At 60.5% G+C, this 57,671-nt stretch carries 48 protein-coding genes and 1 pseudogene (1 of these 49 running past the window's edge); 30 read left to right on the top strand and 19 right to left on the bottom strand.

Annotated elements, in window-relative coordinates:
* Positions 1-113: the final stretch of a cold shock domain-containing protein CspD gene (cspD, locus tag AC07YV_RS07770; RefSeq protein ID WP_102699196.1), read on the top strand. Its footprint begins 142 nt before the window's first position; only the last 113 of its 255 coding nucleotides appear in the window; its start codon lies beyond the left edge, outside the window; its stop codon occupies positions 111-113.
* An 80-nt stretch (positions 114-193) separates the two neighbouring features.
* Here the strand turns inward: cspD and icd are convergent, their stop codons facing one another.
* Entirely contained in the window at positions 194-1,450 is a 1,257-nt protein-coding gene (gene icd / locus AC07YV_RS07765) for an NADP-dependent isocitrate dehydrogenase (protein WP_007972065.1), read from the bottom strand.
* On the opposite strand from icd, the gene AC07YV_RS07760 reads away from it, so the two are divergent.
* The 24 genes from AC07YV_RS07760 (at position 1,449) to AC07YV_RS07645 (ending at position 29,817) form a co-directional block, all read left to right on the top strand.
* On the top strand, positions 1,449-1,616 hold the full coding sequence (locus tag AC07YV_RS07760) for a hypothetical protein (RefSeq protein ID WP_173900797.1): 168 nt from the start codon (positions 1,449-1,451) through the stop codon (positions 1,614-1,616). The two genes, icd and AC07YV_RS07760, sit on opposite strands and share 2 nt — an antisense overlap.
* A 327-nt stretch (positions 1,617-1,943) precedes the next feature.
* Positions 1,944-4,169 (top strand): NADP-dependent isocitrate dehydrogenase, encoded by a 2,226-nt coding sequence (locus AC07YV_RS07755; RefSeq protein ID WP_102699197.1) that lies wholly within the window; start codon positions 1,944-1,946, stop codon positions 4,167-4,169.
* Between the two features lie 213 nt (positions 4,170-4,382).
* Positions 4,383-4,829 carry an NUDIX hydrolase gene (locus AC07YV_RS07750; RefSeq protein WP_102699198.1) on the top strand — a complete coding sequence of 149 codons (447 nt, stop codon included), beginning with the start codon at positions 4,383-4,385 and terminating at the stop codon, positions 4,827-4,829.
* A gap of 59 nt (positions 4,830-4,888) precedes the next feature.
* Positions 4,889-6,022, top strand: coding sequence for a tRNA 2-thiouridine(34) synthase MnmA (gene mnmA / locus AC07YV_RS07745; protein ID WP_007972086.1), 1,134 nt, complete (start codon positions 4,889-4,891; stop codon positions 6,020-6,022).
* On the top strand, positions 6,019-6,642 hold the full coding sequence (gene hflD, locus AC07YV_RS07740) for a high frequency lysogenization protein HflD (RefSeq protein ID WP_007972088.1): 624 nt from the start codon (positions 6,019-6,021) through the stop codon (positions 6,640-6,642). The genes mnmA and hflD overlap by 4 nt, the downstream gene beginning before the upstream one ends.
* 124 nt (positions 6,643-6,766) lie before the next feature.
* A complete protein-coding gene (gene purB, locus AC07YV_RS07735) occupies positions 6,767-8,137 on the top strand; it encodes an adenylosuccinate lyase (protein WP_102699199.1) in 1,371 nt (456 codons plus the stop codon).
* Between the two features lie 86 nt (positions 8,138-8,223).
* Positions 8,224-9,393 (top strand): ribosomal protein uL16 3-hydroxylase, encoded by a 1,170-nt coding sequence (locus tag AC07YV_RS07730; RefSeq protein ID WP_102699200.1) that lies wholly within the window; start codon positions 8,224-8,226, stop codon positions 9,391-9,393.
* Positions 9,386-9,811: a GNAT family N-acetyltransferase gene (locus AC07YV_RS07725; RefSeq protein WP_095966499.1), complete on the top strand. Its 426-nt coding sequence runs from the start codon at positions 9,386-9,388 to the stop codon at positions 9,809-9,811. Before AC07YV_RS07730 ends, AC07YV_RS07725 begins: the two co-directional genes overlap by 8 nt.
* Before the next feature lie 361 nt (positions 9,812-10,172).
* A complete protein-coding gene (locus tag AC07YV_RS07720) occupies positions 10,173-10,925 on the top strand; it encodes a secretin N-terminal domain-containing protein (protein ID WP_102699201.1) in 753 nt (250 codons plus the stop codon).
* Between the two features lie 472 nt (positions 10,926-11,397).
* Entirely contained in the window at positions 11,398-12,723 is a 1,326-nt protein-coding gene (aceA, locus tag AC07YV_RS07715) for an isocitrate lyase (protein WP_007970439.1), read from the top strand.
* A 568-nt stretch (positions 12,724-13,291) separates the two neighbouring features.
* The gene (locus AC07YV_RS07710) at positions 13,292-13,705 is read left to right on the top strand and encodes an NADH-quinone oxidoreductase subunit A (protein ID WP_003223812.1); all 414 of its coding nucleotides are present in this window, start codon (positions 13,292-13,294) and stop codon (positions 13,703-13,705) included.
* A 10-nt stretch (positions 13,706-13,715) separates the two neighbouring features.
* Positions 13,716-14,390: a NuoB/complex I 20 kDa subunit family protein gene (locus AC07YV_RS07705; protein ID WP_007970441.1), complete on the top strand. Its 675-nt coding sequence runs from the start codon at positions 13,716-13,718 to the stop codon at positions 14,388-14,390.
* A gap of 72 nt (positions 14,391-14,462) precedes the next feature.
* On the top strand, positions 14,463-16,247 hold the full coding sequence (gene nuoC, locus AC07YV_RS07700; RefSeq protein WP_007981273.1) for an NADH-quinone oxidoreductase subunit C/D: 1,785 nt from the start codon (positions 14,463-14,465) through the stop codon (positions 16,245-16,247).
* Positions 16,248-16,249: 2 nt separating this feature from the next.
* Positions 16,250-16,747: an NADH-quinone oxidoreductase subunit NuoE gene (gene nuoE / locus AC07YV_RS07695; protein ID WP_008020715.1), complete on the top strand. Its 498-nt coding sequence runs from the start codon at positions 16,250-16,252 to the stop codon at positions 16,745-16,747.
* On the top strand, positions 16,744-18,099 hold the full coding sequence (gene nuoF / locus AC07YV_RS07690; RefSeq protein WP_095966502.1) for an NADH-quinone oxidoreductase subunit NuoF: 1,356 nt from the start codon (positions 16,744-16,746) through the stop codon (positions 18,097-18,099). Before nuoE ends, nuoF begins: the two co-directional genes overlap by 4 nt.
* Before the next feature lie 136 nt (positions 18,100-18,235).
* A complete protein-coding gene (gene nuoG, locus AC07YV_RS07685) occupies positions 18,236-20,950 on the top strand; it encodes an NADH-quinone oxidoreductase subunit NuoG (RefSeq protein WP_102699202.1) in 2,715 nt (904 codons plus the stop codon).
* Complete coding sequence (gene nuoH / locus AC07YV_RS07680; RefSeq protein ID WP_015094375.1) at positions 20,947-21,954, top strand: NADH-quinone oxidoreductase subunit NuoH; 1,008 nt, start codon at positions 20,947-20,949, stop codon at positions 21,952-21,954. Before nuoG ends, nuoH begins: the two co-directional genes overlap by 4 nt.
* Before the next feature lie 12 nt (positions 21,955-21,966).
* Complete coding sequence (gene nuoI / locus AC07YV_RS07675) at positions 21,967-22,512, top strand: NADH-quinone oxidoreductase subunit NuoI (RefSeq protein ID WP_015094374.1); 546 nt, start codon at positions 21,967-21,969, stop codon at positions 22,510-22,512.
* Positions 22,513-22,521: 9 nt separating this feature from the next.
* Positions 22,522-23,025 (top strand): NADH-quinone oxidoreductase subunit J, encoded by a 504-nt coding sequence (gene nuoJ / locus AC07YV_RS07670; protein ID WP_015094373.1) that lies wholly within the window; start codon positions 22,522-22,524, stop codon positions 23,023-23,025.
* A 2-nt stretch (positions 23,026-23,027) separates the two neighbouring features.
* Positions 23,028-23,336, top strand: coding sequence for an NADH-quinone oxidoreductase subunit NuoK (gene nuoK, locus AC07YV_RS07665; protein WP_007946416.1), 309 nt, complete (start codon positions 23,028-23,030; stop codon positions 23,334-23,336).
* Positions 23,333-25,186, top strand: a complete 1,854-nt coding sequence (gene nuoL / locus AC07YV_RS07660) for an NADH-quinone oxidoreductase subunit L (protein WP_095966505.1) — start codon at positions 23,333-23,335, stop codon at positions 25,184-25,186. The genes nuoK and nuoL overlap by 4 nt, the downstream gene beginning before the upstream one ends.
* A 39-nt stretch (positions 25,187-25,225) precedes the next feature.
* Positions 25,226-26,758, top strand: a complete 1,533-nt coding sequence (nuoM, locus tag AC07YV_RS07655) for an NADH-quinone oxidoreductase subunit M (protein WP_102699203.1) — start codon at positions 25,226-25,228, stop codon at positions 26,756-26,758.
* 7 nt (positions 26,759-26,765) lie between these two features.
* A complete protein-coding gene (gene nuoN / locus AC07YV_RS07650) occupies positions 26,766-28,229 on the top strand; it encodes an NADH-quinone oxidoreductase subunit NuoN (protein WP_015094370.1) in 1,464 nt (487 codons plus the stop codon).
* 262 nt (positions 28,230-28,491) lie between these two features.
* Positions 28,492-29,817, top strand: a complete 1,326-nt coding sequence (locus tag AC07YV_RS07645) for an OprD family porin (protein ID WP_102699204.1) — start codon at positions 28,492-28,494, stop codon at positions 29,815-29,817.
* A 197-nt stretch (positions 29,818-30,014) separates the two neighbouring features.
* Here AC07YV_RS07645 and AC07YV_RS07640 read toward each other — a convergent pair.
* The 6 genes and pseudogenes from AC07YV_RS07640 to AC07YV_RS07615 form a co-directional block, all read right to left on the bottom strand.
* A pseudogene (locus AC07YV_RS07640) lies at positions 30,015-30,104 on the bottom strand (DUF6124 family protein); the annotation flags it as partial.
* A gap of 159 nt (positions 30,105-30,263) precedes the next feature.
* Positions 30,264-30,596, bottom strand: coding sequence for a DUF2790 domain-containing protein (locus AC07YV_RS07635; RefSeq protein ID WP_102699205.1), 333 nt, complete (start codon positions 30,594-30,596; stop codon positions 30,264-30,266).
* A 67-nt stretch (positions 30,597-30,663) separates the two neighbouring features.
* On the bottom strand, positions 30,664-30,864 hold the full coding sequence (locus tag AC07YV_RS07630) for a co-regulatory protein PtrA N-terminal domain-containing protein (protein WP_102699206.1): 201 nt from the start codon (positions 30,862-30,864) through the stop codon (positions 30,664-30,666).
* 200 nt (positions 30,865-31,064) lie between these two features.
* Positions 31,065-34,217: a CusA/CzcA family heavy metal efflux RND transporter gene (locus tag AC07YV_RS07625; RefSeq protein WP_102699207.1), complete on the bottom strand. Its 3,153-nt coding sequence runs from the start codon at positions 34,215-34,217 to the stop codon at positions 31,065-31,067.
* A 26-nt stretch (positions 34,218-34,243) separates the two neighbouring features.
* Complete coding sequence (locus tag AC07YV_RS07620; RefSeq protein WP_102699208.1) at positions 34,244-35,443, bottom strand: efflux RND transporter periplasmic adaptor subunit; 1,200 nt, start codon at positions 35,441-35,443, stop codon at positions 34,244-34,246.
* A 58-nt stretch (positions 35,444-35,501) separates the two neighbouring features.
* Positions 35,502-36,782: a TolC family protein gene (locus tag AC07YV_RS07615; RefSeq protein WP_102699209.1), complete on the bottom strand. Its 1,281-nt coding sequence runs from the start codon at positions 36,780-36,782 to the stop codon at positions 35,502-35,504.
* A gap of 477 nt (positions 36,783-37,259) precedes the next feature.
* Between AC07YV_RS07615 and AC07YV_RS07610 the strand changes: the two genes are divergently transcribed.
* Positions 37,260-37,934, top strand: a complete 675-nt coding sequence (locus tag AC07YV_RS07610; protein ID WP_102699210.1) for a heavy metal response regulator transcription factor — start codon at positions 37,260-37,262, stop codon at positions 37,932-37,934.
* Positions 37,931-39,340: a heavy metal sensor histidine kinase gene (locus tag AC07YV_RS07605; RefSeq protein WP_102699211.1), complete on the top strand. Its 1,410-nt coding sequence runs from the start codon at positions 37,931-37,933 to the stop codon at positions 39,338-39,340. The genes AC07YV_RS07610 and AC07YV_RS07605 overlap by 4 nt, the downstream gene beginning before the upstream one ends.
* Positions 39,341-39,537: 197 nt before the next feature.
* Here AC07YV_RS07605 and AC07YV_RS07600 read toward each other — a convergent pair whose 3' ends face one another.
* The 6 genes from AC07YV_RS07600 to AC07YV_RS07575 all read right to left on the bottom strand — a co-directional run bounded on the left by AC07YV_RS07600 (position 39,538) and on the right by AC07YV_RS07575 (position 45,612).
* Complete coding sequence (locus AC07YV_RS07600) at positions 39,538-41,280, bottom strand: ABC transporter substrate-binding protein (protein WP_102699212.1); 1,743 nt, start codon at positions 41,278-41,280, stop codon at positions 39,538-39,540.
* A 167-nt stretch (positions 41,281-41,447) separates the two neighbouring features.
* On the bottom strand, positions 41,448-41,720 hold the full coding sequence (locus tag AC07YV_RS07595) for a DUF2160 domain-containing protein (RefSeq protein ID WP_015094367.1): 273 nt from the start codon (positions 41,718-41,720) through the stop codon (positions 41,448-41,450).
* Between the two features lie 10 nt (positions 41,721-41,730).
* Positions 41,731-42,531 (bottom strand): carbohydrate ABC transporter permease, encoded by an 801-nt coding sequence (locus AC07YV_RS07590; RefSeq protein ID WP_007970460.1) that lies wholly within the window; start codon positions 42,529-42,531, stop codon positions 41,731-41,733.
* An 8-nt stretch (positions 42,532-42,539) separates the two neighbouring features.
* Positions 42,540-43,406, bottom strand: coding sequence for a carbohydrate ABC transporter permease (locus AC07YV_RS07585; protein WP_102699213.1), 867 nt, complete (start codon positions 43,404-43,406; stop codon positions 42,540-42,542).
* Positions 43,403-44,518, bottom strand: a complete 1,116-nt coding sequence (locus AC07YV_RS07580; RefSeq protein WP_102699214.1) for an ABC transporter ATP-binding protein — start codon at positions 44,516-44,518, stop codon at positions 43,403-43,405. The genes AC07YV_RS07585 and AC07YV_RS07580 overlap by 4 nt, the downstream gene beginning before the upstream one ends.
* On the bottom strand, positions 44,518-45,612 hold the full coding sequence (locus AC07YV_RS07575; RefSeq protein ID WP_015094365.1) for an ABC transporter ATP-binding protein: 1,095 nt from the start codon (positions 45,610-45,612) through the stop codon (positions 44,518-44,520). The genes AC07YV_RS07580 and AC07YV_RS07575 overlap by 1 nt, the downstream gene beginning before the upstream one ends.
* 359 nt (positions 45,613-45,971) lie before the next feature.
* Between AC07YV_RS07575 and AC07YV_RS07570 the strand changes: the two genes are divergently transcribed.
* The gene (locus AC07YV_RS07570; protein WP_102699225.1) at positions 45,972-47,807 is read left to right on the top strand and encodes a sigma-54-dependent Fis family transcriptional regulator; all 1,836 of its coding nucleotides are present in this window, start codon (positions 45,972-45,974) and stop codon (positions 47,805-47,807) included.
* 135 nt (positions 47,808-47,942) lie between these two features.
* Here the strand turns inward: AC07YV_RS07570 and cysS are convergent, their stop codons facing one another.
* Positions 47,943-49,325, bottom strand: a complete 1,383-nt coding sequence (gene cysS, locus AC07YV_RS07565) for a cysteine--tRNA ligase (protein ID WP_007970481.1) — start codon at positions 49,323-49,325, stop codon at positions 47,943-47,945.
* A gap of 21 nt (positions 49,326-49,346) precedes the next feature.
* Positions 49,347-51,044 (bottom strand): glutamine--tRNA ligase/YqeY domain fusion protein, encoded by a 1,698-nt coding sequence (locus tag AC07YV_RS07560; RefSeq protein ID WP_102699215.1) that lies wholly within the window; start codon positions 51,042-51,044, stop codon positions 49,347-49,349.
* Between the two features lie 266 nt (positions 51,045-51,310).
* Between AC07YV_RS07560 and AC07YV_RS07555 the strand changes: the two genes are divergently transcribed.
* Together AC07YV_RS07555 and lpxH are read left to right on the top strand one after the other, a co-directional pair.
* Positions 51,311-51,814, top strand: coding sequence for a peptidylprolyl isomerase (locus tag AC07YV_RS07555; RefSeq protein WP_095966512.1), 504 nt, complete (start codon positions 51,311-51,313; stop codon positions 51,812-51,814).
* Positions 51,811-52,563 (top strand): UDP-2,3-diacylglucosamine diphosphatase, encoded by a 753-nt coding sequence (gene lpxH / locus AC07YV_RS07550; protein ID WP_007970487.1) that lies wholly within the window; start codon positions 51,811-51,813, stop codon positions 52,561-52,563. The genes AC07YV_RS07555 and lpxH overlap by 4 nt, the downstream gene beginning before the upstream one ends.
* Positions 52,564-52,626: 63 nt before the next feature.
* Here the strand turns inward: lpxH and AC07YV_RS07545 are convergent, their stop codons facing one another.
* From AC07YV_RS07545 to AC07YV_RS07530, 4 genes are all read right to left on the bottom strand, one after another.
* Complete coding sequence (locus tag AC07YV_RS07545) at positions 52,627-54,159, bottom strand: DHA2 family efflux MFS transporter permease subunit (RefSeq protein WP_102699216.1); 1,533 nt, start codon at positions 54,157-54,159, stop codon at positions 52,627-52,629.
* A gap of 164 nt (positions 54,160-54,323) precedes the next feature.
* Entirely contained in the window at positions 54,324-55,526 is a 1,203-nt protein-coding gene (locus AC07YV_RS07540) for an HlyD family secretion protein (RefSeq protein ID WP_102699217.1), read from the bottom strand.
* 15 nt (positions 55,527-55,541) lie between these two features.
* A complete protein-coding gene (locus AC07YV_RS07535) occupies positions 55,542-57,011 on the bottom strand; it encodes an efflux transporter outer membrane subunit (RefSeq protein WP_102699218.1) in 1,470 nt (489 codons plus the stop codon).
* Positions 57,008-57,481: a MarR family winged helix-turn-helix transcriptional regulator gene (locus AC07YV_RS07530; RefSeq protein ID WP_102699219.1), complete on the bottom strand. Its 474-nt coding sequence runs from the start codon at positions 57,479-57,481 to the stop codon at positions 57,008-57,010. Before AC07YV_RS07530 ends, AC07YV_RS07535 begins: the two co-directional genes overlap by 4 nt.
* Positions 57,482-57,671 lie beyond the last annotated feature (190 nt).

The following is a 57,671-nucleotide window of genomic DNA, read 5'->3' as shown; positions in this document are numbered from 1 at the left end:
TCGTATTCGACATCATCCAGGGCCCCAAAGGCCTGCACGCGGTCAACATCGCCAACCCGGTGGATGCCTCGAAAGCCGCGACACAGTCACCTGAGCAGACCGTTTCGGTTTAACACTGCCGGGTCAACCAGCCATAAAAAAACCGCCTGACTCAACTTCTTGAATCAGGCGGTTTTTGTGTACCTGCGTTTTCTTACATGTGCGAGATCAGCGCATCACCGAAACCGGAAGACGACACCAGTTTCGCCCCTTCCATCAGACGCTCGAAATCATAGGTCACGGTCTTGGCGGAAATCGCGCCATTGGTGCCCTTGATGATCAGGTCGGCCGCTTCGGTCCAGCCCATGTGGCGCAGCATCATTTCAGCGGAGAGGATCAGCGAACCCGGGTTGACCTGGTCCTTGCCGGCGTACTTCGGCGCCGTACCGTGGGTGGCTTCGAACATGGCCACGGTGTCGGACAGGTTGGCACCCGGAGCGATACCGATACCGCCCACTTCCGCCGCCAGGGCGTCGGAGAGGTAGTCACCGTTCAGGTTCAGGGTCGCGATCACATCGTACTCGGCCGGGCGCAGCAGGATCTGCTGGAGCATGGCGTCGGCGATGGCATCCTTGACGATGACGTTCTTGCCGGTTTTCGGGTTCTTGAACTGCATCCACGGGCCGCCGTCGAGCAGGGTCGCGCCGAATTCTTCAGCCGCCACTTCGTAGGCCCATTCCTTGAAGGCACCTTCGGTGAACTTCATGATGTTGCCTTTGTGCACGATGGTCAGCGAATCGCGATCGTTGTCGACCACATATTGCAGGGCCTTGCGCGCCAGACGCTTGGTACCTTGCAGCGAAACCGGCTTGACACCGATACCGCAGTTCTCGTCGAAACGGATCTTGGTGACGCCCATTTCTTCCTTGAGGAACTTGATGACCTTGGTGGCCTCCGGCGTACCGGCCTTCCACTCGATACCGGCGTAGATGTCTTCGGAGTTCTCGCGAAAGATGGTCATGTCGACATCGCCTGGCTTCTTGACCGGGCTAGGCACGCCTTCGAACCAGCGCACCGGACGCAGGCAGACGTACAGGTCGAGTTGCTGGCGCAGGGCCACGTTCAGCGAACGGATGCCGCCACCGACCGGGGTGGTCAGCGGGCCCTTGATGGAAACCACGTAATCCTTGACCGCGTCCAGGGTTTCCTGAGGCAGCCAGGTGTCCTGATCGTAGACCTGAGTCGCTTTTTCCCCGGCGTACACCTCCATCCAGGAAATCTTGCGCTCGCCACCATAAGCCTTCTTAACAGCAGCATCGACAACCTTGATCATGACCGGGCTGATGTCGACACCAATGCCGTCGCCTTCGATGAAGGGGATGATCGGGTTATTAGGAACATTGAGAGAATGGTCTGCATTGACGGTGATTTTGTCGCCGACGGCTGGAACCTGAATCTTCTTGTAACCCATGCTGAACTCCATTGATTGGATTGAACATCTGGCTTGGATCGAGCGTAACCCAGTTGAATCGGCGCGCAAACCCTATGTTCTATCCATATGCCGCAAAGCCGCACAACCAGCGGCCTACAAGCCTGAAAGCAAAGGGAAAAACGCCAAACTCAAGCACGACGAATGACCTTACGCCCTCCTCGCCCCTGCGACCTTTAGACCAATGGACGACATTCGTTGCGTATGAACCATCGGCAGATTGCCAGCTACCTATGTATAATGCCGCCGCTGACTAAAGGGTCACGACGGACTGAACAGCTCTACGACGAGTGTTTACGCCCGATTAGTCGGTCTGTTACCGCAGCCCGACTGCTTGACACCCCACTGATGCACCCAACATCACAGCAACGAAACCTCGATATTCGGCTCATGGATGACTTTGAACGAACGCGCTTACCCGGCGCCCTCGAGTTTCTGCGCACGCTTTAGCAAAGAAGAGAGAGTTAATCCGAATATGCCCACCCGCTCGAAGATCATCTATACCTTCACCGACGAAGCTCCTGCCCTCGCCACCTATTCACTGTTGCCTATCGTAGAGGCGTTCACCGCCTCGGCTGATATCGCCGTTGAAACCCGCGATATCTCTCTTGCAGGGCGCATCCTGGCCAGCTTCCCCGAGCAACTGGGTGACAAAGCCGTAGCCGACCACCTCGCCGAACTGGGCGCCCTGGCCGTTACGCCTGAAGCCAACATCATCAAGCTGCCGAACATCAGTGCTTCGGTTCCACAACTGCAAGCCGCGATCAAAGAGCTGCAAGCCCAGGGCTACAACCTGCCGGACTACCCGGAAACCGTGACCTGCGACGCCGACAAAGAAGCCAAGGCGCGCTACGACAAGGTCAAGGGCAGCGCCGTGAACCCGGTTCTGCGTGAAGGCAACTCCGACCGTCGCGCTCCGCTGTCGGTCAAGAATTACGCGCGCAAGCACCCGCACAAAATGGGCGCCTGGGCCAAGGACTCCAAGTCCCACATTGCGCACATGAGCACCGGCGATTTCTACGGCAGCGAAAAAGCCGCCTTGATCGACGCCGCTGACGCCGTGAAAATCGAACTGATCGCTCAAGACGGCACCGCCACCGTCCTGAAAGAAAAGACCAGCGTACAAGCCGGTGAGATCCTCGATTGCGCGGTCATGAGCAAAAACGCCCTGCGCAGCTTCATCGCCGCCGAAATCGAAGACGCCAAGGCACAAGGCGTGCTGCTGTCGGTTCACCTGAAAGCCACCATGATGAAGGTCTCCGACCCGATCATGTTCGGCCAGATCGTTGCCGAGTTCTATAAAGACGCACTGGCCAAGCACGCTGACGTGCTGGCACAGATCGGCTTCAACCTGAACAACGGCATCGGCGACCTGTACGCTCGCATCAAGGCCCTGCCTGCTGAACAGCAAGCGGCCATCGAAGCTGACATCCAGGCGGTCTACGCCGCTCGCCCTTCCCTGGCGATGGTCAACTCCGACAAAGGCATCACCAACCTGCACGTGCCGAGCGACGTGATCGTCGACGCTTCGATGCCGGCCATGATCCGTGACTCCGGCAAGATGTGGGGCACCGACGGCCAGTTGCACGACACCAAGGCGGTGATCCCGGATCGTTGCTACGCCACCATCTACCAGGCCGTGATCGAAGATTGCAAAGCCAACGGCGCATTCGACCCGACTACCATGGGCAGCGTGCCGAACGTTGGCCTGATGGCGAAGAAAGCCGAAGAATACGGCTCCCACGACAAGACCTTCCAGATCAAGGCTGACGGCGTCGTTCGCGTCACCGACAGCAAGGGCAACCTGCTGCTGGAGCAGTCGGTCGAAGCCGGCGACATCTTCCGCATGTGCCAGACCAAAGATGCACCGATCCAGGACTGGGTCAAACTGGCCGTCAACCGTGCTCGCGCCAGCAGCACGCCGGCGATTTTCTGGCTGGACCCAATGCGCGCCCACGACGGCGTGGTGATCGAGAAAGTTCAGGCTTACCTGAAGGATCACGACACCGCCGGCCTGGACATCCAGATCATGTCGCCTGTCGACGCCATGAAGTTCACCCTGCAGCGCACCCGCGAAGGCAAGGACACCATCTCGGTGACCGGCAACGTACTGCGCGACTACCTGACCGACCTGTTCCCGATCATGGAACTGGGCACCAGCGCCAAGATGCTGTCGATCGTGCCGCTGATGAACGGCGGTGGCCTGTTCGAAACCGGCGCCGGCGGTTCGGCGCCGAAGCACGTTCAGCAACTGCTGGAAGAGAACTTCCTGCGCTGGGATTCGCTGGGTGAATTCCTGGCCCTGGCCGCGTCCCTGGAACACCTGGGCGTGACCTACAACAATCCAAAGGCGCTGGTACTGGCCAAGACCCTGGACCAGGCCACCGGCCAGTTCCTGGACAACAACAAGTCGCCATCGCGCAAAGTCGGCAACATCGACAACCGCGGCAGCCACTTCTACCTGGCGCTGTACTGGGCTCAAGCCCTGGCCGCCCAGACCGAAGACACTGCACTGCAAGCGCAGTTCGCGACCCTGGCCAAAACCCTGACCGAGAACGAGGCGACCATCGTTGCCGAACTCAACGCCGTTCAGGGCAAGCCAGTGGACATCGGCGGTTACTACCACGCCGACGCCGAGCTGATCAGCAAGGCCATGCGTCCAAGCGCAACCTTCAACGCAGCGGTTGCAGCGTTGGTTTAAGGTTGTAAGGAAGCATCACAAACCCCGGCCATGTGCCGGGGTTTGTGTTTGTGGCGTTTACACAACTTTATCTGTCGAAATCGGACCCTGTGGGAGCGAGCCTGCTCGCGAATGCGGTTTATCATTCAACATCAATGCTGGCTGACCCACCGCTTTCGCGAGCAGGCTCGCTCCCACTTTGATCGCATTCCAAACTTGATCTGAGGACGCCTCATGGACTGGAAACCCCACATCACCGTCGCCACCATCGTCGAAGACAACGGCCGCTTCCTGATGGTCGAAGAACTCAAGCACGGTCGCGTGGTGCTCAACCAGCCCGCCGGCCACCTGGATCCGAACGAAACCCTGACCGAAGCCGCCGTGCGCGAAACCCTCGAGGAAACCGGCTGGGATGTCGAACCGACCGGCGTACTGGGCATCTACCTCTACACCGCCCCGAGCAACGGCGTGACCTACCAGCGGGTCTGCTTCATCGCCAAAGCGCTGAAACACCACCCCGATTATCAACTGGACGACGGCATCGTCGGCGCCAAGTGGTTGACCCGCGAGGAATTAATCGAGCAGCGCGACAACTGGCGCAGCGAGCTGATCATGCGCTGCATCGATGACTATCTGGCAGGCCAACACTTCGGCCTTGAATTGATCCGTCCTTCTCTTTAGCCATGCAGGCTCCGGCCTGTTAGAATCGCGTCCTTTTTCAAGACACTCATTGAATCCCTATGCGTGATCCAGCCCCTTCTGACACACAAAAGAAGCGCGTCATTGTCGGCATGTCCGGCGGCGTGGACTCTTCCGTTTCCGCCCTCCTGCTGATCGAGCAGGGTTATGAGGTGGAAGGCCTGTTCATGAAGAACTGGGAAGAAGACGATGGAACGGAATACTGCACCGCCATGGATGACCTGGCGGACGCCCAGGCCGTGTGCGACAAGATCGGTATCAAGCTGCACACCGCCAACTTCGCCGCCGAGTACTGGGACAACGTGTTCGAGCATTTCCTGGCCGAATACAAGGCCGGACGCACGCCGAACCCGGACATCCTGTGCAACCGCGAAATCAAGTTCAAGGCATTCCTCGACTACGCCATGATGCTTGGCGCCGACCTGATCGCCACCGGCCACTACGTGCGTCGCCGCGACATCGATGGCCGCACCGAACTACTCAAGGGCCTGGACCCGAACAAGGACCAGAGCTACTTCCTGCACGCCGTCGGCGGCGAACAGATCGCCAAGACCCTGTTCCCGGTCGGCGAACTGGAAAAACCGCAAGTGCGCGCGATTGCCGAGAAATACGAACTGGCGACCGCGAAGAAGAAGGACTCCACCGGGATCTGCTTTATCGGCGAGCGCCGTTTCAGCGACTTCCTCAAACAGTACCTGCCGGCACAACCGGGCGAGATCAAGACCACCGAAGGTGAAATCATCGGCCGTCATCACGGCCTGATGTATCACACCATCGGCCAGCGCCAGGGCCTGGGCATCGGCGGCCTGAAAGATGCCAGTGACGAGCCGTGGTACGTGCTGATCAAGGACCTGGAGCACAACGAGCTGATCGTCGGCCAGGGCAATGACCACCCGTGGCTGTTCTCCCGCGCCCTGCTCGCCTCCGATATCTACTGGGTCAACCCGATCGACCTGAGCCAGCCACGCAAGCTGACCGCCAAGGTTCGTTATCGTCAGAGCGACCAGCCCTGCACCCTGGAAAAAACCGCCACCGGTTATCGCGCGACCTTCGATGATCCGCAACGCGCGGTCACTCCGGGCCAGTCCGTGGTGTTCTATGACGGTGAGATCTGCCTCGGCGGCGGCGTGATTGAAGTCGCCGAGCCGTGGACGAGCAAGGGCCAGGCCCTATGAACCCGATTCAGGAGCAACTGACAGCACTGGGCGGCGTGTTTCTCGCCGCGGTGCTGGTGGACAGGATTGCCAAGAGCGGCCAGACCAACGAGGCCGGCCTGAGCTGCATGCTCGGCAGCCTGCTGATCCGCGACCCCAAGGACACCCTGGAAGTCTATGGCGGCGATGACATCAACCTGCGTGAAGGCTATCGCGCCCTGATCGGCGCCCTCGAGCGCGACCCGAGCGCCCTGCAGCGCGAGCCGCTGCGCTATGCCCTGGCGATGCTCGGTCTTGAGCGCCAATTGGCAAAACGTGGCGACATGCTCGAGGTGATCGGCAAGCGTTTGCCGCAGATCCAGTCCCAGGTCGAACACTTCGGCCCGGCGCACGAAAACGTGATCGCCGCCTGCGGCGCGCTGTACCAGGACACGTTGAGTACCCTGCGCCAACGTATCCAGGTGCACGGCGACATGCGTAACCTGCAACAACCGAGCAACGCCTCGAAAATTCGCGCCCTGCTGCTGGCCGGCATCCGTTCTGCACGCCTGTGGCGGCAATTGGGCGGTCATCGCTGGCAGTTGGTGATCAGCCGTCGCAAATTGCTCAAAGAGCTTTACCCCTTGATGCGTAACGAATAACCCGCATCGACAGTACCGAACTCTGCAATACGCGTAATACGCCGGTCAGTTGGCGACGGACCGGCGGATTTTTTCATGTATGATACGCGCCCCATTTCGTTGCCCGACTGTCCGAGAACACCCCATGCAGCTCTCTTCGCTCACTGCGGTTTCCCCTGTTGACGGCCGCTACGCCGGCAAAACCCAGGCCCTGCGCCCAATTTTCAGCGAGTACGGCCTGATCCGTGCCCGTGTTCTGGTTGAAGTGCGCTGGCTCCAGCGCCTGGCCGCTCACCCTGCCATCAGCGAAGTGCCGGCGTTCTCCGCCGAAGCCAACGCTGTGCTCAACACCCTGGCGGAAAACTTCTCTCTGGAGCACGCCGAGCGCGTCAAAGAGATCGAGCGCACCACCAACCACGACGTCAAGGCCATCGAGTACCTGCTCAAAGAGCAAGCGGCCAAGCTGCCGGAACTGGCCAAGGTCAGCGAGTTCATCCACTTTGCCTGCACCAGCGAGGACATCAACAACCTGTCCCACGCCCTGATGCTGCGCGAAGGCCGTGATGACGTGATGCTGCCGCTGATGCGCCAGACCGCCAACGCCATCCGCGAACTGGCCATCCGCTTCGCCGACGTGCCGATGCTGTCGCGCACCCACGGTCAACCGGCCTCGCCGACCACCCTGGGCAAAGAACTGGCGAACGTGGTTTACCGCCTTGAGCGCCAGATCGCTCAAGTCGCTGCCGTTCCGCTGCTGGGCAAGATCAACGGCGCTGTCGGCAACTACAACGCCCACCTGTCGGCCTACCCTGAGATCGACTGGGAAGCCAATGCCCGCGCCTTCATCGAAGACGAGCTGGGCCTGGGCTTCAACCCGTACACCACGCAGATCGAACCGCACGACTACATTGCCGAGCTGTTCGACGCGATCGCCCGCTTCAACACCATCCTGATCGACTTCGACCGCGACATCTGGGGCTATATCTCCCTGGGTTACTTCAAACAGCGCACCATCGCTGGCGAAATCGGTTCGTCGACCATGCCGCACAAGGTCAACCCGATCGACTTCGAAAACTCCGAAGGCAACCTGGGCATCGCCAACGCACTGCTCCAGCACCTGGCGAGCAAGCTGCCGATCTCCCGCTGGCAGCGCGACCTGACCGACTCCACCGTACTGCGTAACCTCGGTGTCGGCTTCGCCCACAGCGTGATCGCGTACGAAGCCAGCCTCAAGGGCATCAGCAAGCTTGAGCTCAACGAGCAGAAGATTGCCGCCGACCTGGACGCTTGCTGGGAAGTATTGGCCGAGCCGATCCAGACCGTGATGCGTCGCTACAACATCGAAAACCCGTACGAAAAACTGAAAGAACTGACCCGCGGCAAGGGCATCAGCCCTGAAGCGCTGCAGACTTTCATCGACGGCCTGGACATGCCAGCCGCCGCCAAGGCCGAGCTGAAACTGCTCACCCCGGCGAACTACATCGGCAACGCTGTAGAGCAAGCCAAACGCATCTGATCGATCGCTAGACCCTTTGAAGACGCCCGGCCGCGCCGGGCGTTTTTATTCCCGTCTGAAAAGTGCATTTTTTCAATAGGTTACACATGAATCCTGATATTCCTCTTCAACTTCTGGGCGGCATCACGGCACGGGAATTCCTGCGCGATTACTGGCAGAAAAAGCCGCTGTTGATCCGTCAGGCGATTCCTGATTTCGAAAGCCCGATCGACGCCGACGAACTGGCCGGCCTGGCGCTGGAAGAAGAAGTCGAATCGCGCCTGATCATCGAGAATGGCGAGCGTCCATGGGAACTGCGTCGCGGCCCGTTCGCCGAAGATGAATTCAGCAAGCTGCCTGAGCGTGACTGGACCCTGCTGGTTCAAGCCGTGGATCAGTTCGTCCCGGAAGTCAGCGAACTGCTGGAAAACTTCCGCTTCCTGCCGAGCTGGCGCATCGACGACGTGATGATCAGCTACGCCGCGCCAGGTGGCAGCGTGGGTCCGCACTTCGACAACTACGACGTGTTCCTGCTGCAAGGCCACGGCAAGCGCAACTGGAAGATCGGCCAGATGTGCAACGCCGAGAGCCCGATGCTGGCCCACGCCGACCTGCGCATCCTCTCCGAATTCGAAGCCACCGATGAATGGGTGCTGGAACCGGGCGACATGCTCTACCTGCCGCCGCGCCTGGCTCACTGCGGCGTCGCCGTGGATGACTGCATGACCTACTCGGTGGGCTTCCGCGCGCCGAGCGCCGCTGAAGTGCTGACCCACTTCACTGACTTCCTCAGCCAGTTCCTGTCGGACGAAGAACGCTACACCGACGCCGACGCCTTGCCGGCTGCCGATCCTCACCAGATCCAGCGCGATGCACTCGACCGCCTCAAAGGCCTGCTGGCCGAGCACATGAGCGACGAGCGCCTGCTGCTGACCTGGTTCGGCCAGTTCATGACCGAGCCACGCTACCCGGAACTGGTGGTAGGTCCGGAAGACGTCGAAGAAGAAGACTTCATGTCCGCCCTGGAGCAAGGCGCGATCCTGATTCGCAACCCGAGCGCGCGCCTGGCGTGGTCCGAAGTCGATGACGACCTGCTGCTGTTCGCCAGCGGCCAGAGCCGTTACCTGCCGGGCAAACTGCGCGAACTGCTGAAGATGATCTGCGCCGCCGACGCGCTGCACACCGACAACCTCGGCGAATGGTTAAGCGATGAAGACGGCCGCGGCCTCTTGTGCGAACTGGTCAAGCAAGGAAGCCTGGGGTTTGCCGATGAATAAGATTCACGTACGTGTCGCAGACTGGCAAAAGGACAACGCCGAGATCCGGCGCATTCGTGAAGCGGTGTTCGTCGCCGAGCAATCCGTTCCGCCAGAACTGGAATGGGACGCCGATGACATTGATGCCGTGCATTTCCTCGCTTACGAAGGCGACTTTCCGATTGGCACCGCGCGCCTGCTGCCCGATGGACATGTCGGCCGGGTCTCGGTACTCAAGGACTGGCGCGGCCTGAAAGTCGGCGATGCATTGATGCAAGCGGTCATCGGCGAAGCCGAGGAGCGCGGACTCAAGCAGCAGATGCTCAGCGCCCAGGTACAAGCCACGGCGTTCTATGAGCGCCTGGGCTTTCACATGGTCAGTGAGGAGTTCCTGGAAGCCGGGATTCCGCATGTGGACATGGTTCGGCATTCGGCCTGAGACCCTGTGGCGGGGGGGCTTGCCCCCGTTGGGTCGCGAAGCGACCCCAAGATTTCAGGGCTGCTGCGCAGCCCAACGGGGGCAAGCCCCCTCGCCACAAAAGCAACATGCAAGCACCACAAAACGCCCTGACATCACACGATGCCGGGGCGTTTTGCTGTCCAGGATTCAACTAGCGCCACTCCAGGCCGACAAACTGGCAATATCAACACATGCACCTGTAGGAGCGAGCTTGCTCCGGGCGGCGTTCCGACGATGCTCCTGAGAACGCCGCGGGGGTGTCAGGCTTAAAGCATTATCGTTCACGACCATCGCGAGCAAGCTCGCTCCTACACAAATCACAAAGCCGGAGATAACGGATATGTCCCTACGCGCCCTGCTCAGCACCCTGCTGGTAGCCTGCAGTTTTTCGGTCATGGCAGCCACAGAAATCGTGCCCCTGAACTACCGCACCAGCGCCGACCTGCTGCCGGTGGCGCAGGATTTCATCGGCAAGGACGGACAGGTCAGCGCCTACGGCAATCAACTCATCGTCAACGCCGATCAACGCAAGATCGACGAACTTAAAGCCCTTGTTTCCCAACTCGACACAGCACCCAAGCGCCTGCTGATCACTGTCGACACCAGCGACAACAACTTCCAGGGTGACCAGGGTTCTTCAGCCAACGGCGCCAAGACCCGCATCATCAACTACAGCACCGACAGCCGTGACGGCGGCATTCAGCAAGTGCAGGCCAGCGAAGGCGCACCGGCGCTGATCCAGATCGGCCAGAGCGTGCCACTGACCAGCTCGCAGACCGATGGCTATGGCGACCTGCGCAGCCAGACCGAATACCGCAACGTCACCCAGGGCTTTTACGTCACCGCAAACGTCACCGGCGACATCGTTCACCTCTCGATCAGTACCAACCGTGACCGCATGAGCCAGGAACGTCAGGATGTAGTGAACGTGCAAAGTACCGACACAACCGTCACCGGCCACCTCGGTGAGTGGATCCTGCTGGCCGGGGTCAATGGCCAGACCCAGGCCGACAAACAGGGCCAGACCCGCAGCTACTCAACCCAGAGCCGCAACGACATGACTTTGCGGGTGAAAGTCGACACCTTGGACTAAACCACCGAAAACTGACTGGCGAGTCGTATTAGACCAAAGATGTAGTGCTTGAAAAAAAGCACTACAAAACGTTTGACGAGCCAAAAAAGCGAAGGCATGATGGCCTCGCTCCCGCTAATCAGGGGCCCTGGCAAGGGCCTTCGAGGCGATGTTCGCACCTACCCCGCGAACCGCTTCGTGTCTGTACCGCCCACAAGGTGTGTTTGACGAGGTTGTCGACTGGAACGAAGTTGTCCCGAGGGACGGAAGCGTAATAGGTAACCCGGCACCACACTGATGTTCGTACCAAGGCCCACGACGCCCGAATGCGCCCGCAGTTCGCCTTTACCTGCTCACTTCCCCTCGAGCCCATCGTTCATCCCGTCGCCCTCCCCGCCGAATCCGACTTGACGCTTAAGCCTCTGGTCAGCGAGCGCAGGAATTTTCCACCGCAGAACAACTTTTCATAAAGACGCGACGAGGTTTATCTCCCATGGCACTGACACGCGAACAGCAAATTGCAGCCCTCGAAAAAGACTGGGCTGAAAACCCGCGCTGGAAAGGCGTGACACGCACTTACTCCGCTGCTGACGTCGTCCGCCTGCGTGGCTCGGTTCAACCTGAGCACACCTTTGCAAAAATGGGCGCCGAGAAGCTGTGGAACCTGGTCACCCAGGGTGCCAAGCCAGCCTTCCGTCCTGAGAAAGATTTCGTCAACTGCATGGGCGCCCTGACCGGCGGCCAGGCTGTGCAACAAGTCAAAGCCGGTATCCAGGCGATCTACCTGTCGGGCTGGCAGGTTGCTGCGGACAACAACTCCGCCGAATCGATGTACCCGGACCAGTCGCTGTACCCGGTGGACTCGGTTCCAACCGTGGTCAAGCGCATCAACAACTCGTTCCGTCGTGCCGACCAGATCCAGTGGAAAGCCGGCAAGAACCCGGGCGACGCAGGCTACATCGACTACTTCGCACCGATCGTGGCTGACGCCGAAGCCGGTTTCGGCGGCGTACTGAACGCCTACGAGCTGATGAAGAGCATGATCGAAGCAGGCGCCGCCGGCGTTCACTTCGAAGACCAGCTGGCTTCCGTGAAGAAATGCGGCCACATGGGCGGCAAGGTACTGGTTCCTACCCAGGAAGCCGTACAGAAGCTGACCGCTGCCCGTCTGGCAGCTGACGTCGCCGGTACGCCGACCATCATCCTGGCCCGTACCGACGCCAACGCCGCTGACCTGCTGACGTCCGACTGCGACCCGTACGACCAGCCATTCGTGACTGGCGAACGTACCCAGGAAGGCTTCTACAAAGTGCGCGCCGGTCTGGACCAGGCCATCGCTCGCGGCCTGGCCTACGCTCCGTACGCCGACCTGATCTGGTGCGAAACCGCCAAGCCAGACCTGGACGAGGCTCGTCGCTTCGCTGAAGCGATCAAGAAGGAATACCCGGACCAACTGCTGTCGTACAACTGCTCGCCTTCCTTCAACTGGAAGAAAAACCTGGACGACGCGACCATCGCCAAGTTCCAGCGCGAACTGTCCGCCATGGGCTACAAGCACCAGTTCATCACCCTGGCCGGCATTCACAACATGTGGCACAGCATGTTCAACCTGGCGCACGACTACGCCCGCAACGACATGACTGCCTACGTGAAGCTGCAAGAGCAGGAATTCGCTGACGCCGCCAAAGGCTACACCTTCGTGGCTCACCAGCAGGAAGTGGGCACCGGCTACTTCGACGACATGACCACCGTGATCCAGGGTGGCTCGTCTTCGGTAACCGCACTGACCGGTTCGACTGAAGAAGAACAGTTCCACTGATCTGCTTCGCCTGAGACATCAGCCGCTGCGGGCCGAATAGAAAGCTAACCGCAGCGCTGCACATCTGACGCCCCGACCGCCTGGTTCGGGGCGTTTTTTTGCCTGCGATTTCACCAACACCACACTCTCCCTGTAGGAGCGAGCCTGCTCGCGAAAAACTCAAGGACGCCGCTGGGGAATCGGGTTCCCCGCGTTATCGTTCACGACCATCGCGAGCGAGCTCACTCCTACAAGTAACGCCCATATAAGACAACTTCCCGAGTATCTGAAGGACAAGCAGTATAAAAACCAAGCCAAACAATATTGATTATCATTTAGCTGCAACTATGTTCGTTACATTCCTTACAAAACATAATTGACGAAATGCCGGCTAATGCCCACGGGCCAAGGGCCACAGGGCTTTTGGGGTTCCCTATGTCCTTATTCCTATAAATAATTTCGCTATAGGAATTTTACTTGCCGGGTGTTTAGCCATAAAATCAGCGGGATTGATTGCTGCGACATATCGTCACTGCTTTTGTTTCTTTTCAAGCTCAGAGACCTTTGCTCTCTGTTAAGGATTACCAGCATGCCCGAAGCGACAGGACTCATGGCCCACAACTGGGGCTTTGCCATTTTCCTTCTAGGCGTTGTCGGCCTCTGCGCCTTCATGCTGGGCGTCTCCAGCCTCCTCGGGTCAAAAGCCTGGGGCCGCAGCAAAAACGAACCGTTCGAGTCCGGCATGCTACCTACAGGTGGCGCCCGCTTGCGGCTCTCAGCCAAATTCTATCTGGTCGCGATGCTCTTCGTGATCTTCGATATCGAAGCCCTCTTTCTCTTTGCATGGTCTGTGTCCGTCCGCGAAAGCGGCTGGACCGGATTCGTCGAAGCTCTCGTTTTCATAGCAATTCTGTTGGCAGGCCTTGTCTACCTATTCCGAGTGGGCGCCCTTGACTGGGCTCCGGAAGCTCGGCGCAAGCGGCAAGCGAAGCTGAAACAATGAGGCTTTGGCAATGCAATACAATCTCACCAGGATCGACCCCGATGCTCCTAACGAGCAGTATCCGATTGGCCAGCGGGAAACCGTTTCCGATCCGTTAGAAGATCAAGTCCACAAAAACATTTTCATGGGCAAGCTCGAAGACGTGCTCAACGGCACGATCAACTGGGGGCGCAAGAACTCCCTGTGGCCGTATAACTTCGGTCTTTCGTGCTGCTACGTGGAAATGACCACCGCCTTCACGGCGCCCCACGACATCGCGCGCTTTGGCGCCGAGGTTATCCGGGCATCGCCGCGCCAGGCGGATTTCATGGTTATCGCCGGTACCTGCTTCATCAAGATGGCGCCGATCATTCAGCGTCTCTACGAGCAAATGCTCGAGCCTAAATGGGTCATTTCCATGGGTTCGTGCGCCAACTCCGGTGGCATGTACGACATCTACTCCGTCGTTCAAGGGGTGGACAAGTTCCTGCCCGTGGACGTCTACGTGCCTGGCTGCCCGCCCCGCCCTGAAGCTTTCCTGCAAGGCCTGATGCTGTTGCAGGAGTCGATTGGCCAGGAGCGTCGCCCACTTTCCTGGGTCGTTGGCGATCAAGGCGTGTATCGCGCCGAGATGCCTTCCGAGAAGGAAAAGCGCCGCGAACAGCGTATTCAGGTAACCAACCTGCGCAGCCCCGACGAAGTCTGATCCAGATCTGCTGTTTCAAAGAAACGAGAAGCTGGCTTCATTCTTTACGTTGACCGAAAGCGATAAATAACCATGACTACAGGCAGTGCTCTGTACATCCCGCCTTACAAGGCAGACGACCAGGATGTGGTCGTCGAACTGAACAACCGTTTTGGCCCGGAGGCGTTCACCGCCCAGCCTACCCGCACCGGCATGCCGGTGCTTTGGGTTGCCCGCGCCAAACTCGTCGAAGTCCTGACTTTCCTGCGTAACCTGCCCAAGCCGTACGTCATGCTCTATGACCTGCACGGCGTGGACGAGCGTCTGCGCACCAAGCGTCAAGGGCTGCCGAACGGCGTCGACTTCTCCGTGTTCTACCACTTGATGTCGATCGAACGTAATAGTGACGTAATGATCAAGGTCGCCTTGTCCGAGAGCGACCTCAGCCTGCCGACCGTCACCAGCATCTGGCCGAACGCCAACTGGTACGAGCGTGAAGTCTGGGACATGTTCGGCATCGACTTCAAAGGCCACCCGCACCTGTCGCGCATCATGATGCCGCCGACCTGGGAAGGTCACCCGCTGCGCAAGGACTTCCCGGCGCGCGCCACCGAGTTCGATCCGTTCACCCTGAACCTGGCCAAGCAGCAGCTCGAAGAAGAGTCCGCGCGCTTCAAGCCGGAAGACTGGGGCATGAAACGCTCCGGCCCGAACGAGGACTACATGTTCCTCAACCTCGGCCCGAACCACCCTTCGGCGCACGGTGCGTTCCGCATCATCCTGCAGCTGGACGGTGAAGAGATCGTCGACTGCGTACCGGACGTCGGTTACCACCACCGTGGTGCCGAGAAGATGGCCGAGCGTCAGTCGTGGCACAGTTTCATCCCGTACACCGACCGTATCGATTACCTCGGCGGCGTGATGAACAACCTGCCGTACGTGCTCTCGGTCGAGAAGCTGGCCGGCATCAAGGTGCCGGAGAAGGTCGACGTCATCCGCATCATGATGGCCGAGTTCTTCCGGATCACCAGCCACCTGCTGTTCCTGGGTACCTACATCCAGGACGTGGGCGCCATGACCCCGGTGTTCTTCACCTTCACCGACCGCCAGCGCGCCTACACGGTGATCGAAGCCATTACCGGTTTCCGCCTGCACCCGGCCTGGTACCGCATCGGTGGCGTCGCCCACGACCTGCCGCGCGGTTGGGAAAAGCTGGTCAAGGACTTCGTCGAGTGGATGCCCAAGCGTCTGGACGAATACCAGAAAGCCGCCCTGGACAACAGCATCCTGCGTGGCCGGACCATCGGCGTCGCCGACTACAACACCAAAGAGGCCTTGGAATGGGGCGTCACCGGTGCCGGCCTGCGTTCGACCGGTTGCGACTTCGACCTGCGTAAAGCGCGCCCGTACTCGGGCTACGAGAACTTCGAATTCGAAGTGCCGCTGGCCGCCAATGGCGATGCCTACGACCGCTGCATCGTTCGTGTCGAGGAGATGCGCCAGAGCATCAGGATCATCGACCAGTGCCTGCGCAACATGCCGGAAGGCCCGTACAAGGCGGATCACCCGCTGACCACGCCGCCGCCGAAAGAGCGCACCCTGCAGCACATCGAAACCTTGATCACGCACTTCCTGCAGGTTTCGTGGGGCCCGGTCATGCCGGCCAACGAATCCTTCCAGATGATTGAAGCGACCAAGGGCATCAACAGTTATTACCTGACGAGCGATGGCGGCACCATGAGCTACCGCACCCGGATTCGTACCCCAAGCTTCCCGCACCTGCAGCAGATCCCTTCGGTGATCAAAGGCAGCATGGTCGCGGACTTGATCGCGTACCTGGGTAGTATCGATTTCGTTATGGCCGACGTGGACCGCTAAGCATGAACAGCACGCTTATCCAGACAGACCGTTTCACCTTGAGTGAAACCGAGCGCTCGGCCATCGAGCACGAGTTGCATCACTACGAAGACCCGCGCGCGGCGTCGATCGAAGCCCTGAAGATCGTCCAGAAGGAGCGTGGCTGGGTGCCGGACGGCGCCCTGTACGCCATCGGCGAGATCCTCGGCATCCCGGCCAGCGACGTTGAAGGCGTGGCGACGTTCTACAGCCAGATCTTCCGTCAGCCGGTCGGCCGTCACATCATTCGCGTCTGCGACAGCATGGTCTGCTACATCGGCGGCCACGAGTCGGTGGTCAGCGAAATCCAGAGCAAGCTCGGCATCGGCCTGGGTCAGACCACCGCCGATGGTCGTTTCACCCTGCTGCCAGTCTGCTGCCTCGGCAACTGCGACAAGGCGCCGGCGCTGATGATCGACGACGACACTTTCGGTGATGTGCAGCCTGCCGGCGTTGCCAAATTGCTCGAGGGCTACGTATGACCCTGACTTCCTTCGGTCCAGCCAACCGCATCAAGCGTTCGGCCGAGACTCACCCGCTCACCTGGCGTCTGCGCGATGACGGCGAAGCCGTATGGCTCGACGAGTACCAGGCCAAGAACGGTTACGCCGCTGCACGCAAGGCCTTCGCCGACATGGCCCAGGACGACATCGTCCAGACCGTGAAAGATTCCGGCCTCAAGGGTCGCGGCGGTGCAGGCTTCCCCACTGGCGTGAAGTGGGGCCTGATGCCCAAGGACGAATCCATCAACATCCGCTACCTGCTGTGCAACGCGGATGAAATGGAGCCGAACACCTGGAAAGACCGCATGCTGATGGAGCAACTGCCCCATCTGCTGATCGAAGGCATGCTGATCAGCGCCCGCGCGCTGAAAACCTACCGTGGCTACATCTTCCTGCGTGGCGAGTACACCACCGCCGCCAAGCACCTGAACCGTGCCGTGGAAGAAGCCAAGGCAGCTGGCCTTTTGGGCAAGAACATCCTGGGCAGCGGTTTCGATTTCGAGCTGTTCGTCCACACCGGTGCCGGGCGTTACATCTGCGGTGAAGAAACCGCACTGATCAACTCCCTCGAAGGCCGCCGCGCCAACCCGCGCTCCAAGCCGCCCTTCCCTGCCGCCGTTGGCGTGTGGGGCAAGCCGACTTGCGTGAACAACGTCGAGACCCTGTGCAACGTGCCGGCGATCATTGCCGACGGCGTGGACTGGTACAAATCCCTGGCTCGCGAAGGCAGCGAAGACATGGGCACCAAGCTCATGGGCTTCTCCGGCAAGGTCAAGAATCCGGGCCTGTGGGAGTTGCCGTTCGGCGTCACCGGTCGCGAGCTGTTCGAAGACTACGCCGGTGGCATGCGCGACGGTTACAAGCTCAAGTGCTGGCAGCCAGGCGGCGCCGGTACCGGCTTTCTGTTGCCGGAACACCTGGACGCACAAATGTACGCCGGCGGCATCGCCAAAGTGGGCACCCGCATGGGTACCGGCCTGGCCATGGCGGTGGACGACAGCGTCAACATGGTGTCCCTGCTGCGCAACATGGAGCAGTTCTTCGCCCGCGAATCCTGTGGCTTCTGCACCCCGTGCCGCGATGGCTTGCCATGGAGCGTCAAGCTCCTGATGGCCATCGAGAACGGTGAAGGCCAGCCAGGCGACATCGAGACCCTGCTGGGTCTGGTCGGTTTCCTCGGCCCAGGCAAGACCTTCTGTGCTCACGCACCGGGCGCCGTGGAGCCATTGGGCAGCGCAATCAAATACTTCCGTCCAGAGTTCGAAGCCGGTATCGCGCCTGTCAGCGCCGCCGTCCCGCCTCTGGCAAGGCCGATCGTAGTCGGCGCGTAACCGCTTAAAAAGGCGAAGGGTCCGTGCCCTTCGCTTTTCGTGTGATGACGCCGTAAGCGGCTGTGTTGATTCACGCGAATGACAAGATTCCATTAGCCACGCCCGCTGACACCGGGCCAACGAAGAACTTTGAACCATGGCCACTATCCACGTAGACGGCAAAGAGCTCGAAGTCGATGGGGCAGACAACCTGTTACAGGCATGTCTGTCGCTAGGCCTCGATATCCCTTATTTCTGCTGGCACCCTGCCCTGGGCAGCGTTGGCGCTTGCCGCCAGTGCGCGGTCAAGCAGTACACCGACGAGAACGACACCCGTGGTCGCATCGTCATGTCCTGCATGACCCCTGCTACCGACAACACCTGGATCTCCATCGAAGATGAAGAGTCCAAGGCGTTCCGCGCCAGTGTTGTTGAATGGCTGATGACCAACCACCCTCACGACTGCCCGGTCTGTGAGGAAGGCGGTCACTGCCACCTGCAAGACATGACGGTAATGACCGGCCACAACGAGCGCCGTTACCGCTTCACCAAGCGTACCCACCAGAACCAGCAACTGGGCCCGTTCATTTCCCACGAAATGAACCGCTGCATCGCTTGCTACCGCTGCGTGCGCTTCTACAAGGACTACGCTGGAGGCACCGATCTCGGTGTGTTCGGCGCCCACGACAACGTGTACTTCGGTCGCGTTGAAGACGGCACCCTGGAAAGCGAGTTCTCCGGCAACCTCACCGAGGTCTGCCCGACCGGTGTGTTCACCGACAAGACTCACTCCGAGCGCTACAACCGCAAGTGGGACATGCAGTTCTCGCCGAGCATCTGCCATGGCTGCTCCAGCGGTTGCAACATCTCCCCGGGCGAGCGTTACGGCGAACTGCGCCGCATCGAAAACCGCTTCAACGGTTCGGTGAACCAGTACTTCCTGTGCGACCGTGGCCGCTTCGGCTATGGCTACGTCAACCGCGAAGACCGTCCACGTCAGCCGCTGCTGGCCAACGGCACCAAGCTGAGCCTCGACGACGCGCTGGATAAAGCTGCTGATTTGCTACGCGGTCGCAACATCGTCGGTATCGGTTCGCCTCGCGCCAGCCTCGAAAGCAACTACGCGTTGCGCGAGCTGGTCGGTGCCGAGCACTTCTACTCGGGTATCGAAGCCGCCGAACTGGAGCGCATCCGCCTGGTCCTGCAAGTGCTCAAAGACAGCCCGCTGCCAGTGCCGAACATGCGCGACATCGAAGACCACGACGCCGTGTTCGTCCTCGGTGAAGACCTGACCCAGACGGCTGCGCGCATGGCCCTGTCCCTGCGGCAATCGGTCAAGGGCAAGGCCGAAGACATGGCCGACGCCATGCGCGTCCAGCCTTGGCTCGACGCCGCCGTGAAGAACATCGGCCAGCACGCGCTGAACCCGCTGTTCATCGCCAGCCTGGCTGAAACCAAGCTCGACGACATCGCCGAAGAGTGCGTTCACGCCGCTCCCGACGACCTGGCCCGCATCGGTTTCGCCGTGGCGCACGCCCTCGACGCCAGCGCACCGGCCGTTGAAGGCCTGGACGCTGAAGCCCTCGAACTGGCCAAGCGCATTGCCGACGCCCTGCTCGCGGCCAAGCGCCCACTGATCATCGCCGGTACTTCCCTGGGCTCCAAAGCCCTGATCGAAGCTGCCGCGAACATCGCCAAGGCCCTGAAGCTGCGCGAGAAGAACGGTTCCATCAGCCTGATCGTGCCGGAGGCCAACAGCCTCGGCCTGGCCATGCTCGGTGGTGAATCGGTCGACGCCGCGCTGCAAGCGGTGATCGATGGCAAGGCCGACGCCATCGTCGTGCTGGAAAACGATCTGTACACCCGTACCGACAAGGCCCGTGTCGATGCTGCCCTGAGCGCCGCCAAAGTGCTGATCGTGGCCGACCATCAGAAGACCGCCACCAGCGATCGCGCGCACCTGGTGCTGCCAGCTGCCAGCTTCGCTGAAGGCGACGGTACCCTGGTCAGCCAGGAAGGCCGCGCCCAGCGCTTCTTCCAGGTCTTCGATCCGAAGTACATGGACGCGAGCATCCTGGTCCACGAAGGCTGGCGCTGGCTGCATGCCCTGCGCGCCACCCTGCTGAACCAGCCGATCGACTGGACCCAGCTGGACCACGCCACCGCCGCTGTCGCTTCCAGCACCCCGGTCCTGAACCGCATTGTCGACGCCGCACCGTCCGCCGCGTTCCGCATCAAGGGCATGAAACTGGCCCGTGAACCGCTACGCTACTCCGGTCGTACCGCCATGCGCGCCGACATCAACGTGCACGAACCGCGTACCCCGCAGGACAAGGACACCGCGTTCGCCTTCTCCATGGAAGGTTACTCGGGTTCGGCCGAACCGCGTCAGCAAGTGCCATTCGCCTGGTCTCCGGGCTGGAACTCGCCGCAAGCCTGGAACAAGTTCCAGGACGAAGTCGGTGGTCACATCCGCGCTGGCGACCCGGGCACCCGCCTGATCGAAAGCACCGGTGACTCGCTGAACTGGTTCGCCAGCGTTCCGCGCGCGTTCAACCCGGCTCCAGGCACCTGGCAGGTCGTTCCGTTCTTCCACCTGTTCGGCAGCGAAGAAAACTCTTCGAAAGCCGCTCCGGTCCAGGAACGCATTCCGGCGGCCTACGTCGCACTGGCCAAGTCCGAAGCCGACCGCCTGGGCGTCAACGACGGTGCCATGCTGAGCCTGAACGTGGCCGGCCAGACCCTGCGTCTGCCGCTGCGCATCAATGAAGAGCTGGGCGCAGGCCTGGTGGCATTGCCTGCGGGCATCGCCGGCATTCCGCCAGCGATCTTTGGCAAATCCGTTGACGGTCTGCAGGAGGCAGCTCAATGACCTGGTTCACTCCTGAAGTGATCGACATCATCATCACGGTCCTCAAGGCCGTGGTGATTCTGCTCGCCGTGGTGGTTTGCGGCGCCCTGCTGAGCTGGGTCGAGCGTCGTTTGCTCGCCCTCTGGCAGGACCGTTACGGTCCGAACCGCGTCGGCCCGTTCGGCGCGTTCCAGATCGCCGCCGACATGATCAAGATGTTCTTCAAGGAAGACTGGACGCCTCCATTCGCCGACAAGATGATCTTCACCCTGGCACCGGTCGTGGCCATGAGCGCCCTGCTGATTGCCTTCGCGATCATCCCGATCACCCCGACCTGGGGCGTGGCGGACATCAACATCGGCATCCTGTTCTTCTTCGCCATGGCTGGCCTCTCGGTCTACGCGGTGCTGTTCGCCGGCTGGTCGAGCAACAACAAGTTCGCCCTGCTGGGCAGCTTGCGTGCCTCGGCGCAGACTGTGTCGTACGAAGTGTTCATGGGCCTGTCGCTGATGGGCATCGTGATCCAGGTCGGCTCGTTCAACATGCGCGACATCGTTGAATATCAAGCGCAGAACCTGTGGTTCATCATTCCGCAGATCTTCGGGTTCCTGACCTTCTTCATCGCTGGCGTGGCCGTGACCCACCGTCACCCGTTCGACCAGCCGGAAGCGGAACAGGAACTGGCCGACGGTTACCACATTGAATACGCCGGCATGAAATGGGGCATGTTCTTCGTCGGCGAGTACATCGGCATCGTGTTGATTTCGGCGCTGCTGGTGACCTTGTTCTTCGGTGGCTGGCACGGTCCGTTCGGCCTCCTGCCGCAGATCCCGTTCATCTGGTTCGCACTGAAAACCGCGTTCTTCATCATGATGTTCATCCTGCTGCGCGCGTCGATCCCGCGCCCACGGTATGACCAGGTGATGGATTTCAGCTGGAAGTTCTGCCTGCCGCTGACCCTCGTCAACATGCTGGTGACCGCTGCGATCGTGTTGCTCAACACGCCCGCCGTCGCGGCTCAGTGAGGATAGAGAATCATGAAGTACATATTTGACATCGTGCATGGCTTCTACACCCAGCTTCGCAGCCTGGTGATGATTTTCGGCCACGCCTTCCGCAAGCGCGACACGCTGCAGTACCCGGAAGAACCGGTCTACCTGCCGCCGCGCTACCGTGGACGTATCGTCCTGACCCGTGACCCCGATGGCGAAGAGCGTTGCGTAGCCTGCAACCTGTGCGCCGTGGCCTGCCCGGTCGGTTGCATCTCGCTGCAGAAAGCTGAAACCGAAGACGGTCGCTGGTACCCGGACTTCTTCCGCATCAACTTCTCGCGCTGCATTTTCTGTGGCCTCTGCGAGGAAGCCTGCCCGACCACCGCGATCCAGCTGACGCCGGATTTCGAAATGGCCGAGTTCAAACGTCAGGACCTGGTCTACGAGAAAGAAGATCTGCTGATCTCCGGCCCCGGCAAAAACCCTGATTACAACTTCTATCGTGTTGCAGGTATGGCGATTGCCGGTAAGCCGAAAGGCTCCGCGCAGAACGAAGCCCAGCCGATCAACGTGAAGAGCTTGCTGCCTTAAGGAAGAAAGATGGAATTCGCTTTCTATTTCGCATCGGGTATCGCTGTGGTGTCCACGCTTCGCGTGATCACCCACACCAACCCTGTGCACGCCCTGCTCTACCTGATCATTTCGCTGATCGCCGTGGCCATGACGTTCTTCGCCCTCGGCGCACCGTTTGCCGGTGTCCTGGAAGTGATCGCCTACGCTGGCGCCATCATGGTGCTGTTCGTGTTCGTGGTGATGATGCTGAACCTGGGCCCGGCCTCGGTTCAGCAGGAGCGCGCCTGGCTCAAGCCCGGCATCTGGGGCGGCCCGGTCCTCCTCGCCACGCTGCTGCTGGTGGAACTGCTGTACGTGCTGTTCTCCCACCAGACCGGTGAAGCCATCGGCCACACCACCGTAGACGCCAAGGCCGTGGGCATCAGCCTGTTCGGTCCTTATCTGCTGGTGGTTGAACTCGCCTCGATGCTGCTGCTCGCCGCAGCCGTCACGGCGTTCCACTTGGGCCGCAACGAAGCCAAGGAGCAATGACGATGCCTGCTATCCCCATGGAGCATGGTCTGGCGGTCGCCGGCATCCTGTTCTGCCTCGGTCTGGTCGGCCTGATGGTCCGCCGCAACATCCTTTTCGTGCTGATGAGCCTGGAGGTCATGATGAATGCCTCCGCCTTGGCGTTCATCGTTGCCGGTAGCCGCTGGGCGCAGCCGGATGGACAGATCATGTTCATCCTGGTGATCAGCCTGGCAGCCGCCGAGGCCAGTATTGGCCTGGCGATCCTGCTGCAACTGTATCGCCGCTTCCACACGCTCGATATCGACGCTGCCAGTGAGATGCGCGGATGAACCTTCTCTATCTGACTTTCGTATTCCCTCTCATCGGTTTCCTGCTGCTGTCGTTCTCCCGTGGACGCATCTCGGAAAACCTGGCCGCGCTGATTGGCGTCGGCTCCATCGGTCTGTCGGCGATCGTTACCGCCTATGTGATCTGGCAATTCAACGTCGCCCCGCCGGAAGGCGGCCACTACACCCAGGTGTTGTGGCAGTGGATGGCGGTGGAAGGCTTCACGCCGAACTTCGCCCTGTACCTGGACGGCCTGTCCTTGACCATGCTCGGTGTGGTCGTCGGCGTCGGCTTCCTGATCCACCTGTTCGCGTCCTGGTACATGCGCGGTGAAGCCGGTTACTCGCGTTTCTTCGCCTACACCAACCTGTTCATCGCCAGCATGCTGTTCCTCGTGCTGGGCGATAACCTGTTGTTCCTGTACTTCGGCTGGGAAGGCGTGGGCCTGTGCTCGTACCTGTTGATCGGTTTCTACTACAGCAACCGCAACAACGGTAACGCCGCACTCAAAGCCTTCATCGTGACCCGCATCGGTGACGTGTTCATGGCCATCGGCCTGTTCATTCTGTTTGCCCAACTGGGCACGCTGAACGTCCAGGAACTGCTGGTGCTGGCACCGCAGAAATTCCAGGCCGGCGACTTCTGGATGGTCATGGCCACCCTGATGCTGCTGGGCGGCGCTGTCGGTAAATCCGCGCAACTGCCACTGCAAACCTGGCTGGCGGACGCGATGGCCGGTCCTACTCCGGTTTCGGCACTGATCCACGCCGCAACCATGGTGACCGCCGGTGTCTACCTGATCGCCCGTACCCACGGCCTGTTCACCCTGGCGCCGGAAATCCTGCACCTGGTAGGCATTGTCGGTGGCGTGACCCTGGTCCTGGCAGGTTTTGCAGCCCTGGTTCAGACCGACATCAAGCGTATCCTCGCCTACTCGACCATGAGCCAGATCGGCTACATGTTCCTGGCCCTGGGCGTTGGTGCCTGGGATGGCGCGATCTTCCACCTGATGACCCACGCCTTCTTCAAGGCCCTGCTGTTCCTTGCATCCGGTGCGGTGATCGTTGCCTGCCACCACGAGCAGGACATCTTCAAGATGGGCGGTCTGTGGAAGAAACTGCCACTGGCCTACGCCAGCTTCATCGTCGGTGGCGCAGCCCTGGCGGCCCTGCCACTGGTAACCGCAGGCTTCTACTCCAAGGACGAAATCCTCTGGGAAGCGTTCGCCAGCGGCAACCACGGTCTGCTCTACGCAGGTCTGGTCGGTGCGTTCATGACTTCGCTGTACACCTTCCGCCTGATCTTCATCGCGTTCCACGGTGAAGCGAAGACCGAAGCCCACGCCGGTCACGGCATTGCCCACTGGCTGCCACTGTCGGTACTGATCGTACTGTCGACCTTCGTCGGCGCAATGATCGTTCCGCCACTGCACGGCGTGCTGCCTGAGAGCGTCGGCCATGCCGGCGGCGAAGCCAAGCACAGCCTGGAAATCGCCTCGGGCGCCATCGCCCTGGCCGGTATCCTGCTGTCCGCGCTGCTGTTCCTCGGCAAGCGTCGCTTCGTGACGGCCATCGCCAACAGCGGCATCGGCCGTGTCCTTTCGGCCTGGTGGTTCGCTGCCTGGGGCTTCGACTGGATCTACGACAAACTGTTCGTCAAGCCGTACCTGGCGATCAGCCACATCCTGCGCAAAGACCCGCTCGACCAGACCATCGGTCTGATCCCGCGCATGGCCAAAGGCGGTCACACCGCCCTGAGCCGTACCGAGACCGGTCAACTGCGTTGGTACGCCGCCTCGATGGCTGCTGGTGCCGTGCTGGTCATCGGCGCCGTCGTGCTGGTAGCGGTCTGATATGAACCTTGCGAATTTGCGAAAGGAAACGAACCCGTCATGATTCTGCCTTGGCTAATCCTGATCCCCTTCATCGGCGGCCTGCTGTGCTGGATGGGTGAGCGCTTCGGCGCCACCCTCCCCCGCTGGATTGCGCTGATCACCATGTCCCTGCTGCTTTCCCTCGGCCTCTGGCTGTGGGCCAACGGTGACTATTCATTCGCTCCGGCACCGGGTGCCGATCCGACCTGGGCGCTTGAGTTCAAGCATGTCTGGATCCAGCGCTTCGGCATCAACGTGCACCTGGCCCTCGACGGCCTGTCGCTGTTGATGATCATGCTGACCGGCCTGCTGGGTGTCCTCTCGGTACTCTGCTCGTGGAAAGAGATCCAGCGTCACGTGGGCTTCTTCCACCTGAACCTGATGTGGATCCTGGGCGGTGTCGTCGGCGTGTTCCTCGCCCTCGACCTGTTCATGTTCTTCTTCTTCTGGGAAATGATGCTGGTGCCGATGTACTTCCTCATCGCGCTCTGGGGTCACAGTTCTTCGGACGGCAAGAAAACCCGGATCTACGCGGCGACCAAGTTCTTCATCTTCACTCAGGCTTCCGGCCTGATCATGCTGGTGGCGATCCTGGGCCTGGTACTGGTCAACTTCAACGACACCGGCGTGATCACCTTCAACTACGCCGACCTGTTGAAGACCAAGATGTCGACGACCACCGAGTACATCCTGATGCTCGGCTTCTTCATCGCCTTCGCGGTCAAGCTGCCCGTGGTACCGTTCCACTCCTGGCTGCCTGACGCTCACGCCCAGGCACCGACCGCCGGTTCCGTCGACCTCGCCGGTATCTTGCTGAAAACCGCTGCCTACGGCCTGCTGCGTTTCGCCCTGCCGCTGTTCCCGAATGCGTCGGCCGAGTTCGCTCCGTTCGCCATGACCCTGGGTCTGATCGGGATCTTCTACGGTGCGTTCCTGGCGTTCGCGCAAACCGACATCAAGCGTCTGATCGCCTTCTCGTCCGTTTCCCACATGGGCTTCGTACTGATCGGCATCTACTCCGGCAGCCAACTGGCGCTGCAGGGCGCGGTGATGCAGATGCTGGCCCACGGCCTGTCAGCGGCGGCACTCTTTATCCTGAGTGGCCAGCTGTACGAACGCACTCACACCCGCGACATGCGCGAAATGGGTGGCCTGTGGTCGAAGATCGCCTACCTGCCGGCCCTCAGCCTGTTCTTCGCGGCGGCGTCCCTGGGCCTGCCGGGTACCGGTAACTTCGTCGGTGAGTTCCTGATCCTGATCGGCACCTTCCCGATCGCCCCATGGGTCACCATCATCGCCACGTCCGGCCTGGTGTTCGGTTCGGTCTACTCGTTGATCATGATCCATCGTGCCTACTTCGGCCCGGCCAAATCGGACGCGGTGATGCATGGCATGGACGGTCGCGAAATGATCATGGTGGTCGGTCTGGCTGCACTGCTGATCTACATCGGCGTGTACCCACAACCGTTCCTCGATACCTCTGCCGCGACGATGCATGGCGTGCAGCAGTGGCTCGGCACCGCCTTCACTCAACTCGCTTCGGCCCGGTAAGAGCGCTATGGAATTCACGACTCAACACTTTATCGCGCTAGCGCCGCTGTTGATTACCAGCGCCACGATCATCGTGGTGATGCTGGCAATTGCCTGGCGCCGCAACCACTCCCAGACCTTCCTGTTGTCCGTGGCGGGTCTGAACCTGGCGTTGCTGTCGATCCTGCCAGCCTTGAAGGTCGCGCCATTGGCCGTGACCCCACTGCTGCAAATCGATAGCTTCGCTTGCCTGTACATGGCACTGATCCTGGTCGCCACCCTCGCCTGTGTCACCCTCGCCCACGCCTACCTCGGCGATGGCGGCACGGGGTACCCGGGCAACCGTGAAGAACTGTACCTGCTGATCCTGATGGCCGCCGCCGGTGGCCTGGTGTTGGTCAGCGCGCAGCACCTGGCCGGGTTGTTCATCGGTCTGGAACTGCTGTCGGTGCCGGTCTACGGTCTGGTGGCCTATGCCTTCTTCAACAAGCGTTCTCTGGAAGCCGGTATCAAGTACATGGTGCTGTCGGCTGCCGGCTCCGCGTTCCTGTTGTTCGGTATGGCCCTGCTGTACGCAGACTCCGGCTCCCTGAGCTTCGTCGGCATCGGCCAGGCGCTGGCGGCTACTGGCCTGCCAAGCTCGCTGGCACAGCTGGGCCTGGGCATGATGCTGATCGGCCTGGCGTTCAAGCTGTCGCTGGTGCCCTTCCACCTCTGGACTCCAGACGTCTACGAGGGTGCTCCGGCACCGGTCGCAGCGTTCCTGGCCACCGCTTCCAAAGTGGCCGTGTTCGCAGTGATGGTGCGCCTGTTCCAGATCTCGCCAGCGGCCAGCAGCGGCGTGCTGAGCGACGTGCTGACCATCATCGCCATTGCATCGATCCTGTTCGGTAACCTGCTGGCACTGACCCAGAGCAACCTCAAGCGTCTGCTGGGTTACTCGTCCATCGCCCACTTCGGCTACCTGCTGATCGCCCTGGTGGCGAGCAAGGGCCTGGCCGTGGAAGCCATCGGCGTGTACCTGGTCACCTACGTGATCACCAGCCTCGGCGCCTTCGGCGTGATCACCCTGATGTCCTCGCCGTACAAAGGCCGTGACGCAGACGCCCTGTACGAATACCGCGGCCTGTTCTGGCGCCGTCCGTACCTGACCGCCGTACTGACCGTGATGATGCTGTCCCTGGCCGGTATCCCGCTGACCGCGGGCTTCATCGGCAAGTTCTACATCATCGCCACCGGTGTCGAGTCGCACCAATGGTGGCTGGTCGGTTCCCTGGTACTGGGCAGCGCCATCGGCGTGTTCTACTACCTGCGTGTGATGGTCACCCTGTACCTGATCGAACCGAACCTGCGTCGCGTCGACGCCCAGCTGCACTGGGAACAACGTGCAGGCGGCGTGATGCTGCTGGCCATCGCGGTACTGGCCTTCTTCCTCGGCCTGTACCCACAACCGCTGCTGAACCTGGTTCAACAGTCGGGCCTGGCGGGTTGATCGCTTAGGCGACTCTCGGCAACAAACAAAAACGGCACCTTCGGGTGCCGTTTTTGCGTTTATGGGATTTGTTAAGGCAGCCCTGCCCTTTTGGAAACCAGCCTCACCTACATGACGAAATTGTAATTCCCTCATCACCTTGGCGTTATCCGCAGCTTGCAACGATGTCACCCGGCGACCATGCCGGCGGGCCTATGCCCGCCGAACAATAAAACCCACGCCGAAGCACGTGACCGCTCTTCCGAAACCCAAGGAGTAATTGATGGTTAGCACTATAAAAATGTCGATGGCCGCTTTGGCTGTAGTGGTCGGCTCAGGGCCGTCCATGGTCTTGGCGGAAGATAAAGCCGAGGGATTTGTCGAAGGCAGCAGCCTGACGGTACTCAACCGCAACTTCTACTTCAATCGCGATTACCGCAAAGGCCAGTCCAGCCCCACTGGCAATGGGTATTCCGAAGCCTGGGCACACGCCATCATCAGCAAGTTCGAATCCGGGTATACCCAAGGGACTTTCGGGGTCGGGGTCGACGCGTTTGCGATGATCGGATTGAAGCTAGACACCGGTGACGGGCGCAACGGTGGCCGCAGCTCATTTGATGTGTTGCCGGTCGACAGTAACGGCCAGGCGCAGGACGAATACACCAAGGTCGGTGGCGCCGCCAAAGTGCGGGCCTTTGACACGGAGATAAAAGTCGGCGACGTGTTTCCTGCGACGCCTGTCGTCGCGGCGGGTGACTCCAGGCTGTTGCCGGAAAGCTTCCGCGGCGTCACGGCGACCAACACCAGCATCGAAGGCCTGACGGTTCAGGGTGGTCGCTTGCATGCGATGAGCCAGCCGACGTCCAGCGACATGCGCGAAAACTTTGAGACCTTCTACGGCGGCCCGGTTGACTCACCTTGGGCCAGTTACTTCGGTGGCGACTACACGCTGAACAACAATCTCAGTTTCAGCCTGTACTCCAGCCGCCTCAAGGATGCCTGGAATCAATACTACGCAGGCACCGCATGGACTTACCCGTTGTCGGATGAGCTGTCGCTGTTTGGCAGCCTTAACTATTACAAGGCGGTCGATGAAGGCAAACAGTTACTCGGCACATTCGACAACAACATCTGGAGCGGTCGGGTCGGCGTGAAACTCGGCGCCCACTCCGTCGCGTTATCGCACCAGCGTAACAACGGCAATGACGACTTCGATTATCTGCGCCAGTCCGACTCGATCTACCTCGACAACTCCATCCAGTACAGCGACTTCAACTCGCCCAAGGAACGTTCGTGGATGGCGCGGTATGACCTCGATATGACGACCTATGGCGTGCCTGGATTGTCGTTCATGACCCGTTACGCCCGTGGCAGCGACGCCGACTACTCGAACGCCAACTCCGTGTACATGCGCCGCGATGCCGAAGGTAATCCGCTGACCGACCAAAAGCGCTGGGAACGCGACATCGAAGTCAAATACGTGGTGCAGACCGGCTCGTTGAAAGACCTGTCGCTACGCCTGCGCCAGGCCAATACCCGGGCTACCGCGTATGAATCGGATCTGGATGAAGTGCGGGTAATTATCGAGTACCCGCTGGCGATTCTCTGACTTCACTGCTTGTGCATATTCACCTTTAGAAGCTCCTTGCTCCTTTGGTAAGAGGTGAATTTTTTGGCGTCCTTTGGGACGCCTTTTTTGCCCCCGGACTTGGCCGGCTCAACCAGCATCTTTATCGACTGCCCCACCGCTATCGCGGGCAAGCCTGCTCCCACAGAGTTTAGTAGTGTTAGCAGGGACCGCGGTGATTAGCCCGCGGGATCGACATTATCCAGCTCCTCGTTCACCGCCAGCTCGCCGAGCATGTCGACCTGCGCAATCCCCAGCAGCGTCTTGCGCTTTCGGGGTACCGGGGTTCCAATCCCGTTCGCTGACTTGGCAGCGACCAGCACAGGCTAGTGACCGGACGTCCGACGGACAACCTGAAAACACCGCGGGAAGGTTCTGTCATTCAGTCACAGACTTAAACATCGCGAATTGAAATACCAATGCAGGTCTCACCCTCCGCGCTGACGACAATCCCCCGCCACCGTGTATTTGAGGGTGTTGAGCTGGCCTTTCGAGTCTTCGTAGGTCATTGCGGCAGGTACCACAGCGCAAGCCGCTTGCGGGCGCACGACGCTCACCACTTTGACCACATCCAGCTTCATTCCGTATTCATAGTCCTTGACCACCGGCGCCGGTTTGCCCTGGTTGACCGCGTACTGTTCCATGGCTTTGCTGTTGGCGCTGAGCGCCCTCTCGAACGTCCGGTCACCGCCGCCCTCAGCCAATGCACTCAGGGACATCGCCATCACGCCGGTGAACGTCATCAACTTGATCAATTTCATGTTCATTACCTTCATAAAAAAGCCCACCATCGGAATTCGATGACGGGCTTGTTCAAGTGCGGCACGCTTACAAATCTTTGGTCTTGTCGTCCTTCTTTTCATTGACGACGACGGGATCCCGGGCCTGTTCCTTGGCGACGAACAGTTCTACGGAACGGTCTTTGGCCGCCATCATTCTAGCGAATGTCCTGTCGCCGCCACCGGCCGCCAAGACCACAGAAGACATCATCAACGCCGCTGCAAACGCACCCATTTGTACAAGTTTCATCTTTGATTCCTCGTTTAATTAACTAACGGGATCAAGGTAACAATCTGAACCTTTCGTGACGGTGGCGCGCAAATTACATATCCGTTATGTGCCAAGAAAACTGTGGGAGTGGGCCTGCTCGCGAAAGCGGCGGATCAGTCGGCATCATTACCGACTGACAGGACGCCTTCGCGATCAGGCTCGCTCCCACTGGGGATCACCTATTGGGCTGGGAGTGTGTCTTCGTCTCTTCTATGGGCGAGTTGGTACAGCGCCGGCAATATCAGCAGCGTCAAAATGGTCGAGGACACAATCCCGCCAATCACCACCGTTGCCAGCGGACGCTGCACCTCCGCCCCGGTGCCGGTCGCCAGCGCCATCGGAATGAAGCCCAGTGACGCCACCAGCGCCGTCATCAACACCGGCCGCAGTCGGGTCAGCGCACCCTTGTTGATCGCATCAGACAGCGAACGCCCCTCCTCCCGCAAATTGCGGATAAACGCGATCATCACCAGCCCGTTGAGCACCGCCACCCCCGACAGCGCAATGAATCCGACGCCTGCCGAGATGGACAGCGGGATGCCCCGCAACCACAACGCCATGACGCCACCGGTCAAGGCAAATGGAATGCCGGTGAACACCAGCAGCCCATCCTTTAGATTGTTGAACATCATGAACAACAAACCGAACACCAACAGCAGCGCCACCGGCACCACGATCTGCAAGCGCCTGGCCGCCGATTGCAACTGCTCGAACTGCCCACCCCAGCTGGTCCAGTAACCCGCGGGAACCTGCACATCGCGTTCGATCACCTCGCTGGCCTCTTTAACGAACGAACCAATATCCCGACCACGCACGTTAGCGCTGACAATCACCAACCGCTTGCCGTTTTCGCGGCTGACCTGATTGGGCCCGAGCACCAGATCGAGGCTGGCAACGTCCTTGAGCGCGATGAAGCCAATCTGGTCGGCAGCGCGATTGAGCGGCGCCGGTACCGGGATCAGCAGCGCCGACAGGCCGTCGATGTCCTTGCGCATGGCATCGGACAGGCGCACCACCATGTCGAAACGCCGGTCGCCTTCGTACAGCGTCCCGGCCTGACGCCCGCCCACCGCCACCGCAATGGTGTCTTGCACATCGCCAACGTTGAGGCCATAACGCGCGGCCATGTCGCGATCGATGTTGATGGTCAGCACAGGCAGGCCGGTGGTTTGTTCAACCTTGACCTCGGAAGCGCCATTGACCTTCTGCAGGGCTGCGGCAACCTTTGCCGCCGTGGCATTGAGTACGTCCATGTCATCACCGAACACCTTGACCGCCACGTCGCTGCGCACGCCGGAGATCAGTTCGTTGAAGCGCAACTGGATCGGCTGCGACAGCTCATAGTTGCTGCCCGGCAACGTCGCGGCGGCTTGTTGCAGTTCAGTCATCAGGGTTTCACGGGACTTGCCCGGGTCCGGCCACTGATCTTTTGGCTTGAGCATCACGTAGCTGTCGGAGATGTTCGGCGGCATCGGGTCGGAGGCGATTTCGGCGGTGCCGGTACGGGCGAACACACGTTCGACTTCCGGCACTTTAGCGAGGACCAGGGTTTCCAGACGCTGCTGCATGTCCACCGACTGGGTCAGGCTGGTGCCTGGCACGCGCAAGGCTTGCAGGGCAAAATCGCCTTCACTGAGGCTCGGCACAAACTCGCTGCCCATGCGACTGGTTACCGCACCGCTGAGCACAATCACGCCCAATGCCATGCTTACGGCCAACGCCCGATGGCTCATCACCCAGGCCAACGCCGGGGCATAGACCTGGCGCGCACCGCGCATGACCACACCCTCCTCTTCCTTGACCTTGCCGGTAACGAACAGCGCAATGGCTGCCGGAACAAACGTCACTGACAACAGCATGGCGCCCAACAACGCGATGACCACAGTGAACGCCATCGGGTGGAACATTTTTCCTTCGACACCGCTCAAGGCGAAGATCGGCAGGTACACGACCATGATGATCAACTGGCCGAAAATCAGCGGACGACGCGCCTCTTTGGCGGCCGCAAACACTTCGTGAAAACGCTCGGAACGGGTCAACAAACGCCCGTGATGTTGCTGCGCATGGGCCAGCCGTCGCAGGGTGTTCTCAACGATCACCACCGCGCCGTCGACAATGATGCCGAAGTCGAGAGCGCCGAGGCTCATCAGGTTGGCGCTGACCTTGTTGCTGAACATGCCGGTGAAGGTGAAGAGCATCGACAGTGGAATCACCATGGCGGTGATCAGCGCCGCGCGGATGTTGCCGAGAAACAGGAACAGAATCGCGATCACCAGAATCGCGCCTTCCACCAGGTTCTTCTTCACCGTGGCGATGGCTTTGTCCACCAGATGCGTGCGGTCGTACACCGGCACCGCGATCACGCCGTTGGGCAAGGATTTATTGATCTGTTCGAGCTTGCTGGCAACCGCTTGCGAGACGGTGCGGCTGTTTTCGCCGATCAGCATGAACACAGTACCGAGCACCACTTCGCGACCGTTCTCGGTGGCGGCACCACTGCGCAATTCGCGGCCGATTTCCACGGTGGCGACGTTCTTCACTCGTATCGGCGTGCCGTCGACGTTGGCCATGACAATGTTGGCGATGTCCTCGGTGCTCGCCACTTGCCCCGGTGCACGAATCAGCAACTGCTCGCCGCTGCGCTCGATGTAGCCGGCGCCGACGTTGGCGTTGTTGCGCTCCAGCGCCGTGACCAGATCGGTGAGGGTCAGTTTGTACGCCGCCAGCAGTTTCGGATCGGGAGCGATCTGGTATTCCTTGGCAAACCCGCCGATGGTGTTGATCTCGGCGACACCCTGGACGTTGCGCAACTGCGGCTTGATGATCCAGTCCTGAATCACCCGCAGGTCGGTCGGCGTGTACGGCGTGCCGTCGTCCTTCAGCGCACCTTCCTGCGCCTCGACCGTCCACAGGAAAATCTCGCCGAGACCGGTGGAAATCGGTCCCATCATCGCATCCACTCCCTCGGGCAAATGCTCCTTGGCGATCTGCAGTCGCTCGTTGACCAGTTGCCGGGCGAAGAACAGGTCGGTGCCGTCCTTGAAGATCACCGTGACCTGCGACAGACCGGAACGCGACAGCGAGCGGGTCTGTTCCAGCGACGGCAGGCCGGCCATCGCGGTTTCAATCGGGAAGGTGATGCGCTGCTCGGTTTCCAACGGCGAGAACCCGGCGGCGCCGGTGTTTATTTGCACCTGGACGTTGGTGATATCCGGCACAGCGTCGATCGGCAGTTTTTGATAACTGGCGATGCCGAGGCCGGCCATGAGCAAAACGGCGAGCAGCACGATGATGCGCTGCTCGATGGCAAACTGGATCAGGCGTTCGAACATGAGAACCTTCTCGTCGAGGGGGCGGATCAGTGGGAGTGCTCAGCCGAGGCTTTGCCCAATTCCGATTTGAGAACGAAGCTGCCGGCGCCGGCGACTTGCACGCCGGGCTCCAACCCCTGGGTGATTTCCACCTGACCGGCCGCGCGACTGCCCAGCTCCACCGCTTGCGCCTTGAAGCCGTCGTCGGTGCGCACGAACACGGTGGGTTTGTCCTCGACCGTCTGGATCGCAGTTTCGGGCACGGCGACTTTGGCTTGTCGGCTGTCGGTGGCGACCAACGCTTTCACGAACAGCCCCGGACGCCACGAACCTTGCGGGTTTTCCAGGGTGACGCGAACCGTTGCAGTGCGCGTCTGTTCGCCCAGTAAACTGCCGACGTAAGCGACGGTGCCGACGACTTCTGCCCCCAGCTCCGGAGCGCTGACAGAGACCGGTTTACCGACCTGTACCTTGTTCAAATCCTTGGGCGAAACGCCGAACGTCACCCACACCCGGGACAGGTCCGAGAGCGTGAAAGCAGCTGTGGTCTCATCGACCACCTCCCCCGGTGTCAGGTGTTTTTCCACCACTACGCCGTCAAAGGGCGCACGCAATTCGTATCGATTGCCGCCGCTGGCGACCACGCTGCCACTGAGTACGCTGATTTTCTGTCGGGCATTGCTCAGGGCGATTTCGGCCTCTTCCAACGCCTGACGGGCCTGGAGGAAATCCTGCTCGGGGGAAATCTTGTCCTGCCACAACTGCCGCTCACGCTCGAACGTGGTGCGCGCCAACGCCAGACGCCGCTGTGCGGCTGCCTGCTCGCTGCGCTGATCGGAAATCTGCTGACTGGCGATCACCGCCAGCAACTGCCCCTTCTTCACCGACTGCCCGAGGTTGACCGACACCGACTCGACCACCCCCGGCACACGAGGCACCAGGTGCGCGGTGCGGTCCTCGTCAAAGCGCACTTCCCCGGGGAACTGCAGGCCAAGACTGATGTTCTGTGCCTGTGCTTCGGCCAGTTGAATGCCGGCCGCCGTGATCTGCTCGGTGCTCAACGTCAGGTGCCCTTCTTCGCCTTCGGCATGTTCGCCGTCGGCTGCTGCGCCTTCTTCAGCATGGTCGGCATGCTCCGCAGCCTCATCGGCGTGGGCATCAATCGATGTGTTGCCCGGCCACATCGAACCAATAGCAACGCCCAGCACCAACGTCGCTGCAACGACAACGATCAGTTTTTTATCCATGGAAACTCCTCTGCGTCATACCGCCGAGGCGGTCGAGCAGTTATGTGAAAGATTAAATTCAGGGGCTGACGCCGAACGCGCCGAGATCGCCAAAAATGCGTTCGATGCGCACCCGCGCGTCCGTCGCCTCGGCAACGGCCTGGATGTACTGGGTGCGGGCGCTGATCAGGGTGCGCTGAGCATCGAGCACGTCGAGGAAACCGAACTTGCCCATTTCGAAACCGCGAGTGGCGCTCTCGACGGCACTTTGCGCGGCGGGCAGGATGGTCTGGTTGAACGCTTTGACTTCGCTGTTGGCGGTCTGCCATTGCGCAAGCGTGGTCTGGATTTCCGTACGCAAGCGCAGTTCGGTGGCGTTGCGCAGATCCCGCGCCTGATCAGCGCGCCGCGCCGCCGCCAGCACGTTGCCCTGATTGCGGTTGAACAGCGGAATCGGCATTGACAGCCCCACCACGTTCACCCGCTCACGCTCCGTTTCGCTGTATTGGCTGCCGACACTGACGGTCAGATCAGGAATCCGCTGCGCTTTCTCCAGCCCCAAAGAAGCCTCACGCTGATCGATCTGCAATTTGGCCAACCGCAGCTCGGGGGTTTCGTTCAGGCGCTCGAGCAACCGGGCCGGCGGCGGCAAGGAGGGCATGCCTTGAGGAGCGGTCTGCACACTGACCAACGTCGGCAACGATGCGCCCATGACCTGCGCCAGTTGCTGATAGGCATTGGCCTGATCGCGCTCGGCCCGGCTCAATTCCAGACGCACTTCCGACAGTTGCACTTGCGCCCGCGTGCCTTCGACCGACGATGATTTGCCCGCCTGGATACGGCCCTGCGTCACCCGCAGTCCCTGCTCGGCCAGTTCCAGTGACTGGCGGGACAACTGCAAGCGATGCTGCGTCGTTTGTGCGCTGGAGAACGCCTGAATCACATCGGCGCGCAAGGCGTTGCTCCTGCGCTCCAACTCGATTCCGGCGGCATCCTGCGCACGGCTGGCGACATCGATCCGCGCACCGCGTTTGCCGCCCAGTTCAATTGACTGGCTGAGCATCACCGTGGTGGTTCGCGACTCACTCCGCGTGTCTTCGGCCTCCCACGACACTTCAGGGTTGGGGACCAAACCGGCCTGTTGTCGATCCCCTTCAGCAATTCCAATCTCCCATTGGGCGGCCGCCAACTCCGGGTTGCCGGCAAATGCCGTTTTCAGGGCCTGATCCAGCGTCAATGTCGAGCCGGACGAAACAGCCGCCAGACACGGGCCGGCCAGTAATAAAAAGCAGGTGGCCGTCACCACGCCTGCAGTTTTTTTCAGGCGTGATCGCGCAGTCAGTTCTCTTAAACCGGGCAATGGAGTACTTCCTTTTTAAATCAAGAAAATTCAATGTCGCCACGGTAGGGTTTTGAACTTATCGACAAGGTGACTGGAACATTACAAATACGTTATCCACCGCTCCAGCGAGTTGTTTTGCTCTACCATGCGAAGTGCCAACCGCCATGTAGCAATACAAAGAAACAAATGCCCGGTATTTATCCGCCGAACAGTACTTGCCCGCTTTCAATTCCCATGAGGCTGAAGCATTTTCGACGCAGCCCTCTGCGTCAGGCTGTCACACCAGGCCATTTTAAGGGCTCGAGGCCTGGTCTTGCTGTTGACCCTGTAGCCGCTACAGACTTTATCGTGCACGCCTTGACCGGAGAAATCTCTGTAGAGAGGAAGAACCCATTCAACTCTCCGTTATAAATAATCGTCCGGAGCCTCTATAAGAACAACAACTTTCCCGACCACCTTAATTACATTTTCTTTAAATATAAGTGGTGATTGATCATGCGAATCCTTGTCGTCGAGGACGAGCTTAAAACTGCCGAATACTTACATCAGGGACTGACGGAAAGTGGTTACATCGTTGATCACGCGGCCAATGGAACCGATGGACTGCATCTGGCACAACACCAGGTTTACGACGTGGTGATACTGGACGCCAATCTGCCGCAACTGGACGGTTGGGGCGTACTGGAACAACTGCGCCGCACCCGTTCTACTCGCGTGATGATGTTGACCGCTCGAGGTCGTTTGGCCGACAAGATTCGCGGTCTGGATCTGGGCGCCGACGATTATCTGGTCAAACCCTTCGAGTTCCCCGAATTGCTGGCACGGGTGCGTAGCCTCATGCGCCGCAGTGAAAACATCCCGGTTCCGCAAGTACTCAAAGTGGCCGATCTGGAACTCGATCCAGGGCGCCACCGCGCCTTTCGCGGCGAGCAGCGCATCGACCTGACTACCAAGGAGTTCGCCCTGCTGCATCTGCTGATGCGCCAGTCTGGCGAGGTGCTTACTCGCACCCAGATCATATCGCTGGTGTGGGACATGAACTTCGACTGCGACACCAACGTGGTCGAAGTTTCGATCCGGCGCTTGCGGGCGAAAATCGACGACCCGTTCGACAACAAGTTGATTCACACCCTGCGCGGTGTCGGCTACGTGCTGGAGGCGCGGGAATGAAGTCTGCGAGCCTGTCGCTGCGCCTCGGTCTGACGGTCAGCATTGTCGGGGCGCTGCTGGTGGTGTTCCTGGCGATCCTCGCTTATTTCACCCTGACCCACGAGTTGAACGCAGTATCCAGAGACAGCCTGGAAAAGAAGATGGAGCAAGTTGAACACAGCCTGGCGCTGTACACCGATCCCGGAGAAATCAGTTCGAAGCCGCACATTTTGCTCGACCAGGTCATGGGGCATGACAACCTCACTCTGACCATTTACGAGCTCAGCAGTCTGCGCGCACCGCTATTGAAGTCCGGCACCGGCATGGCCGATCCGCGCCTCGAATTGAAGGCGGTGCGGACGACCACGGATCAGTTAACTTACTCCACAGGTACCGACGCTCAGGGCACGAAGTTCCTCACGGCCTCCAGACTGATCCGCATCAAGGACGGCACCCGCGTCCCGGTGCTGTTGTCGATGGACAATGCTCACGATCAGGCGTTGCTCCGCGCTTATCTGCGTTCGACGCTGATGGCTTTGCCGTTACTGCTGATTTTCATCGGTCTCAGTGCCTGGGTGGCAGTGCAGCGTGGCCTGGCACCGATGCGCGAGTTTCGCAAAGTGGCGGAGATGGTGTCGACGCAGGACCTTGACCATCGACTCTCGGTGGTGAGCATGCCGCAGGAACTCAGTGAACTGGCGCAAGGCATCAATTTTATGCTGCATCGCCTTGACAGCGGCGTGCAGCAGTTGTCGCAGTTCTCCGATGATCTGGCCCACGAATTGCGCTCGCCTATCAATAATCTGATGGGCAAGGCACAGGTAACACTGTCTCGGGAACGCACGACTCAGGAATACAAAGATATTTTGGTGTCGTGTACCGAAGAACTGGAACGCGTCGCACGAATAGTCTCGGACATGCTGTTTCTGGCGCAGGTCAGCCACCCGGCATCGCTCGCACCTTTCGAGCTGATTGCGCTGGAAGATGAAGCCCTGAAAGTCGCCGACCTGTTTTCCCTTTCGGCGCAGGACAAGCAGATTCATCTGAGTGTGGTGGGCGGTGCTCGCGTGCTAGGCGACCGGTTGATGATTCAACGGGCGATCTCGAACCTGCTGTCCAACGCACTGCGCCACTGCCCGGCCGGGCAAACAGTTTCGCTGCTGATTGAACAAGGTGCGACGCAGGTTTCCTTGCTGGTCAGCAATCCCGGTGCGGGCATCGAAGCGCAGCATCTGCCGCATCTGTTCGACCGCTTTTACCGAGTCGACAGCAGCCGTTCCCGCGCTCAGGGCAGCACCGGACTGGGCCTGGCCATCGTGCGCTCGATCATGAGCCTGCATCAGGGGGTGGCGGAGGTTAAGAGCCTGCCGGGGGCGATGACGGTGTTCAGGTTGGGGTTTCCTGCGATTGAGGGTGAGGCGCCTTGAGGTATCAGACTTGAGATTTCCGCTGTCGGGGCCGGCCTCATCGCGGGCAAGCCCGCTCCCACAGGTTATGTGTCGTCCACAAGATCTTTGGTCACTCTCGGTCACTGTGGGAGCGGGCTTACTCGCGAAGGGGGCGGAACGGGCACAAACAAAAACGGCACCTTTCGGTGCCGTTCGCCTTTCACATTCCCAAACACTTACTTACGCGCATCCGCCCACGATTTCAGCAGCTCGCTGTAGCTCACGGTCTCGCCTTTCGGCTTCTCGTTTTCCAGTTTAGGTTTCGGAGCGCCCGGCTGGTCGAACCAGTACTGAGCATCGCGCTCGGGGTTCATTTTCGGTGCGCAGGTGGCTTGTGCCTTCGAACGCTCCAGGCGGGTCATGATCGCGTCCTGATCCTTGGCCAGGCCGTCGAGTGCCTGTTGCGGGGTTTTGTCGCCGCTGGCCGCTTCGGCGATGTGGCTCCACCACAACTGCGCGAGGCGAGGATAATCAGGTACGTTGGTCCCGGTCGGGGTCCATTGCACGCGGGCCGGGCTGCGGTAGAACTCCACGAGGCCACCGAGTTTCGGCGCCAGGTCGGTCATCGCTTGTGAGTTGATGTCCGATTCGCGGATAGGCGTCAGGCCGACGATGGTTTTCTTCAGCGACACGGTTTTCGAGGTCACGAACTGCGCATAGAGCCAGGCCGCCAGTTTCTGCTTCTCAGGCGTGGACTTCATGAAGGTCCAGGAACCCACGTCCTGATAGCCCAACTTCATGCCCTCTTCCCAGTACGGTCCCCGTGGTGACGGCGCCATGCGCCATTTCGGCGTGCCATCGGCGTTCATCACCGCCAGGCCTGGCTTGGTCATGTCGGCGGTGAAGGCGGTGTACCAGAAAATCTGCTGGGCGATGCTGCCCTGGGAAGGCACCGGGCCGGATTCGGAGAAGGTCATGCCCGCCGCTTCCGGTGGCGCGTACTTTTTCAGCCAGTCGACGTACTTGGTGGTGGCGAACACCGCCGCCGGGCCGTTGGTGTCGCCGCCGCGGGTCACGCTGGAACCCACCGGGTGGCAGTCCTCGACACGAATGCCCCACTCGTCCACCGGCAAACCGTTGGGGATGCCCTTGTCGCCGCCACCGGCCATGGAGAACCAGGCATCGGTGAAGCGCCAGCCCAGGGACGGGTCCTTCTTGCCGTAGTCCATGTGCCCGTAGACGCGCTTGCCGTCGATTTCCTTGACGTCTTCACTGAAGAACTTGGCAATGTCTTCATAGGCCGACCAGTTCACCGGAACGCCCAGCTCGTAGCCGTACTTTTCCTTGAACTTGGCCTTGAGGTCCGCGCGTTCGAACCAGTCGGCACGGAACCAGTACAGGTTGGCGAACTGCTGGTCAGGCAACTGGTAGATCTTGCCGTCCGGCGCAGTGGTGAAGGAAATGCCGATGAAGTCCTTGATGTCGAGGGTCGGCGAGGTGAAGTCCTTGCCTTCGTTCGCCATCAGGTCGGTGATCGATTCGGTCTTGCCGTACCGAAAGTGCGTACCGATCAAGTCCGAGTCGTTGACCCAGCCGTCATAGATGCTCTTGTCCGATTGCATCACGGTCTGCAGCTTTTCCACCACGTCGCCTTCCTGCAGCAGGTCGTGGGTCAGCTTGATCCCGGTGATCTCGGTGAAGGCCTTGGCCAGGACCTTGGACTCGTACTCGTGGGTAGCGATGGTTTCCGAGACCACCTTGATGTTCATTCCGCGGAAGGGCTCCGCCGCCTTGATAAACCACTTCAATTCTTCCAGCTGCTGATCGGCCGTCAGTGTGGATGGCTTGAATTCACTGCCGATCCATTTTTTTGCGGCATCTTCGTAGGCATCGGCCCAGGCCGAAGCGCTCAAACCGCTGAGTGCCAGCATGGCTGCCAATGAAATGCTATGTCGCAGCTTATTGTTTTTGTCGAACATAAGACCTCCTTATAGGGTTTCGGAGCAGGCTCTGTACGAGAGCTGCCTGCGCGTCGATCATGCTGCGTTAAAAACAGGCTCGGTATGCTCATTGACTGACGTCAACTCCGCTACCTCGCCTGTTTTTGCCTTGCCTGATCGCCGCTCGGCGATCTCTCGTACAGACCCTAGCCCCAACGCATCACAGCCAACAGCCACACCAGGGACAACGCGAACGCCACCCAGATGCTCCAGTCGGTGACGCCGATTACCAGCAAATGCAGGTAGGCGCTGCCGAGAAGACCGATGAACAAGCGATCGCCACGGGTGGTGGCAATCGGTAGCAAACCTCGCCGAAGCACGCTCGGCGAACGCAACTCCCAGGTGGTCATGCCCACCAGGATCAAGGCAATGACGCCGAAGAACGCCGCCGTGGGGGCGGTCCAACTCATCCATTCCATCATCAGTTCCTCATACCCGACCCAGGGCAAAGCCCTTGGCCACGTGGTTGCGAACAAACCAGATCACCAGCATGCCCGGCAGGATGGTCAACACCCCCGCCGCCGCCAGTACACCCCAGTCGATACCGGATGCCGAGACCGTACGCGTCATCACCGCCGCGATGGGTTTGGCGTTCACCGAGGTGAGGGTTCGCGCCAGCAGCAGTTCGACCCAGGAAAACATGAAGCAGAAGAACGCCGTCACACCGATGCCGGAGCCGATCAAAGGGATGAAAATCTTCACGAAGAACTTGGGAAAACTGTAGCCATCAATGTAGGCGGTTTCGTCGATTTCCTTGGGCACGCCGGACATGAAGCCTTCGAGAATCCACACCGCCAGCGGCACGTTGAACAGGCAGTGAGCCAGGGCCACGGCGATATGGGTGTCGAACAGCCCGATCGACGAATACAGCTGGAAGAACGGCAACAGGAACACCGCCGGCGGCGCCATGCGGTTGGTCAGCAACCAGAAGAACAGGTGCTTGTCACCCAGGAAGCGATAACGCGAAAACGCATAAGCCGCCGGCAATGCCACGGTCAGGGAAATGATCGTGTTCAGGCTCACGTAATACGCCGAGTTGATGTAGCCGGTGTACCAGCTCGGGTCGGTGAAGATCACCTTGTAGTTGGCCAGGGTGAAATCCTGCGGGAACAGCGTCAGGCCGCCGAGGATTTCGCTGTTGCTCTTGAAGGACATGTTCAGCAGCCAATAGATCGGCACCAGCAGGAACAGGATGTAGAGCAGCAGGGGTATCAGCTTTCTCTTGCTCATGGCAGGCCTCAACGGTTGGCGTCAGAGTGAGTCATGGCGGTGTAGAACAGCCAGGACACCAACAGGATGATCAGGAAGTACACCAGCGAGAACGCCGCGGCCGGCCCCAGGTCGAACTGGCCGACCGCCATCTGGGTCAGGGTCTGGCTGAGGAAGGTCGTGGCATTGCCCGGACCGCCGCCCGTGAGCACGAAGGGCTCGGTGTAGATCATGAAACTGTCCATGAAGCGCAGCATCACGGCGATCAGCAGCACGCTCTTGAGTTTGGGCAACTGAATGTGCCGGAACACCGCCCAGGCCGAAGCACGGTCGATCCGCGCCGCCTGGTAATACACATCCGGAATCGCCCGCAACCCGGAGAAACACAACAGCGCCACCAGCGAGGTCCAGTGCCAGACGTCCATCACCAGCACCGTGACCCAGGCGTCCATGGTGTTCGCCGCATAGTTGTAGTTGATTCCCATGGCCTTGAGGCTCGCCCCCAGCAAGCCGATGTCGGCGCGGCCGAAGATCTGCCAGATGGTGCCGACCACGTTCCACGGGATCAGTAGCGGGATCGCCAGCACGATCAGCACCACCGACGACCAGCGGCCCTTGGTCGGCATGGTCAGGGCAATGGCAATGCCCAGCGGAATTTCGATCAGCAGCACGCAGGCGGAATAGATGAACTGGCGCAGCAGCGAGTCGTGCAGCCGAGGGTCGAGCAGTACCTGCTTGTACCAGTCGGCACCGACGAAATAGCGGCTGGACTGGTCGAAGATGTCCTGCACCGAATAGTTGACCACGGTCATCATCGGGATCACCGCACTGAACGCCACCAGCAGGAACACCGGCAGCACCAGCCACCAGGCCTTGTTGTTCTGCACCTTGTTCATGGCTGCACCTCTTGGCTGGCATGGGCTTCGAGCAGGAAATCATCGGCATAGACCATCAGCCATTGCGCCGGAAAGCTGATGTAGGCCGTGCCCTGCGGCACCGGTTTGTCTTCGGCCAGGCGCACTTTCAGGGGCGTGCCATCGAGGTCGAGGCTCATGATCTTGTAGGTACCCAGGTCTTCGACGTGTACGACCTGTGCCCGCAGCGCATCATCAAAGGCTTCGTCCCACACATGGACGAACTCCGGGCGAATGCCGACCTTCAGGGTTTTCCATTCGGATTCAGCGATGCGTCGCTGCATGGCCTCGGACAGCGGCAGGTGGGTGGAGGCGAACCCGACGCCCCCCGGTTGCGGCTGAACCTCGATCAGGTTCATCCCCGGGCTGCCGATGAAGTAGCCAACAAAAGTGTGGCTCGGGCGCTCGAACAGTTCCCGTGGTGTGCCGAACTGCACGATCTGCCCGCCGTACATCACCGCAATCTTGTCGGCGAAGGTCGAGGCCTCCAGTTGATCGTGGGTGACGTAGACCATGGTGATGTTGAACTGCTCGTGGATCTGCTTGAGCTTGCGTCGCAGCTTCCACTTCAGGTGCGGGTCGATCACCGTCAGCGGCTCGTCGAACAGGATCGCCGACACATCGTCGCGCACCAGCCCGCGACCCATGGAGACTTTCTGTTTTTCGTCGGCGGTGAGGTTGCGCGCCTTTTTGCTCAGCAGGTTCTGCAGGTCGAGGACTTCGGCGATTTCCTGCACCTTGGTATGAATCCTTGCCTCGGCCATGCCCTGGTTGCGCAGGGGGAAGGCCAGGTTGTCGAACACCGTCATGGTGTCGTAGACCACCGGGAACTGAAAAACCTGAGCAATGTTGCGCTTCTCCGGCGTCAGGTCGTTGACCGCTTTGCCGTCGAACAGCACATGACCCTGGGACGGACTGAGCAGCCCGGAAATAATGTTGAGCAAGGTTGATTTGCCACAGCCCGACGGACCGAGCAACGCATAGGCGCCGCCCTGCTCCCAGATGTGGTCCATCTCGCGGATCGCGTAGTCCTCAGGTCCCACCGGGGTTTTGGTGTAGCTGTGGGCGAGGTTCTGCAAACGGATTTCGGCCATCAGGCTACCCTCGCGACACGCTGGCCCGGCGCCTGCACCAGCCGGCCCTGCGTATCGAACACAAACAGTTTATGGGTCGGGATGTAGATACGGATCGGCGCATCGACGTCGTATTCGTGAACACCCGGCAAGTGCAGCACCAGCAGGAAATGCTCGTTGCGCACGTGCAGGAAGGTTTCCGAGCCACTGATTTCGGCCACCTCGACGGTCACCGCCAGTTCAAGGTCATCGTCATTGCTCGGCACCAGCGAGATATGGCTGGGTCGCACGCCGAAACGGAACTCGCCCTCGCCCACCGGGCGCAAATCGACGTTCAGCGGAAAGTGCACGAAGTTGGCGAAACTCACTTCGTTGCCGGCAATGCGCCCCGGCATCAGGTTGATCGGCGGTTCGGAGAACAGCTCCGCCGCCAGCACGGTTTGCGGCTGGTGATAGACCGAAGACGACTGGCCGCTCTGGATTACCCGACCTTCGTGAAGAATGGTGGTGGTACCGCCCAGGGCCAGGGCCTCGTTGGGTTCGGTGGTGGCGTAGATCGCGATGGTATGGCGCGCCTTGAACAGCTCGCGCATTTCCTGGCGCAGTTCCTCGCGCAACTTGTAGTCGAGGTTGACCAGCGGCTCGTCGAACAGGATCAACTCGGCATCCTTGACCAGCGCCCGGGCCATGGCCGTGCGTTGTTGCTGGCCACCGGAAAGCTCCAGCGGATAACGCTTCAGAAATTTTTCGATGCGCAGCATCTTCGCGGTTTCCAGCACCTTGCTCTGGATCAGCTCGCTGGATACACCGGCCTGGCGCAGCGGCGAGGCGATGTTGTCGAACACCGTCATGGTCGGGTAATTGATGAACTGCTGATAGACCATCGACACATTGCGCAAGCGCACCGGCCGTTGGGTAACGTCGACACCGTTCATCAGGATGCGGCCGCTGTCGGGCTTGTCCAGACCGGCCATCAGGCGCATCAGACTGGTTTTGCCGGACAGGGTGCGACCCAGCAAAACGTTGAAGGAACCGGGTTCAAAACTCAGGTTGGCATCGTCGATCCAGGTCTGGCCCTCGACGGTGCGGCTGACGTGCTCCAGGGTGAGTGACATGGCTCGGCCTTTTATTATTGGAGTCAAGCGACCGGAGCGATAAAGCGACATCCGTGCCAAAAATCCCAAGCCATTGATTCAGCTGGAAATGAGTGAAAACCACAGCCCGTCGACGTTCGTTGCTGAACACAAATGAACAATCTGAAATGAACAATTGAACAGTTCACCCATTGACAGTGAACAATAGTGAACAACACTCTAGACACCGTTCACGCCTCCCTGTAGGAGCTGCCGCAGGCTGCGATCTCTTGATCTTGCTCTTCAAAAACAAAATCAAAAGATCGCAGCCTGCGGCAGCTCCTACAGGGGGCGCATGTAGCCATAACAACAATAAAATGCTGATTCAGAGACTGACTGCCATGCCCGCACCCGCATCGCCGCTGTCCCACGACGCCATCATCCAGGACTCCTGGTCGCGTTGCCGCGCGTTCGGCCTCAGTCATCAGAGCGCGCCGGCATTCGATCAATTGCCGGCCGCGGGCATCGCACAATTGCTGGAGAGCCAGCATTCACTGGTGCAAACCACCCATCAGGAAGTGCTGCCCTACTACGAGAACATCCTGAGCAATTCCAATTGCCTGATCATGCTCGCCGACCATCAGGGCCAGGTGCTCACATCGTGGGGCACCCAGCGCTTTATCGAGCCGAAACTGGCCCGGGGTTTCAGCGCCGGCGCCAGCTGGATGGAACGTTGCACCGGCACCAACGCCATTGGCACCGCCCTGGCCTGTGAGCAAGCCGTGCACATCGAGCACGATGAACATTTCCTCAAGGCCAACCGCTTCATGACCGGTTCCGCCGCGCCGATTTTCGATGCCGAGCGCAAGGTGATCGCGGTGCTGGACGTGTCCAGCGACAGCTACCTGCCGCCATCGCACACCCTGGGCATGGTCAAGATGATGAGCCAGACCGTGGAAAACCGGCTGATCCTCAACCTGTTCCATGGCCAGCATTTCCAGTTGACGTTCAATACCGGGCTGAACAACCTCGACAGCCAATGGGCCGGCTTGCTGATTTTCGATGAAAGCGGCCAGGTGCTGTCGGCCAATCGCCGGGCCGACAATCTGCTGGGCATCAGCCTGTCGCGGGTCAGTGTCGAGAGCCTGTTCAAGGTCTCGTTGCTGGAGCTGCTCAATCAGCCCGAAGGCCTGCCCTTTGCCTTGCAAACCTCAGGACGCAACCGCTTCCAGTGCCTGCTGAAGCGGCCGAAACAGGCATCCATTCAACCTCGAGTGTTCACCGAGCCGGTTGTCGCTGCACCCGCGGCCATCAGCCTCAACACCCTGCATTTCGGCGACAGCCGCGTGGAAAAAGCCGTGCGCCAGGCCGAACGCTTGCTGGAAAAAGACATTCCACTGCTGATCCACGGTGAAACCGGGGTCGGCAAGGAGGTCTTCGTCAAAGCCCTCCACCACGCCAGCTCGCGCAGCAAACAAGCGCTCATCGCCGTCAACTGTGCGGCGATTCCCGCCGAACTGGTGGAATCCGAGTTGTTCGGCTATGAGAAAGGCGCGTTCACCGGTGCCAACCAGAAAGGCAGCATCGGGCTGATCCGCAAGGCTGACAAAGGCACGCTGTTTCTCGACGAAATCGGCGACATGCCGCTGCCGACTCAGGCGCGTCTGTTGCGGGTGTTGCAGGAGCGTTGCGTGCAGCCAGTGGGCAGCAGCGAATTGTTCCCTGTGGACTTGCGCATCATTTCAGCGACCAACCGCTCGCTGCGCGAACAAGTACAGCTGGGGCGGTTTCGTGAAGACTTGTACTACCGCATCGGCGGCCTGACCCTGGAACTGCCGCCCCTGCGTGAGCGCAGCGATAAGGAGGCACTGTTCAAGCGCCTGTGGGAGCAGCACCGCGAACCAGCGCAATGGGCCGGTTTGAGCCAGGAAGTGATGGCGTTGTTCAGCCGCCACCCGTGGCCGGGCAACTTGCGCCAGGTCAGCAGCGTGATACAGGTGGCCCTGGCCATGGCCGAAGAACAACCGGTGCGGGCAGAGCACTTGCCGGATGATTTTTTTGTCGACCTGGAGATGGAACCGGTGGAGACGCCGGAGCCGCTGGGCATCGACTTGAATGATGTGGAAGCACTGAATCGGCAGTTGCAGGCGGTCGGGGGGAATATTTCGTATCTGGCGCGGCTGTTGGGGGTTAGCCGCAATACCCTTTACAAGCGGTTGCGGCAGTTGGACGGTTGAAAAAGATCGCAGCCTGCGGCAGCTCCTACAAGGTGTACGCAATCCACATGTAGGAGCTGCCGAAGGCTGCGATCTTTTGATTCTAAAAAACAAAAACCCGCACAAGGCGGGTTTTGTCTGTAACGCAAGCAGCAATCAGTCAGCCAGACGCCAGGTCGTGCCGCCCTTGCCGTCTTCCAGCACCACGCCCATGGCGGTGAGCTGGTCGCGGATGCGGTCGGATTCGGCCCAGTCCTTGCCGGCACGTGCCGCCAGGCGAGCGGCAATCAGCGCCTCGACTTCAGCTGCATCCACGCGCCCTTCGGCACCGGCCTGCAGGAAGTCATCGGCTTCCAGCTGCAATACACCCAGCACGCTGGCCAGTTCTTTCAGACGCGCCGCCAGGCCGGCCGCTGCATTGAGATCGCTCTCGCGCAGACGGTTGATCTCGCGGACCATCTCGAACAGCACCGCGCAGGCTTCCGGCGTGCCGAAGTCGTCGTTCATCACCTGGGTGAAACGCTCGACGAAGGCTTCGCCGCCGGCAGGTGCCACGTTCGGCAGGCCTTTCAACGCGTGGTAGAAACGCTCCAGGGCGCCCTTGGCGTCCTTGAGGTTGTCTTCCGAATAGTTGATCGCACTGCGGTAGTGGCTCGACACCAGCAGGTAACGCACGACTTCCGGGTGGTACTTGTCGAGCACGTCGCGGATGGTGAAGAAGTTGTTCAAGGACTTGGACATCTTCTCGCCATTGATACGGATCATGCCGCAATGCATCCACGCGTTGGCGTAGGTCTTGCCGGTGGCCGCTTCGCTCTGGGCGATTTCGTTTTCGTGGTGCGGGAACTCAAGATCGCTGCCGCCGCCATGAATGTCGAAGGTCTCACCGAGGCAGCAGGTCGACATCACCGAGCATTCGATGTGCCAGCCCGGACGCCCGGCGCCCCACGGCGATTCCCAGCTCGGCTCGCCCGGCTTGGCGGCTTTCCACAGCACGAAGTCCAGCGGGTCCTGCTTGGACTCGTCGACTTCGATGCGAGCGCCGATGCGCAGGTCTTCGATCTTCTTGCGCGACAGTTTGCCGTAGCCCATGAACTTGCCGACGCGGTAGTACACGTCGCCATTGCCCGGGGCGTAGGCGTAGCCCTTGTCGATCAGGGTCTGGATCATCGCGTGCATGCCCGGGATGTGATCGGTGGCACGCGGCTCCATGTCCGGCTTCTTGATGTTCAGGCGCGCTTCGTCTTCGTGCATCGCCGCGATCATGCGCTCGGTCAAGGCTTCGAACGACTCGCCGTTCTCGTTGGCCCGATTGATGATCTTGTCGTCAATGTCGGTGATGTTGCGCACATAAGTCAGGTCGTAGCCGCTGAAGCGCAACCAGCGGGTCACCAGGTCGAACGCAACCATGCTGCGGCCGTGGCCCAGGTGGCAGTAGTCGTACACGGTCATGCCGCACACGTACATGCGCACCTTGTTGCCATCGAGCGGCTTGAAGACTTCTTTGCTCTTGGTGAGCGTGTTGTAGATCGTAAGCACGTTATTTCCCTTGACGCTGAATCACTGGCCCCACGAATCACGCAGGGTCACGGTACGGTTGAATACCGGCTGACCTGGTTTCGAGTCCTTGAGATCGGCGACGAAGTAACCTTCGCGCTCGAACTGGAAACGGTCTTCCGGCTGTGCATTGCCCAGCGAGGGTTCAGCACGACAACCGGTGAGTACCTGCAGCGAGTCAGGGTTGATGTTGTCCAGGAAACTGGCGCTGTCTTCGGCCTTCTCCGGGTTCGGAGAACGGAACAGACGATCGTACAGACGCACTTCGCACTCGACGCTGGCCGCGGCCGGCACCCAGTGCACCACGCCTTTGACCTTGCGGCCTTCCGGGTTCTTGCCCAGGGTGTCCGGATCGTACGAGCAGCGCAGTTCGACGATGTTGCCATCGGCGTCCTTGATCGCTTCGTCGGCGCGGATCACGTAGCTGCCACGCAGACGCACTTCACCGGCCGGCTCCAGGCGCTTGTAGCCCTTCGGCGGCTCTTCCATGAAGTCTTCACGGTCGATGTAGATTTCACGGGCGAACGGCAAAGCGCGCACGCCCATGTCTTCTTTCGGGTGGCACGGCAGTTCGAGGTTCTCGACCTGGCCTTCCGGGTAGTTGGTGATCACGACTTTCAGCGGACGCAGCACGCACATGGCACGCGGGGCGCTCTGGTCGAGGTCGTCACGGATGCTGAATTCGAGCATGCCGAAGTCGACCACGCCGTCGGAACGGTTGGTGCCGATCATTTCGCAGAAGTTGCGGATCGATTTCGGCGTGTAGCCACGGCGGCGGAAACCCGACAGCGTGGACATGCGCGGGTCGTCCCAGCCGTTGACGTGCTTCTCATCGACCAGCTGCTTGAGCTTGCGCTTGCTGGTGATGGTGTAATTCAGGTTCAGGCGGCTGAACTCGTACTGGCGCGGGTTGGCCGGCACCGGCAAGTGCTCGAGGAACCACTCGTACAGCGGACGGTGGCTTTCGAACTCCAGGGTGCAGATCGAGTGGGTGATGCCTTCGATGGCGTCCGACTGACCGTGGGTGAAGTCGTAGTTCGGGTAGATGCACCACTTGTCGCCGGTCTGGTGGTGGTGAGCGTGACGGATGCGATACATGATCGGATCACGCAGGTTCATGTTCGGCGAGGCCATGTCGATCTTGGCCCGCAGCACCCGTGCGCCGTCCTTGAACTCACCGGCTTTCATGCGGGCGAACAGGTCCAGGTTCTCTTCGACGCTGCGGTCGCGGAACGGGCTGTTCTTGCCAGGTTCGGTCAGGCTGCCACGGTATTCCTTGGCCTGTTCCGGAGTCAGGTCATCGACGTAGGCATTGCCGGATTTGATCAATTCCACCGCCCAGTCGTGCAACTGGTCGAAATACTGCGAGGCGTAGCGCACTTCACCGGACCACTCGAAGCCCAGCCATTTGACGTCGCTTTCGATCGCGTCGATGTATTCCTGGTCTTCCTTGGCCGGGTTGGTGTCGTCGAAACGCAGGTGCGTGACGCCGCCGAACTCCTGGGCCAGGCCGAAGTTCACACAGATCGACTTGGCATGGCCGATGTGCAGGTAGCCGTTGGGCTCAGGCGGGAAACGGGTGACGATCTGCGTGTGCTTGCCCGAGTCCAGGTCTGCCTGGATGATCGGCCGCAGGAAGTTGACCGGCACGGCTGGGCCGGTCTTGGCATTCGAGGTAGGGTCGACAGTGGGCTTGCTCATAGGATCCTTGAACGTACAAGTGCGTGGCCGTAATGAAGGCCGGACAAAACAAAGCCGCTATCATAGCCGATGCCGTCAAGTGCCTGACAGAGCGCACTCTGTAAACCGTCGCATTTAATGGGCCGCAAATGAAAAAACTGCCTCGAAATTCGCGTCTGGCACGCTAAACTGCGCACCTTGGCCAAAAAGGCTGAACCGGTGGCGGGACATGCTGTTCCAACACCACGAATTCCTTAAGTATGCTTCTCCTGAAAAGAGTGCTGATCATGACCCAAGTCAAATTGACTACCAACTTCGGCGACATCGTCCTCGAACTGAACGCCGACAAAGCCCCGATCACCGTGGCCAACTTCGTCGAGTACGTTAAAGCCGGTCACTACGAAAACACCGTTTTCCACCGCGTCATCGGTAACTTCATGATCCAGGGCGGCGGTTTCGAGCCAGGCATGAAAGAAAAGAAAGACAAGCGCCCAAGCATCCAGAACGAAGCCGACAACGGTCTTTCCAACGACAAGTACACCATCGCCATGGCCCGCACCATGGAGCCGCATTCGGCTTCCGCACAGTTCTTCATCAACGTGGCGGACAACAGCTTCCTCAACCACAGCGGCAAGAACGTTCAAGGCTGGGGCTACGCGGTATTCGGTAAAGTGACCGCCGGCACCGACGTTGTCGACAAGATCAAAGGCGTGGCCACCACTTCCAAGTCCGGCCACCAGGACGTACCGGCAGACGACGTGATCATCGAGAAAGCCGAGATCATTGAGTGATATTGCTGATTTCAGATTTACATCTGGAAGAGGAGCGCCCGGACATTACCCGGGCGTTTCTGGATTTGCTCGCCGGACGCGCCCGCTCGGCGAGTGCGTTGTACATCCTGGGCGACTTTTTCGAAGTGTGGATTGGCGACGACGCCATGACGCCCTTCCAGCGTTCCATCTGCCAGGCCCTGCGCGACCTCAGCGACAGCGGCACGGCCATTTTCCTGATGCACGGCAATCGTGATTTCATGCTCGGCAAGGCCTTCTGCAAGCAGGCCGGCTGCACCCTGCTGAAAGACCCGAGTGTCGTGCAATTCAACGGCGAGCCGGTGCTGCTGATGCACGGCGACAGCCTGTGCACCCGCGACGAAGGCTATATGAAGCTGCGTCGCTACCTGCGCAACCCGATCACCCTGTTCATCCTGCGCAACCTGCCCTTGCGCACCCGGCACAAGCTGGCACGCAAACTGCGCAGTGAAAGCCGTGCCCAGGTGCGGATGAAGGCCAATGACATCGTCGACGTCACGCCCGAAGAGATTCCGCGGATCATGCAGGAGTACGGGGTGAAGACCTTGATCCACGGGCATACCCATCGTCCGGCGATCCACAAGTTGCAGTTGGGCGACCAGGCCGCCCGGCGCATCGTGCTGGGGGATTGGGATCGCCAGGGTTGGGCGTTGCAGGTGGATGAGCAAGGGTTTGCGCTGGCGCCGTTTGACTTCGCCCCGCCGCCACAATTGGCAGCTCCCGCGAACTGAAGGCTGTAGGAGATCCCTGTGGGAGCGAGCTTGCTCGCTCCCACAGGGGTTCTGCAGTGTTTGTTAGTGCCCGGCAGACGCCGCAGGCCCCGCCTTCGCCGTAAACGGCGGCTTGGCCAGCCACACGATCAGGATCAGCCCCATGAACATCCAGCCCAGCAAGGTGAAGTAATCCACCGTGGACATGATGTACGCCTGGCTGATCACCATCTGATCCAGTTGCGTGTAGGCCCTGGCCCCCGCTCCGCCCAGGTTGCTCAGTGCTTCGCGGGTCGCCGGGTCGAACGGGGTGATGCTTTCGGTCAGGTAGGCATGGTGCTGGTCGGCACGGCGAATCCAGATCCAGGTGGTCAGTGACGCCGCGAAACTACCGCCCAGGGTCCGCAGGAACGTCGCCAACCCGGAACCATCGGCAATCTGGCTCGGCGGCAGGTCCGAAAGCAGGATGGTCAGGGTCGGCATGAAGAACAGCGCCACGCCGATCCCCATGAACAGCTGCACCATGGCGATGTGCTGGAAATCCACTTCATTGGTGAACCCGGCGCGCATGAAGCAACTGAGGCCAATGGCCAGGAATGCCCCGCCGGCCAGTAACCGCATATCGAACTTCGGTGCGTATTTGCCAACAAAGGGGGCCAGCAACACCGGCAGGATCCCCAGCGGCGCCACGGCAAAACCGGCCCAGGTCGCGGTGTAGCCCAGGCGTGTCTGCAGCCACTGCGGCAGGATCAGGTTGATCCCGAAGAACCCGGCATAGCCCAGGATCAGCACGATGGTGCCGTAGCGGAAGTTGCGGTGGGCGAACAGGCGCAGGTTGACCACCGGGTGTTCGTCGGTCATTTCCCAGATCACGAAGAACACCAGGGCCACCACCGAAATCACCGAGCCGATCACGATGAAGGTGGATTCGAACCAGTCGGCATCGTTGCCCTTGTCGAGCACGATCTGCAGCGCCCCGACACCGATGATCAGCGCGATCAGACCGACGTAATCCATCGGCTGGCGGCTGGTGACCACCGGGCGCTTTTTCATCTGCTGGGTGACCACCCATGCCGCGAACAGGCCGATGGGCACGTTGATGAAGAAAATCCACGGCCAGCTGTAGCTGTCGGTGATCCAGCCGCCGAGGATCGGCCCGGCAATCGGCGCGACCACGGTGACCATCGCCAGCAGCGCCAGGGCCAGCCCCCGTTTCGCCGGCGGATAGACCGCGATCAGCAACGTCTGGGTCATCGGGTACAGCGGCCCTGCCACCACCCCTTGCAGCACCCGGAAGCCCACCAGCTCGGGCATCGAGGTGGATATCCCGCACAGGAACGAAGCCAGCACGAACAGCAGCGTTGCCCAGACAAACAGCTTCACCTCACCAAAACGCCGACTGAGCCAACCGGTCAGCGGCAAGGCGATGGCATTGCTCACGGCGAACGAGGTGATGACCCAGGTGCCCTGCTCCGAACTCACGCCCAGGTTGCCGGAGATCGTCGGCAGCGCCACGTTGGCGATGGTGGTGTCGAGCACCTGCATGAAGGTCGCCAGCGACAGGCCGATGGTGCTGAGCAGCAGGCTGGGGGGCGTGAAAGAGGCGTTATTGCTCATCGCGAATCCTTGGAAGCCTGGTTGGTGCCGCGTCCATTACGGACGCAGCCAACCCTGTGGGAGCGGGCTTGCTCGCGAAGAGGTCGGCACATTCAACATGGATGTCGCCTGACACTCCGCCTTCGCGAGCAAGCCCGCTCCCACAGGGTCGAGGTAATGGCATTTCAGCGTTGCGCGGTTTTGCTGACCGCGGCGCTGTTGTCGTGGATCAACTGGGTGATCATCGCGTCGGCCTCGGCCAACTGACGGTCGTAGACGTTGGTGCTGAACGACGCCTTCTGCGGCGGCTGTTGCGCCAGCACCGGCCCGCTCTGGTCGTGCAGGTCCACGTCGACCATGGTCGACAGGCCAACCCGCAGCGGATGTTTGGCCAGTTCTTCGGCGTTGATGTGGACTCGCACCGGTACGCGCTGCACGATCTTGATCCAGTTGCCGGTGGCGTTCTGCGCCGGCAGCAGGGCAAAGGCGCTGCCGGTGCCGGCGCCGAGGCTGTCGATGGTGCCGCTGTATTTCACGCTGCTGCCGTACAGGTCCGTCTCGATCTCCACCGGTTGGCCAATGCGCATGTCACGCAGCTGGGTTTCCTTGAAGTTGGCGTCGATCCACAGCTGATCCAGCGGAATCACCGCCATCAGCGCGGTACCCGGTTGCACGCGTTGGCCCAGTTGCACCGAACGCTTGGCCACGTAACCGGTAACCGGTGCAATCAGGACGCTGCGTGAGTTGTTCAGGTAGGCCTGACGCAGTTGTGCGGCGGCGGCCATCACGTCCGGGTGCGAAGACACCACGGTGTCATCGACCAGCGCGCTGGTGGTCTTGAGCTTTTGTTCGGCATTGGCCAGGGCGTTTTGCGCCGAGGTCAGGTCGTCGCGGGCGTGGGACAGCTCTTCCTGGGAAATCGCCCCGCCGGCGGCGAGGTTCTTGCGCCGGCTGAAGTTGTCCTGGGCCTTTTGCACTTCGGCTTTCTGCGCGTTGACCTGGGCTTTCATGCCATCCACATCGCTGTACAGGCCGCGAACCTGACGCACGGTTCGCGCCAGATTGGCCTGGGCATTTTGCAGACCGATTTCAGCGTCGTTCGGGTCAAAGTTCACCAGCACCTGGCCTTCATGCACCAGATCGCCATCGTCGGCGCCGATGCTGACCACGGTGCCCGTGACCAGCGGGGTGATTTCCACCACGTTGCCGTTCACATAGGCGTCGTCGGTGCTTTCGCTCCAGCGCCCGTAGAACTCGTGGTAGGCCCAGACGCCCGCGCCGCTGAGCACGACGGCGGCAGCCAGGACCAGCAGCATGAACTTGCGTTTGCCCGAGCTGGGGTTGCCCTGGGAGTTTTCAGGAGGTTGAGTTGTATCGGCAGAGGCCATGACGAGTACCTTGAATTAGTGGGTCAGCGTGGCTGGCGTGGCGTCGGCCGAGGCGATGGCCTCAGGCTGGAAGCCGCCGCCCAGCGCCTGCATCAGTTGGATCGACAGGTCGATCTGCTCGGCATTCAGGTTCGCCAGCTGACGCTGGGCCTGGAGCAATTGCTGCTCGATGCTGAGCACGTCCAGGTAGTTGCCGATGCCGGAACCGTAACGCTGGACCACGGTGTTGTAGGAATCCTGGGCGATGTCGGTGGCGTGCTGCTGGGCAGCGATCTGCCGGCCGATATCGCGCAACTGGTTGATGCTGTCACTGACATCCCCCAGCGCCTTTACCAGGCTTTTGTTGTACTGCGCCACCGCGAGGTCGTAGTCGGCGTCGCGCGAATCGAGGTCGGCGCGCAAGCGGCCACCGTCGAAAATCGGCACAGAAATCGTCGGTGCAATGTTGAAGAAGCGGCTGGCCGATCCAAACATCGCATCGCCCAACAAGGACTCGGCGCCGGCAGCGGCGCTGAGGTTCAGGTTGGGGTAGAACCGGGTCTTGCCGGCGTCGATGCTTTTGCTCGCAGCCTCAACCCGCCAGCGCGCGGCGACCAGGTCCGGGCGACGCCCGAGCAACTCGGCCGGCAACACCGAAGGTAGCGCTACCGCACTCGGCTGAAGAATGTTCGGCCGGGCAATTTCATTGCCGCGGTCCGGACCTTTGCCGAGCAGCACCGCAAGGGTGATCTTCGCGCTGTTCAGGCGCTTTTCAGCGTCGATCAAATTGGCCTGGGAGGTGGCTTCCAGGCTTTCGGTCTGCTGGAACTGGTACTGGCTGTCGATCCCGGCCGTCAGGCGCCGTTGGCTCAGGTCGAGCATTTGCCGGGTGCGCTTGAGGTCTTCGTTGGACAGGTCATACACGATGTGCGCCTGACCGAGATCGCTGTAGGCCCGGGCGACGTCGGCAGCCAGGGTCAGTTGCGCGGCCTGCTGGTCGACTTCGGCGGCACGGGCCTGGCCGAGGGCCGCTTCCCAGGCATCACGCTGGCCGCCCCACAGGTCGAAGTTGTAGTTGAAACTGGCGCTGATGTTGCGCACGGTGGCGTACGCGTCACCCTGCCCGAGCGGGTCCTGGTCCCGGGCCAGGCGCGAGCGGCTGACACCGGCGCTGGCATCCAGGGTCGGCATCCGCGCGGCGTCGGCGGCGTAGGCGGCGGCGCTGGCCTGGTGGGCACGGGCGTCGGCGATCTGCATGTCCGGGCTGTCGCGCAGGGCCTCGCGGATCAGGCCGTCGAGTTGCGGGTCGCCGAGGCTTTTCCACCAGTCGCTTTTCGGCCAGGCGGCCGGCGACAGGGTCACGCCGCCGAGGGATTGCCCGGCCTTGAAGTTTTTCGCATCGAGACTGACACCTTCGGTTTTCAGGCCGCTGTAACTGGCGCAACCGGCCAGGCTCATGGCCAACAGCACCAGGCTCAGGCCGACACGCAAGGGTTTACTGCTCATTTGTCACCTACTCGCAGCAGGGTGATCGAGTCACCGGCTGCTACCAAAATCTTCTTCAGAATCATCTCCAGGGTTTTCAGCTCATCTGGAGTGATGGCACCGGCCAGTTCATTCATGGCTTCGGCACCGATGTGCGGCAGGCGATCAGCCAGCCTCTGCCCTTCCTCCGTGAGTACCAGCTGCACCTGGCGACGATCCGCCTCGGAGCGTTGGCGGGCGAGGAACCCCTTCTGTTCCAGACGATCGAGCATGCGCGTCATCGAACCGCTGTCCAGGGACAGGTGACGGCACAACTCGCCCGGCGAATCGACGCCGAACTGGGCCATGATGATCAACACCTTGAACTGCGCGGCAGTGATGCCGTGGGGTTCCATGTGGGTGTCGATGATCCGGTCCTTGAGCAGCGCGGCGCGTCCGAGCAGCAGGCCGAGATGGCAATTGTGGAAATCGTCTGGAGAGAAATGCTTCATCTGACCACCGGTTAGCTGCCTAGGCAGTGAATGTATGTCTAAATGTTACTGCCTAGGCAGCGAATGTCAACGTAATAGTTAGCATGCTTGGTAAATAGTTGACTAATGGCATCAGATTTTGTGCTGTCCGCACCGACGCTTTCGCGAGCAAGCCCGCTCCCACAGGGATCGCGCTGAACCTGTGGGAGCG

The sequence above is a fragment of the Pseudomonas sp. GW456-E7 genome (genome assembly GCF_059424105.1).
Note: the sequence above shows the minus strand (reverse complement) of the source record. Positions and strands in the feature narration are given on the sequence as shown.

Coding starts and splice junctions, on each gene's coding strand:
- nuoH (WP_015094375.1), top strand. CDS start 20,947: ATGACCTGGTTCACTCCTGAAGTGATCGACATCATCATCACGGTCCTC.
- AC07YV_RS07600 (WP_102699212.1), bottom strand. CDS start 41,280: ATGTTCGACAAAAACAATAAGCTGCGACATAGCATTTCATTGGCAGCC.
- AC07YV_RS07720 (WP_102699201.1), top strand. CDS start 10,173: ATGTCCCTACGCGCCCTGCTCAGCACCCTGCTGGTAGCCTGCAGTTTT.
- nuoN (WP_015094370.1), top strand. CDS start 26,766: ATGGAATTCACGACTCAACACTTTATCGCGCTAGCGCCGCTGTTGATT.
- AC07YV_RS07535 (WP_102699218.1), bottom strand. CDS start 57,011: ATGAGCAGTAAACCCTTGCGTGTCGGCCTGAGCCTGGTGCTGTTGGCC.
- AC07YV_RS07620 (WP_102699208.1), bottom strand. CDS start 35,443: ATGGATAAAAAACTGATCGTTGTCGTTGCAGCGACGTTGGTGCTGGGC.
- AC07YV_RS07545 (WP_102699216.1), bottom strand. CDS start 54,159: ATGAGCAATAACGCCTCTTTCACGCCCCCCAGCCTGCTGCTCAGCACC.
- AC07YV_RS07575 (WP_015094365.1), bottom strand. CDS start 45,612: ATGTCACTCACCCTGGAGCACGTCAGCCGCACCGTCGAGGGCCAGACC.
- AC07YV_RS07705 (WP_007970441.1), top strand. CDS start 13,716: ATGCAATACAATCTCACCAGGATCGACCCCGATGCTCCTAACGAGCAG.
- hflD (WP_007972088.1), top strand. CDS start 6,019: ATGAACCCGATTCAGGAGCAACTGACAGCACTGGGCGGCGTGTTTCTC.
- AC07YV_RS07530 (WP_102699219.1), bottom strand. CDS start 57,481: ATGAAGCATTTCTCTCCAGACGATTTCCACAATTGCCATCTCGGCCTG.
- nuoF (WP_095966502.1), top strand. CDS start 16,744: ATGACCCTGACTTCCTTCGGTCCAGCCAACCGCATCAAGCGTTCGGCC.
- AC07YV_RS07610 (WP_102699210.1), top strand. CDS start 37,260: ATGCGAATCCTTGTCGTCGAGGACGAGCTTAAAACTGCCGAATACTTA.
- AC07YV_RS07630 (WP_102699206.1), bottom strand. CDS start 30,864: ATGAAACTTGTACAAATGGGTGCGTTTGCAGCGGCGTTGATGATGTCT.
- AC07YV_RS07560 (WP_102699215.1), bottom strand. CDS start 51,044: ATGAGCAAGCCCACTGTCGACCCTACCTCGAATGCCAAGACCGGCCCA.
- AC07YV_RS07570 (WP_102699225.1), top strand. CDS start 45,972: ATGCCCGCACCCGCATCGCCGCTGTCCCACGACGCCATCATCCAGGAC.
- AC07YV_RS07595 (WP_015094367.1), bottom strand. CDS start 41,720: ATGGAATGGATGAGTTGGACCGCCCCCACGGCGGCGTTCTTCGGCGTC.
- AC07YV_RS07625 (WP_102699207.1), bottom strand. CDS start 34,217: ATGTTCGAACGCCTGATCCAGTTTGCCATCGAGCAGCGCATCATCGTG.
- AC07YV_RS07760 (WP_173900797.1), top strand. CDS start 1,449: ATGCTGAACTCCATTGATTGGATTGAACATCTGGCTTGGATCGAGCGT.
- AC07YV_RS07635 (WP_102699205.1), bottom strand. CDS start 30,596: ATGAAATTGATCAAGTTGATGACGTTCACCGGCGTGATGGCGATGTCC.
- AC07YV_RS07590 (WP_007970460.1), bottom strand. CDS start 42,531: ATGAGCAAGAGAAAGCTGATACCCCTGCTGCTCTACATCCTGTTCCTG.
- AC07YV_RS07755 (WP_102699197.1), top strand. CDS start 1,944: ATGCCCACCCGCTCGAAGATCATCTATACCTTCACCGACGAAGCTCCT.
- AC07YV_RS07585 (WP_102699213.1), bottom strand. CDS start 43,406: ATGAACAAGGTGCAGAACAACAAGGCCTGGTGGCTGGTGCTGCCGGTG.
- nuoL (WP_095966505.1), top strand. CDS start 23,333: ATGAACCTTCTCTATCTGACTTTCGTATTCCCTCTCATCGGTTTCCTG.
- nuoJ (WP_015094373.1), top strand. CDS start 22,522: ATGGAATTCGCTTTCTATTTCGCATCGGGTATCGCTGTGGTGTCCACG.
- aceA (WP_007970439.1), top strand. CDS start 11,398: ATGGCACTGACACGCGAACAGCAAATTGCAGCCCTCGAAAAAGACTGG.
- AC07YV_RS07750 (WP_102699198.1), top strand. CDS start 4,383: ATGGACTGGAAACCCCACATCACCGTCGCCACCATCGTCGAAGACAAC.
- nuoE (WP_008020715.1), top strand. CDS start 16,250: ATGAACAGCACGCTTATCCAGACAGACCGTTTCACCTTGAGTGAAACC.
- nuoI (WP_015094374.1), top strand. CDS start 21,967: ATGAAGTACATATTTGACATCGTGCATGGCTTCTACACCCAGCTTCGC.
- AC07YV_RS07725 (WP_095966499.1), top strand. CDS start 9,386: ATGAATAAGATTCACGTACGTGTCGCAGACTGGCAAAAGGACAACGCC.
- AC07YV_RS07710 (WP_003223812.1), top strand. CDS start 13,292: ATGCCCGAAGCGACAGGACTCATGGCCCACAACTGGGGCTTTGCCATT.
- icd (WP_007972065.1), bottom strand. CDS start 1,450: ATGGGTTACAAGAAGATTCAGGTTCCAGCCGTCGGCGACAAAATCACC.
- nuoG (WP_102699202.1), top strand. CDS start 18,236: ATGGCCACTATCCACGTAGACGGCAAAGAGCTCGAAGTCGATGGGGCA.
- nuoK (WP_007946416.1), top strand. CDS start 23,028: ATGCCTGCTATCCCCATGGAGCATGGTCTGGCGGTCGCCGGCATCCTG.
- AC07YV_RS07605 (WP_102699211.1), top strand. CDS start 37,931: ATGAAGTCTGCGAGCCTGTCGCTGCGCCTCGGTCTGACGGTCAGCATT.
- purB (WP_102699199.1), top strand. CDS start 6,767: ATGCAGCTCTCTTCGCTCACTGCGGTTTCCCCTGTTGACGGCCGCTAC.
- nuoC (WP_007981273.1), top strand. CDS start 14,463: ATGACTACAGGCAGTGCTCTGTACATCCCGCCTTACAAGGCAGACGAC.
- nuoM (WP_102699203.1), top strand. CDS start 25,226: ATGATTCTGCCTTGGCTAATCCTGATCCCCTTCATCGGCGGCCTGCTG.
- AC07YV_RS07580 (WP_102699214.1), bottom strand. CDS start 44,518: ATGGCCGAAATCCGTTTGCAGAACCTCGCCCACAGCTACACCAAAACC.
- AC07YV_RS07730 (WP_102699200.1), top strand. CDS start 8,224: ATGAATCCTGATATTCCTCTTCAACTTCTGGGCGGCATCACGGCACGG.
- AC07YV_RS07540 (WP_102699217.1), bottom strand. CDS start 55,526: ATGGCCTCTGCCGATACAACTCAACCTCCTGAAAACTCCCAGGGCAAC.
- AC07YV_RS07555 (WP_095966512.1), top strand. CDS start 51,311: ATGACCCAAGTCAAATTGACTACCAACTTCGGCGACATCGTCCTCGAA.
- AC07YV_RS07645 (WP_102699204.1), top strand. CDS start 28,492: ATGGTTAGCACTATAAAAATGTCGATGGCCGCTTTGGCTGTAGTGGTC.
- mnmA (WP_007972086.1), top strand. CDS start 4,889: ATGCGTGATCCAGCCCCTTCTGACACACAAAAGAAGCGCGTCATTGTC.